Source organism: Nakamurella sp. GG22 (assembly GCF_052976845.2).
In genome coordinates this window covers 1-41,209 of the sequence record NZ_JBRIIO020000040.1, presented here as the reverse complement: position 1 = coordinate 41,209, position 41,209 = coordinate 1, and the positions used below count along the sequence as shown (strand labels likewise).

The 41,209-nt window shown below is 69.0% G+C and carries 38 protein-coding genes, 1 tRNA gene and 1 riboswitch; of the genes, 15 read left to right on the top strand and 24 right to left on the bottom strand.

Features of this window, described 5'->3' with window-relative positions; translation table 11 throughout:
- Together ACVBEQ_RS25300 and ACVBEQ_RS25295 are read right to left on the bottom strand one after the other, a co-directional pair.
- Positions 1-1,207, bottom strand: a 1,207-nt coding sequence (locus tag ACVBEQ_RS25300) for a YifB family Mg chelatase-like AAA ATPase (protein ID WP_447156205.1), incomplete at its 3' end; no start/stop codon positions are given.
- A 212-nt stretch (positions 1,208-1,419) separates the two neighbouring features.
- Complete coding sequence (locus tag ACVBEQ_RS25295) at positions 1,420-1,845, bottom strand: VOC family protein (protein WP_447156204.1); 426 nt, start codon at positions 1,843-1,845, stop codon at positions 1,420-1,422.
- 160 nt (positions 1,846-2,005) lie between these two features.
- Between ACVBEQ_RS25295 and ACVBEQ_RS25290 the strand changes: the two genes are divergently transcribed.
- The 7 genes from ACVBEQ_RS25290 to nrfD all read left to right on the top strand — a co-directional run bounded on the left by ACVBEQ_RS25290 (position 2,006) and on the right by nrfD (position 13,371).
- Complete coding sequence (locus tag ACVBEQ_RS25290; protein ID WP_447156203.1) at positions 2,006-2,407, top strand: RidA family protein; 402 nt, start codon at positions 2,006-2,008, stop codon at positions 2,405-2,407.
- Positions 2,408-2,467: 60 nt separating this feature from the next.
- Positions 2,468-2,691, top strand: a riboswitch (cobalamin riboswitch).
- A gap of 125 nt (positions 2,692-2,816) precedes the next feature.
- Positions 2,817-5,669, top strand: a complete 2,853-nt coding sequence (locus ACVBEQ_RS25285; protein WP_447156202.1) for a ribonucleoside-diphosphate reductase subunit alpha — start codon at positions 2,817-2,819, stop codon at positions 5,667-5,669.
- Positions 5,670-5,697: 28 nt separating this feature from the next.
- Positions 5,698-6,762 (top strand): ribonucleotide-diphosphate reductase subunit beta, encoded by a 1,065-nt coding sequence (locus tag ACVBEQ_RS25280; protein ID WP_447156201.1) that lies wholly within the window; start codon positions 5,698-5,700, stop codon positions 6,760-6,762.
- Between the two features lie 88 nt (positions 6,763-6,850).
- The gene (locus tag ACVBEQ_RS25275) at positions 6,851-8,011 is read left to right on the top strand and encodes a PQQ-dependent sugar dehydrogenase (RefSeq protein WP_447156200.1); all 1,161 of its coding nucleotides are present in this window, start codon (positions 6,851-6,853) and stop codon (positions 8,009-8,011) included.
- 94 nt (positions 8,012-8,105) lie between these two features.
- Positions 8,106-11,426: a formate dehydrogenase gene (gene fdh / locus ACVBEQ_RS25270; protein ID WP_447156206.1), complete on the top strand. Its 3,321-nt coding sequence runs from the start codon at positions 8,106-8,108 to the stop codon at positions 11,424-11,426.
- Entirely contained in the window at positions 11,423-12,376 is a 954-nt protein-coding gene (locus ACVBEQ_RS25265; RefSeq protein WP_447156199.1) for a 4Fe-4S dicluster domain-containing protein, read from the top strand. Before fdh ends, ACVBEQ_RS25265 begins: the two co-directional genes overlap by 4 nt.
- Positions 12,373-13,371 carry an NrfD/PsrC family molybdoenzyme membrane anchor subunit gene (nrfD, locus tag ACVBEQ_RS25260; RefSeq protein ID WP_447156198.1) on the top strand — a complete coding sequence of 333 codons (999 nt, stop codon included), beginning with the start codon at positions 12,373-12,375 and terminating at the stop codon, positions 13,369-13,371. The genes ACVBEQ_RS25265 and nrfD overlap by 4 nt, the downstream gene beginning before the upstream one ends.
- Here nrfD and selD read toward each other — a convergent pair.
- Both selD and ACVBEQ_RS25250 read right to left on the bottom strand, forming a co-directional pair.
- A complete protein-coding gene (gene selD / locus ACVBEQ_RS25255) occupies positions 13,355-14,347 on the bottom strand; it encodes a selenide, water dikinase SelD (RefSeq protein ID WP_447156197.1) in 993 nt (330 codons plus the stop codon). The genes nrfD and selD overlap by 17 nt on opposite strands.
- A 40-nt stretch (positions 14,348-14,387) precedes the next feature.
- A complete protein-coding gene (locus ACVBEQ_RS25250) occupies positions 14,388-14,984 on the bottom strand; it encodes a TetR/AcrR family transcriptional regulator (protein WP_447156196.1) in 597 nt (198 codons plus the stop codon).
- A gap of 79 nt (positions 14,985-15,063) precedes the next feature.
- Here ACVBEQ_RS25250 and ACVBEQ_RS25245 point away from each other — a divergent pair, with 79 nt between their 5' ends.
- The 4 genes from ACVBEQ_RS25245 (at position 15,064) to selB (ending at position 18,815) form a co-directional block, all read left to right on the top strand.
- Positions 15,064-15,615 carry a hypothetical protein gene (locus ACVBEQ_RS25245; protein ID WP_447156195.1) on the top strand — a complete coding sequence of 184 codons (552 nt, stop codon included), beginning with the start codon at positions 15,064-15,066 and terminating at the stop codon, positions 15,613-15,615.
- Between the two features lie 10 nt (positions 15,616-15,625).
- A tRNA-Sec gene (locus tag ACVBEQ_RS25240) sits at positions 15,626-15,721 on the top strand.
- Between the two features lie 33 nt (positions 15,722-15,754).
- A complete protein-coding gene (gene selA, locus ACVBEQ_RS25235) occupies positions 15,755-17,032 on the top strand; it encodes an L-seryl-tRNA(Sec) selenium transferase (RefSeq protein WP_447156194.1) in 1,278 nt (425 codons plus the stop codon).
- 1 nt (position 17,033) lies between these two features.
- On the top strand, positions 17,034-18,815 hold the full coding sequence (gene selB, locus ACVBEQ_RS25230) for a selenocysteine-specific translation elongation factor (RefSeq protein ID WP_447156193.1): 1,782 nt from the start codon (positions 17,034-17,036) through the stop codon (positions 18,813-18,815).
- On the opposite strand, the gene ACVBEQ_RS25225 is transcribed toward selB, so the two are convergent.
- Entirely contained in the window at positions 18,770-19,546 is a 777-nt protein-coding gene (locus tag ACVBEQ_RS25225; protein ID WP_447156192.1) for an endonuclease/exonuclease/phosphatase family protein, read from the bottom strand. The genes selB and ACVBEQ_RS25225 overlap by 46 nt on opposite strands.
- Here ACVBEQ_RS25225 and ACVBEQ_RS25220 point away from each other — a divergent pair.
- Complete coding sequence (locus tag ACVBEQ_RS25220) at positions 19,545-20,141, top strand: hypothetical protein (protein WP_447156191.1); 597 nt, start codon at positions 19,545-19,547, stop codon at positions 20,139-20,141. The two genes, ACVBEQ_RS25225 and ACVBEQ_RS25220, sit on opposite strands and share 2 nt — an antisense overlap.
- 25 nt (positions 20,142-20,166) lie before the next feature.
- On the opposite strand, the gene ppdK is transcribed toward ACVBEQ_RS25220, so the two are convergent.
- The 14 genes from ppdK to ffh form a co-directional block, all read right to left on the bottom strand.
- Positions 20,167-22,857 (bottom strand): pyruvate, phosphate dikinase, encoded by a 2,691-nt coding sequence (gene ppdK, locus ACVBEQ_RS25215; RefSeq protein ID WP_447156190.1) that lies wholly within the window; start codon positions 22,855-22,857, stop codon positions 20,167-20,169.
- 282 nt (positions 22,858-23,139) lie between these two features.
- Positions 23,140-23,511: a YraN family protein gene (locus ACVBEQ_RS25210; protein ID WP_447156189.1), complete on the bottom strand. Its 372-nt coding sequence runs from the start codon at positions 23,509-23,511 to the stop codon at positions 23,140-23,142.
- A gap of 60 nt (positions 23,512-23,571) precedes the next feature.
- Positions 23,572-24,063 (bottom strand): protein-tyrosine phosphatase family protein, encoded by a 492-nt coding sequence (locus ACVBEQ_RS25205; RefSeq protein WP_447156188.1) that lies wholly within the window; start codon positions 24,061-24,063, stop codon positions 23,572-23,574.
- Positions 24,060-25,271: a cysteine desulfurase-like protein gene (locus tag ACVBEQ_RS25200; protein WP_447156187.1), complete on the bottom strand. Its 1,212-nt coding sequence runs from the start codon at positions 25,269-25,271 to the stop codon at positions 24,060-24,062. The genes ACVBEQ_RS25205 and ACVBEQ_RS25200 overlap by 4 nt, the downstream gene beginning before the upstream one ends.
- Positions 25,268-25,588, bottom strand: coding sequence for a DUF2469 domain-containing protein (locus ACVBEQ_RS25195; RefSeq protein ID WP_447156186.1), 321 nt, complete (start codon positions 25,586-25,588; stop codon positions 25,268-25,270). The genes ACVBEQ_RS25200 and ACVBEQ_RS25195 overlap by 4 nt, the downstream gene beginning before the upstream one ends.
- Complete coding sequence (locus ACVBEQ_RS25190; RefSeq protein ID WP_447156185.1) at positions 25,585-26,301, bottom strand: ribonuclease HII; 717 nt, start codon at positions 26,299-26,301, stop codon at positions 25,585-25,587. The genes ACVBEQ_RS25195 and ACVBEQ_RS25190 overlap by 4 nt, the downstream gene beginning before the upstream one ends.
- Positions 26,301-27,107, bottom strand: coding sequence for a signal peptidase I (gene lepB, locus ACVBEQ_RS25185; protein ID WP_447156184.1), 807 nt, complete (start codon positions 27,105-27,107; stop codon positions 26,301-26,303). The genes ACVBEQ_RS25190 and lepB overlap by 1 nt, the downstream gene beginning before the upstream one ends.
- A gap of 43 nt (positions 27,108-27,150) precedes the next feature.
- Positions 27,151-27,501: a 50S ribosomal protein L19 gene (gene rplS, locus ACVBEQ_RS25180; RefSeq protein WP_447156183.1), complete on the bottom strand. Its 351-nt coding sequence runs from the start codon at positions 27,499-27,501 to the stop codon at positions 27,151-27,153.
- A gap of 126 nt (positions 27,502-27,627) precedes the next feature.
- Positions 27,628-28,329 carry a tRNA (guanosine(37)-N1)-methyltransferase TrmD gene (gene trmD, locus ACVBEQ_RS25175; protein ID WP_447156182.1) on the bottom strand — a complete coding sequence of 234 codons (702 nt, stop codon included), beginning with the start codon at positions 28,327-28,329 and terminating at the stop codon, positions 27,628-27,630.
- A gap of 10 nt (positions 28,330-28,339) precedes the next feature.
- Entirely contained in the window at positions 28,340-28,852 is a 513-nt protein-coding gene (gene rimM, locus ACVBEQ_RS25170; RefSeq protein WP_447156181.1) for a ribosome maturation factor RimM, read from the bottom strand.
- A 14-nt stretch (positions 28,853-28,866) separates the two neighbouring features.
- Entirely contained in the window at positions 28,867-29,106 is a 240-nt protein-coding gene (locus ACVBEQ_RS25165) for an RNA-binding protein (protein WP_447156180.1), read from the bottom strand.
- Positions 29,103-29,567: a 30S ribosomal protein S16 gene (gene rpsP, locus ACVBEQ_RS25160; RefSeq protein ID WP_447156179.1), complete on the bottom strand. Its 465-nt coding sequence runs from the start codon at positions 29,565-29,567 to the stop codon at positions 29,103-29,105. The genes ACVBEQ_RS25165 and rpsP overlap by 4 nt, the downstream gene beginning before the upstream one ends.
- Before the next feature lie 133 nt (positions 29,568-29,700).
- The gene (locus ACVBEQ_RS25155) at positions 29,701-30,780 is read right to left on the bottom strand and encodes an amidohydrolase family protein (protein WP_447156178.1); all 1,080 of its coding nucleotides are present in this window, start codon (positions 30,778-30,780) and stop codon (positions 29,701-29,703) included.
- Position 30,781: 1 nt separating this feature from the next.
- Positions 30,782-32,335, bottom strand: coding sequence for a signal recognition particle protein (gene ffh, locus ACVBEQ_RS25150; RefSeq protein WP_447156177.1), 1,554 nt, complete (start codon positions 32,333-32,335; stop codon positions 30,782-30,784).
- Positions 32,336-32,450: 115 nt separating this feature from the next.
- Between ffh and ACVBEQ_RS25145 the strand changes: the two genes are divergently transcribed.
- From ACVBEQ_RS25145 to ACVBEQ_RS25135, 3 genes are read left to right on the top strand one after another with little or no spacing between them, the layout of a single operon-like run.
- A complete protein-coding gene (locus ACVBEQ_RS25145) occupies positions 32,451-33,356 on the top strand; it encodes an ABC transporter ATP-binding protein (RefSeq protein ID WP_447156176.1) in 906 nt (301 codons plus the stop codon).
- Entirely contained in the window at positions 33,353-34,216 is an 864-nt protein-coding gene (locus tag ACVBEQ_RS25140) for an ABC transporter permease (protein ID WP_447156175.1), read from the top strand. Before ACVBEQ_RS25145 ends, ACVBEQ_RS25140 begins: the two co-directional genes overlap by 4 nt.
- On the top strand, positions 34,209-34,451 hold the full coding sequence (locus tag ACVBEQ_RS25135; RefSeq protein WP_447156174.1) for a helix-turn-helix transcriptional regulator: 243 nt from the start codon (positions 34,209-34,211) through the stop codon (positions 34,449-34,451). The genes ACVBEQ_RS25140 and ACVBEQ_RS25135 overlap by 8 nt, the downstream gene beginning before the upstream one ends.
- Here ACVBEQ_RS25135 and ACVBEQ_RS25130 read toward each other — a convergent pair.
- The 5 genes from ACVBEQ_RS25130 to ACVBEQ_RS25110 form a co-directional block, all read right to left on the bottom strand.
- Positions 34,436-36,778, bottom strand: coding sequence for a [protein-PII] uridylyltransferase (locus ACVBEQ_RS25130; RefSeq protein WP_447156173.1), 2,343 nt, complete (start codon positions 36,776-36,778; stop codon positions 34,436-34,438). The two genes, ACVBEQ_RS25135 and ACVBEQ_RS25130, sit on opposite strands and share 16 nt — an antisense overlap.
- A gap of 4 nt (positions 36,779-36,782) precedes the next feature.
- On the bottom strand, positions 36,783-37,121 hold the full coding sequence (locus ACVBEQ_RS25125; RefSeq protein ID WP_447156172.1) for a P-II family nitrogen regulator: 339 nt from the start codon (positions 37,119-37,121) through the stop codon (positions 36,783-36,785).
- Positions 37,118-38,491, bottom strand: coding sequence for an ammonium transporter (locus ACVBEQ_RS25120; protein WP_447156171.1), 1,374 nt, complete (start codon positions 38,489-38,491; stop codon positions 37,118-37,120). Before ACVBEQ_RS25120 ends, ACVBEQ_RS25125 begins: the two co-directional genes overlap by 4 nt.
- A gap of 193 nt (positions 38,492-38,684) precedes the next feature.
- Positions 38,685-40,178, bottom strand: coding sequence for a signal recognition particle-docking protein FtsY (gene ftsY, locus ACVBEQ_RS25115; RefSeq protein ID WP_447156170.1), 1,494 nt, complete (start codon positions 40,176-40,178; stop codon positions 38,685-38,687).
- A 17-nt stretch (positions 40,179-40,195) separates the two neighbouring features.
- Positions 40,196-41,209 (bottom strand): [protein-PII] uridylyltransferase family protein (locus ACVBEQ_RS25110; RefSeq protein WP_447156169.1); only part of this gene is annotated, 1,014 nt, incomplete at its 5' end.

Genomic DNA, 41,209 nt, shown 5'->3' with positions numbered 1-41,209 from the left:
CCACCGCCCCATCGGACGTCAGCGACACAGGATCCAGCGCCGCCAGATCAACCCGGATGTCGACGCGATCCAGCAACGGCCCCGACAACCGGCCTAGATACCGCCGCCGCACCCCCGACGGACAACAACAATCCACATCCCGCGCCGCCGCACACGGACACGGATTCGCCGCAATGATCAACTGGAACCGGGCCGGATACCGCACGGCACCCGACGCCCGCGCCAGCAGAACCACTCCCGACTCCATCGGCTGCCGCAACGCATCCAGCACCGTCGGGCGAAATTCTGGAGCCTCGTCGAGAAACAAAATTCCGCAGTGGGCCAGACTGATGCTCCCGGGCCGGATGTGGGCCGATCCGCCACCGACAACGGCTGCCAATGACGCGGAGTGATGCGGGTCGACGAACGGCGGCCGGGTGATCAACGGGGTGTCGTCGTCAAGGTTGCCGGCGACGGAATGCACTGCCGTCACCTCGAGTGCCTGCTCACCGGTCAGCATCGGCAGCACACCGGGAAGTCTGTTGGCCAGCATCGTCTTTCCCGAGCCCGGTGGTCCGATCATCGCGAGGTGATGGCCACCGGCTGCGGCGAACTCCAACGCTAGCCTGGCCTCCGGCTGACCCAGCACATCCGCCAGGTCCGGAATCGCCGTGCCATCAACTGGCGGCACCGCAACCCCCGGCTCCAGGAAATGCACCTCACCCTGCAGGCTCGCCACCAGATCCCGCAGGCTTGCCACGCCCCAGACCGTCATCCCCGTCGCCAGGGACGCCTCCGCCAAATTCCCCAGCGGCACGATCGCCCGCTCCCGGCCCGCCGCCCGCGCCGCCAGCAACGCCGGCAGCACACCGCGCACCGGCCGGACCTGACCGTCCAACCCGAGCTCACCGATCAACACCGTTTCCCCCGCCGCCGTGGGCACCACCCCGGCAGCCGCCAGCACCGCCACGGCAAGGGCGATGTCGTACCCCGCGCCGCGCTTGGGCAACGCCGCCGGCGACAACGCCAGAGTGATCCGCCGGTCCGGCCACTTGTGCCCGGAATTCACCACCGCCGCCCGGATCCGATCCCGAGCCTGGGTCACCGCCGCATCACCCATCCCGATCACCGTCGTCCCCGGCAGACCCGCCGCCAGGTCCGCCTCCACCGCAATCAGGTACCCGGTGATCCCATTCAGAGCGACCGCCCAGGTCCGCGCCAACGTCATGCCCCCACCCTGCGACCCGATCGACACCACCAACATTGGAAGCCAAGGAATGTGGACAACCCACCGCATGGGGACAACCGGAGCAGCGGCCGCGAAGCGACATGTGGAGGGAGGCGGCTAAAGTCAAACCCCCGCGCGGCAAGACCCTTCGCACAGACGGATCCGGTCACCGTAGAGAAATCCCTACCGCAACGCGACCACCGCAGGCAGGCTTACTGCGACGGCGGCGTCGGGAATCGTTGCAGTGGGGTGCGATCGCCCACCGACCAACGATGACCGAATGGATCGGTAAAGCCACCCTGACGATGGAGTCCCCACGGCATGACGTGCGCGCTGACCGCTTTCACGTCGGTCGCGCCGGCGGCTGCAGCCCGTTGGATCAGTTCATTCGGTTCATCGACGAACACCTCGATCCGGGTCGTCGTCAATCCGACGGCTGTCGGGCCCTGCTCTTGATCTTTGCCGTGCACGGCTTCGTGGACGAAGAACGGGGCTCCACCGAGGTCGAGCCCAGCAACGCCGCCGAGGTCCCACAACGGGACGGCACCAAGCGCCGACGTGTACCAACTCACCGCTGCGTCAGCGTCGGACACGATCAACATCACCGAGATGCTGGGGCGCGAGGAGGCGCTGCTCATGGTCATCGAGGATGGCACCGGTTGCCGGTGCCCGCGAGTTGGTCCCCGGCCCGGGCCGGATAGCGGCTCAGCGACAGCGAGAACGGCTGGCGCGAAGCGATGTGGAACCGCTCTGATTAGCGGACGCCGGCTGTCCTGAACTGATGGCACCGTGACTGGCATGAACATCACCCTGTTGCAGCCGGCCGGGCTCGTCCGAAGCCCGGCGTTCAGTCATGTCGCCGTCGTACCAGCGGGCGCCGCCTCCATCTACGTCGGCGGCCAGAACGGTGTGGACACCACCGGCTCGGTCGTCTCGAGCGATGTCGCCGATCAGTCGGTCCGGGCGATCGACAACGTGACCGTCGCGCTGGAAGCGGTTGGCGCCACGCTCGCCGACGTCGTGCAGTGGACGGTGCTGATTGATGCGGACGCCGACCTCGGCGCCGCATACGGCGCGATCGCACCGCGATTGGCCGGGGCCGGCGCGCCGCCGTTGGTGACCGCCGCGCGAGTCGTGGGCCTCGGCGTTCCGGGCGCGCTGATCGAGGTGAGCGCTATCGCAGCCCTGGTTCCGGACTGAGGCACAGAACACGCCGCGACACGACATGTTGGGGTCCCCAGCCAGCACCGCCCCGACATGTACGGTTCTGGCGTCGAAGGTTCCGCCCGGGATTCTGAATCCCGGGCGGAGGCAAGAGGGAACCCGGTGCGAACCCGGGACTGCCCCGCAGCGGTGAGTGGGAACGAAAGCCGTCATCAAGCACTGGACGCCCAGGTGTCCGGGAAGCGACGGTCGGTAGGTGATCGGCATCCGTGCCGGTCGTGCCCGCGAGTCCGAAGACCTGCCTTCGATGCGCGTGCCGTCGGCACGCGGCGTCGGTGTGCCCCGTGGGAGGGTCGCTGCGGAATCGGGCTCGCCGCCGTCGGCGTCGGGCCGGTCCGTTCCTCCCCGGTCGCGCCGGCTTCAGTCGGCTCGCGAGGAGAGAGCAATGACCCAGACACTGCCCGGAACAGCTCTGTCGGAACCCGTTACCGCCCATGGAATGCGGGTGGCCCGCCGCAACGGCAGCGTCGCCGATTTCGATGCCGGCCGCATCGCCGTGGCCATCACCAAGGCGTTTCTGGCCGTTCAGGGGGAATCCGCCGGCCGGTCGTCCCGGCTGCGCGCGGAAGTCACCGAGATGACGGACGCGGTCACCACCACCCTGCTCCGCCGGTACGGCGATTCCGGTCGGCCGGTGGACCTCGAAGAGGTACAGGATCAGGTCGAACTGGCGCTGATGCGCGGCGGCCACGCGCCGGTGGCCCGTGCCTACATCCTCTACCGGGAGGAGCACCGGAAGGCCCGCGCGGACCGCCAGGACGGCACGACAAGTGCTGTCGCCCAAACGATCACGGTTGTCGCGTCGGACGACACCCGGGCGCCGCTGGACGAGGCGAGGCTCCGGCGCATCATCGCGGAGGCGTGCGCGGATCTGCCGGAGGTGGACGAGGCCGCCGTCCTGGCAGGCACCAGAACGGCCCTTTACGACGGCATCTCGACCAAGGAACTCGGCCTCGCCCCGATCATGGCCGCGCGGGCACTGGTGGAAACCGAACCCGGCTACTCCCAGGTCGCTGCCCGCCTGCTGGCCGACACTCTCCGGCAGGAGGCGCTGGCCCACCTGACCGGGCAACCGGAAACCCCGACCGCCGCTGAGATGACCGACCTCTACCCGGGCTACTTCGCCCGGTACATCAGCCACGGAATCAAACTCGGACAACTGGATCCGGTCCTCGCCGAATTCGATCTGCACCGGATCGGAGCCGCACTCGACGCACAGCGGGACAACCAGTTCACCTTCCTGGGACTGCAGACGTTGTACGACCGGTACTTCCTGCACGATCACGGCACCCGGTACGAATTGCCGCAGGCCTTCTTCATGCGCGTGGCCATGGGTCTCGCGGTACGGGAGATCGACCGGGAGGGCCGGGCGATCGAGTTCTACCGGCTGCTCTCAAGCTTCGACTTCATGTGCTCCACACCCACCCTGTTCAACGCCGGCACCGCCCGTCCGCAGCTGTCCTCCTGCTTCCTCACCACCGTCGACGACGACCTGGACAGCATCTTCTCGTCCATCAAGGACAACGCCCTGCTGGCCAAGTACTCCGGCGGCCTGGGCAACGACTGGACACCGGTACGCGGGATCGGTGCACACATCAAGGGCACCAACGGGCTTTCGTCCGGGGTGGTGCCGTTCCTCAAGATCGCGAACGACACCGCGGTCGCGGTGAACCAGGGCGGCAAGCGGAAGGGCGCGGTCTGCGCCTACCTGGAGACCTGGCACGCCGACATCGAGGAATTCCTCGATCTGCGGAAGAACACCGGCGACGACCGGCGGCGCACCCACGACATGAACACCGCGCACTGGGTGCCCGACGAGTTCATGCGCCGGGTCCGCGCGGGTGGAACCTGGACGTTATTCTCCCCCGACGAGGTCCCGGACCTGCACGACCTGTACGGCAACGCCTTCGCCGAGCGGTACGCGCAGTACGAGGCCGCTGCAGATCGCGGCGAGATCCGGGTGCATCGCCGGGTCGACGCCGTCCAGCTGTGGCGGCGCATGCTGACCACGCTGTTCGAGACCGGGCACCCGTGGATCACGTTCAAGGACGCCTGCAATCTGCGCTCGCCGCAGCAGCACGTCGGCGTCGTGCATTCGTCGAACCTGTGCACCGAGATCACCCTGAACACCAGGGCCGGCGCCGACGCGGAGACCGCGGTGTGCAACCTGGGATCGGTGAACCTGGCCGCGCACGTCACCCGCGACGGACTCGACACCGGGCGTCTACGGCGCACGGTCACCACCGCGGTGCGGATGCTGGACAACGTCATCGACATCAACATGTACACCATCTCGTCGGCTCGGCGGTCCAATCTGCGGCACCGCCCCGTCGGGCTCGGGCTGATGGGTTTCGCCGACGCGCTGTACACCCTCGGCGTGCCGTATGCCTCCGATGCGGCGGTCGATTTCGCCGACACCTCGATGGAAGAGCTTTCGTACTGGGCGATCTCGGCCTCCGCCGACCTCGCTGCCGAACGTGGGAGGTACCCGTCGTTCGACGGCTCACTGTGGTCGCGTGGCGTCCTGCCGATCGACTCCATTCAGATCCTCTCCGAGCACCGGCAGCGGGTCGACGGCAGCACCGACCTGGTGCAGGACACCACCAGTCGGCTCGACTGGGACACCTTGCGAACCCGGGTCCGCGATGTCGGGATGCGCAACTCGAATGTGCTGGCGATCGCCCCGACCGCGACGATCTCGAACATCATCGGGGTCGCCCAGTCCATCGAACCCACCTACCGCAACCTCTTCGTCAAGTCGAACATGAGCGGCGACTTCACCGTCGTCAACGAGCATCTGGTCCGGGTGCTCAAGGAGCGCGACCTGTGGGACGAGGTGATGGTCGCCGACCTCAAGTACTTCGATGGCTCGCTGACCCCGATCGGCCGCATTCCCGCCGACGTCAAGGAGCTGTTCGCGACCGCATTCGAGATCGAGGGATCCTGGCTGGTCAAGGCGGCGTCCCGGCGGCAGAAGTGGATCGATCAGGCGCAGTCGCTGAACCTGTACGTCACCGCGCCGAACGGCCGGAAGCTGGACCTGCTGTACCAGTCGGCGTGGGAGAGCGGGTGCAAGACCACCTATTACCTGCGGTCCGCGGCGGCCAGCCATGTCGAGAAATCCACCCTCCAAGGCACCGACGGCAAGCTCAACGCCGTCGCGCCCACCTTCGAGGTCGCCGCCGACGAGGCGCAGGCGTGCGACATCGACAACCCCGACTGCGAAGCCTGCCAGTGAGTCCGTCACGACCGCGAAAGGCACCATCATGAGCACACTCACCAATCCCATCGACACCCCAATCGACACCGCCGGCGGCCGGGTTTCGGTCAGCGAGAAACGCATGATCAACGCCCGCGCCGATGTCAACCAGTTGCTCCCGCTGAAGTACACCTGGGCGTGGGACAAATACCTGGCCGGCTGCAACAACCACTGGATGCCGACCGAGGTGTCCATGCAGGCCGACATCGCGCTATGGAAGAGCCCGAACGGGCTCACCGACGCCGAGCGAAAAATGCTCAAGCGGAATCTCGGGTTCTTCGCGACCGCCGAATCTCTGGTGGCCAACAACATCGTCCTCGCCGTGTACCGGCAGCTGACGAATCCGGAATGCCGGCAGTACCTGCTGCGGCAGGCCTTCGAAGAAGCCGTGCACACACATACGTTCCAGTACATCTGCACCTCGCTCGGCCTGGACCAGGGTGAGTTGTTCAACATGTACCGGGAGGTCCCGTCGATCACCGAGAAGGACGCCTGGGCACTGCGATTCACTCAGACCCTGGAGGATCCGGACTTCCGCACCGGCACCCCGGAGGCGGACCAGGCATTCCTGCGCGACCTGGTCGCCTTCTACGTCATCTTCGAGGGAATGTGGTTCTACACCGGCTTCGCGCAGATCCTCTCGCTCGGCCGGCGGAACAAGATGGTCGGCATTGCCGAGCAATACCAGTACATTCTGCGGGACGAGTCGATCCACCTCAATTTCGGCATCGACGTCATCAACCAGATCAAGATCGAGAACCCACATCTCTGGACGGCCGAATTCCAGGAGGAGGTACGGCAGATGCTCGGCACCGCCTGCGAACTCGAGATCGTCTACGGCCGGGACACGATGCCGACCGGAATGCTGGGGTTGTCCGCCGGCCAGTGCGAGACCTACATGCACTTCATCACCAACCGCCGGTGCGCCCAGATCGGCCTCGCCCCGCTGTACCCCGCCACCGAGAATCCGTTCCCGTGGATGAGCGAGATGATGGATCTCAAGAAGGAGAAGAACTTCTTCGAGACCAGGGTCATCGAGTACCAGACCGGCGGCGGCCTGGACTGGGAGTGAGGCGGCGGACGGGAGAACCTGCGGCGGGTGCCCCTGGCCGGGTAGCCGTCCGACCACGTACGGTGGGCGAAAATTGAGGGAGTCCACCATGGTCCGTCGTCGCACCGTGTCCGCATTCCTCGCTGTCGGCCTGGCGGTGTCGTCCGTCGGTCTGACCACCGGCGCGGCCCGCCCGGCCGAGCCCGTCCGGACGGCCGCCGTCGCGGCCGCACCGATGCTGTCGGTGTCCACCGTGCTCAGCGGCCTGCAGAACCCGTGGGACCTTGCCTTCACCCCCGGCGGCGGGATGCTGTTCACCGAACGTCCCGGCCCGATCAAGTTCCGCATCGCGAGCACGGGGGTGGTGCGCCAGTTGGCCAGACCCGCCGACGTCGTGGCGCAGGGCGAGGGCGGCATGATGGGCGTCGCCGTTGACCCGGGGTTCTCGTCCAACCGGCGGGTCTACACCTGTTTCATGTCCAACCGCAGCGGTTCACTGGACATCCGGCTGGTGCGCTGGCGGATGAACGACGCGGTCACCGCCCTGACCGAACGGGCCGACATCGTGACCGGCATCCCGGTGAGTTCGGGACGCCATTCCGGTTGCAGGCCCCGCTTCGGGCCGGACGGCCGGATCTGGATAGGGACCGGTGACGCGGCCATCCCGACGGTTCCGCAGAATCCCAAGTCACTGGGCGGGAAGGTGCTTCGCGTCGACGCCACCGGTCATTGGGTCCCGGGGAACGCGCCGGCGCCGTTCGATCCGCGGATCTACACCTACGGGCACCGCAACGTGCAGGGCATCGCATTCAGCCCCGGCGGTAAGGCGTTCTCGGTCGAGCACGGCACCGGGCGCGACGACGAGGTGAACCGGCTCTACGCCGGCAGGAACTACGGATGGGACCCCCGACCGCTGTCCGGCCCGCTGTTCTACGACGAGTCACGGCCGATGACGGACCTCACCCGCTACCCGTCGGCCGTGCGTGCCGCGTGGTCGTCGGGCAATCCCACCATCGCGCCGTCCGGCGGCACCTTCCTGTCCGGGACCCGCTGGGGAACCTGGCAGCGCTGCCTGGCGATGGCCGTCCTGAAGGACCAGCACCTCCGCATCATGTGCTTCAACGGCGACGGCACCGCCGTCACGACGCAGACCAGAGTGATCACCAACCAGGGCAGGCTGCGCGTCGCGGTCCTGAACAGGAACGGCGACCTGTACATCGCGACGGACGCCAATCCCGGAAGAATCCTGCGGGTCACCGCGCGCGGCTGATTGTTTGGCCCCCTAGCATCGCGGGTATTCCGCCGGCAGGAGAGGAGCCCGCGTGCACCTGACCAGCGACTCGCCCGGCGACAGCCGGCGCAGCGTGCGCTCCACCCTGCTCGGGTGGCCGGTGTTCCGCCAATTGGTGGGCAAGGACTCGACGGGCCGCGGTGCGGCCGTCACCTCAGCTCACACCCGCGCGCTGACGCCGCGCACCTCCACGGCGGACCGGGTGGTGCAGAGTGTCTGCCCGTACTGCGCGGTCGGCTGCGGGCAGCGGGTCTTCGTGAAGGACGAGAAGGTCATTCAGATCGAGGGCGACCCTGATTCGCCGGTGTCCCGTGGCCGGCTCTGCCCCAAAGGCTCGGCCAGCGAGCAGCTGATCAACAGCCCGACCAGACAGACGGCCATGCTGTACCGCCGGCCGTATGCCACCGAGTGGGAGCCACTGGACCTGGAGACGGCGACCGACATGATCGCCGACCGGATGGTGGACACCCGGGCGCGCACCTGGCAGGACCGGGACGAGCAGGGCCGCAAGCTCAATCGGACGATGGGCATCGCCGGGCTGGGCGGCGCCACCCTGGACAATGAAGAGAACTACCTGATCAAGAAGCTGTTCACCGCCATCGGCGCCGTACAGATCGAGAACCAGGCCCGTATTTGACACAGTGCCACCGTCCCCAGTTTGGGGGCTTCGTTCGGACGTGGCGGCGCCACGGGCTTCCTGCAGGACCTGGAGAACGCTGACTGCATCGTCATTCAGGGTTCCAACATGGCCGAGTGCCATCCTGTCGGTTTCCAGTGGGTGATGGCTGCAAAGAAGCGCGGTGCGACGATCATCCACGTCGACCCGCGGTTCACCCGGACGTCGGCGGTGGCGGACCTGCACGTCCCACTACGGGCGGGCAGCGACATCGTGTTCCTCGGCGCGATCGTCAACTACATCCTCGGCACCGAGACCTATTTCCACGACTACGTTGTCGCTTACACGAACGCCTCGGTGATCCTGCGCGAGGACTTCACCGACGTCGACGACCTCGACGGCGTCTTCTCCGGCTACGACCCGGAATCGGGCACCTACGACACGAAGACCTGGAACTACGAGGGCGCCAAGCCGGAATCATCGGCGGCCGACGACGAGGAGAGCGAGGAGTCGGAGAAGGAACGCGGGGCCGGCCACGAGCTCGGCGGGCACGGTGCGAACATGCCGTTCGAAGAAGTGCACAGGGACCCAACACTGCAGCACCCGCGGTCCGTCTTCCAGGTCCTCAAGCGGCATTACGCCCGGTACACCCCGGAGATGGTGCAGGAGGTGTGCGGCGTTCCGCCCGAGCAGTTCCTGAAGGTGTGCGAGGCGGTGACGAAGAACAGCGGTCGCGAGCGGACCACCGCTTGGGTGTATTCCGTCGGCTGGACGCACCACAGCGTCGGCGTCCAGTACATCCGCGGTTCGGCCATCATCCAGCTGCTGTTGGGCAACATGGGCCGGCCGGGCGGGGGGATCATGGCGCTGCGCGGGCACGCGAGCATCCAGGGATCCACCGACATCCCGACCCTGTTCAACCTGCTGCCGGGCTATCTCCCGATGCCGACCGTGGACGCTCTCGAGACGCTGGAGGATTACCTCGCCACCATTTCCTCGCCCAACCAGAAGGGATTCTGGACCGCCGCCGACGCATACACCGCGAGCCTGCTGAAGGCGTACTGGGGTGACGTGGCGACCCCGGAGAACGATTTCTGCTTCGACTACCTGCCCAAGCTGTCCGGCGACCACGGGACATATCAGACCGTGATGGACATGCTCGAGGACAAGGTCGAGGGTTATTTCGTGCTCGGTCAGAATCCCGCGGTCGGATCGGCCCACGGAAAGATGCAGCGCCTGGGCATGTCGCACCTGAAGTGGCTGGTGATCAGGGATCTCAACCTGATCGAGTCGGCGACGTTCTGGAAGGACGGACCCGAGATCGAGACCGGGGAGCTGCGCACCGAGGACATCGGTACCGAGGTCTTCTTCTTCCCGGCCGCCTCGCACGTGGAGAAGGAAGGCACCTTCACCCAGACGCACCGGATGCTGCAATGGCGGCACAAGGCGGTCAATCCGCCGGGCGACTGCCAGAGCGAACTGGAGTTCTTCTACACGCTGGGCCGTAAGATCCGCGAGCGACTGGCCGGCTCGACACTCGAGCGGGACCGGCCGATCCTCGACCTGACCTGGGACTACCCCGTCGACGCACACGGCGAGCCGGACGGCGACGCCGTGCTGCGGGAGATCAACGGCTACCACCTGACCGGCGAGAAGGCCGGGCAGCTGCTGAACTCCTACACCGAGATGAAGGCCGATGGCTCGACCTCCGGCGGGTGCTGGATCTACACGGGCGTGTACGCCGACGGCGTCAACCAGGCCGACCGACGCAAGCCCGGCAAGGACCAGAACTGGGTCGCGGGTGAGTGGGGCTGGGCATGGCCGGCGAATCGCCGCACGCTCTACAACCGGGCCTCCGCCGATCCGGAGGGCCGCCCGTGGAGCGAGCGGAAGGCGTATGTGTGGTGGGACGCCGACGCCGGGAGGTGGACCGGGCACGACGTCCCCGATTTCGTCGCCGACAAGGATCCCGGCTACCGGCCCCCGGCGGGCGCCAGCGGCCCCGACGGCCTCGCGGGTGACGACCCGTTCATCATGCAGGCCGACGGCAAGGGCTGGTTGTACGCACCGACCGGGCTGTTGGACGGCCCGCTGCCGGCACACTACGAACCGCAGGAATCACCCGTCGTCAACCCGCTGTACGCACAGCAGTCCAATCCGACCCGACAGGTCTACCGCCGCAACGACAATCTGCAGAATCCGTCGGGCGACGAGGCCGGAGCCGGCATCTTCCCGTACGTCTTCACCACGTACCGGTTGACCGAGCACCACACGGCCGGCGGGATGAGCCGCTGGCTGCCCTACCTGGCCGAACTGCAGCCCGAGTTCTTCTGCGAGATCTCCCCGGAACTGGCCGCCGAACGCGGACTGGAGAACCTCGGCTGGGCAACGATCGTCACCGCGCGGACAGCGATCGAGGCCCGGGTACTGGTGACCGACCGGGTGGTGCCGTTGCGGGTGGGCGGCAGGACCATCCACCAGGTCGGGCTGCCGTATCACTGGGGCGTCGGCGGCAGTGCACTGGTGGCAGGCGATTCCGCGAACGACCTGTTCGGCGTCACCCTCGACCCGAACGTGCACATCCAGGAATCCAAGGTCGCCTCCTGCGACATCCAGCCTGGGCGGCGGCCGAAAGGTCCTGCGCTGCTGCGGTTCGTGGAGGATTACCAGCGACGGGCCGGGATCGACGTCTTCACCGGCAACGAACTGCGCACCGGCGACCCAGGCTCCGGCGGCGCTTCGGCCCTGAGAGCGATGACGATGGGAGAGAACCCGTGACGCTGCTCGGGCCGAAGGACCCCGCACAGGGCACGGGCTGGGAGGACCCGCCGCCCCGCAAGGGCTTCTTCACCGACACCTCCGTTTGCATCGGCTGCAAGGCGTGCGAGGTGGCGTGCAAGGAATGGAACGGCGTCCCCGAGGACGGGCTGGACTTCCTCGGTTCGTCCTACGACAACACCGGGGCGCTCGGCGCGAGCACCTGGCGGCACGTCGCCTTCATCGAGCAGCCGCGCAAACTGGGCCGTCAGGACATCAACCTGCCGCTCTATCCCGTCGGGCCGTCCGCCTCCGCCCCGGCGGTCGACCTCGGGATGCCGGGCTTCGAACTTCCTGGCGCCACGGCGGATCCCGAGTCGCGCACCGACTTCCGGTGGCTGATGTCGTCGGATGTCTGCAAGCACTGCACCCACGCCGCGTGCCTGGACGTCTGCCCCACGGGCGCGTTGTTCCGCACCGAGTTCGGCACCGTGGTCGTCCAGGACGACGTCTGCAACGGCTGCGGGTACTGCGTCCCGGCCTGCCCGTTCGGCGTGATCGACCGGCGGATCGGTGACGAGAACACCAAGAACGTCGGCATCGCGCAGAAATGCACCCTGTGCTACGACCGGATCGGTGACGGCCAAACCCCCGCCTGCGCGCAGGCCTGCCCCACCGAGTCCATCCAATTCGGTGACGTCGACGAACTGCGTGAACGCGCCGCCGCCCGGCTCGCGACGCTGCACGAGAACGGTGTGCCCGAGGCACGTCTGTACGGGGAGAACCCGAACGACGGCGTCGGTGGCGCCGGGGCGTTCTTCCTGCTGCTCGACGAGCCCGAGGTGTACGGGCTGCCGCCGGATCCGGTGGTGACCACCGCGCACATCAAGGAGATGTGGCACATGGCGGTCGGCGCAGCGGCGGCGCTGCTGGTCGGCGGAGCGATGTCGTTCTTCGGGCGGCGGCGATGACGGCGCCGGTCAAACGCCGGCGCGGCGGCCGCGGTCGCCGCGAGGAACCGGTCGTCCCGGACGCCACCTTCACCTCCTACTACGGCCGGCCCATCCTCAAGGCCTCGCCATGGGAGGCCGACATCCCCGCCTACCTCTTCCTGGGTGGGGTGGCCGCCGGGTCCTCGATCCTGGCCGCCGGGGCTGAGCTGACGGGGCGGACGTCGCTGCAGCGGACCGGCCGGCTCGGTGCGCTCGTCGCGATCACCGGTAGCTTCGTCGCCCTGGTGCACGACCTCGGCCGGCCGGCCCGGTTCGTCAACATGCTGCGGGTGGCGAAGCGGACGTCGCCCATGTCGGTCGGCACCTGGATCCTGTCGTTCTACGGGCCCTTTGCCGGAGCGGCAGCTGTCAACGAATTCCGGCACCTGATCCCCCGCAGGTTCTCCCGGATCGTGCGACTGCTGGACTTCGTCGACCGCCCGGTGGGTCTGGCCGCCGCCGTCACCGCGCCGCCGGTGGCGTCGTACACCGCGGTGCTGCTGGCCGGAACCGCGACACCGACCTGGCACGAGGCCAGGCGGCAACTGCCCTTCGTCTTCGTCGGGTCCGCGGCGGCCGCCTCCGGTGGGCTCGGGATGATCGCCGCCACGCTGTCCGACGCGGGTCCCGCCCGCAGCTTCGCGGTCGGCGGCGTGGCCCTGGAACTGGCTGCGGCGCACCGGATGGAGTCCAAGCTCGGCATCGTCGCGGAGCCGCTGCACACCGGGAAGGCCGGCACGCTGATGCGGGCCAGCCGGTTGCTCAGCGCGGCCGGTGCGGTGGGTGCGCTGTTCGCCGGTCGCAGCCGGGTGGTCGCTGTCCTGTCCGGCGCGGCGCTGATGGCGGGGTCCGCATGCACCCGGTTCGGCATCTTCGAGGCGGGTCAGGAATCCGCCCGGGACCCGAAGTACACCGTCGTCCCGCAGCGAGAACGTCTGCAGCGCAACGAGAAAGCGTCTACCGCACCTCGATGACGGACGATCGGCGGGCCACCGTCTCGCCGATCACCGGAGCACCCGGAACCTCCCCGACCACAAGCAGGCCGCCGCTGGTCTGGGCGTCCGCCAGCAACAGCAACTCCATCTCGTCGACGGCCGACGACAGGTGCGGCCGCACCCACTCCAGGTTCCGCCGGGTGCCGCCGCTGACGTAGCCGGCCGCCGCCGACCCGCGGGCGCCGTCGAGATACGGCACCGCGGCAGCATCGATGACGGCGGTCGTGCCGGAGGCCCGCATCATCTTGTAGAGGTGGCCGAGCAGGCCGAACCCGGTGACGTCGGTGGCCGCGGTGACCCCGGCGGCCAGCGCGTCCCGGCTCGCGATGTCGTTGAGGCGCACCATGTTCTCGACGGCGTGCGGGAAGACCTCGCCCGTCGACTTGTGCCGGTTGTTGAGCACGCCGACCCCGAGCGGCTTCGACAGGCTGATCGGCAGTCCGGGCCGTGCGGCATCGTTGCGCATCAACCGGCCGGGGTCGGCGACCCCGGTGACCGCCATCCCGTACTTCGGCTCCGGGTCGTCGATGCTGTGCCCCCCACCGACCTCGCAGCCGGCCTCCCGTGCGACATCGAGTCCGCCGCGCAGCACCTCGCGCAACAGCTCGGTGGGCAGCACGTCCCTCGGCCAGCCGACCAGGTTGACCGCGACCACCGGGCGGCCGCCCATCGCGTAGACATCGGAGAGTGCGTTGGCGGCGGCGATCCGCCCGAAGTCGTAGGCGTCGTCGACGACCGGGGTGAAGAAATCCGCGGTGCTGACCACGGCGACCCCGTCGGCGATCCGGACCACCGCCGCGTCGTCGCCGTTCTCCAGTCCCACGAGCACCGTGTCGGCTTCGGACCCGAGCAGTCCGCCGACGATGGCCTCGAGCTCGCCCGGCGGGATCTTGCAGGCGCACCCGCCACCGTGGGCGTACTGGGTCAGCCGGTATCCCGTTGCAGTGCCCGTCATGCACGCACAGTATCCGGGGCGATGACGCTGCAAACCCCGATCACCCCGGCCGGGAGTCGTTCGCGATGAGCGCCACTTCACCTCGCACGATGTCCACCGCCCACTCGCCGTCCCCGGACGGCTGGTCCGTCAACAGGTGGATCGCCAGCCCATCGATGATCGCGTGCAGTCGCCGTGCCATCCGCTCCGTCCGGGAGTCGCGCGGGCTTCGGGTGAGCATCTCGACGAGCAGCATGCAGGCTTCGCCCAGCTGGCGATAGGCGTGCCCGGTGATCGAGACAAGTTGTGGCAGTGCGGGACTCTCGGCGATCAGGGCAATATTCACCTCCAACTCCACGCGACTGTCCGGCGTCAGGGGTAACAACTGCTTCACCACCTCGAGCGCGTACCGCTGACGGTCATCGTCGGGCGGGAGGGCGCGTATCCGTTCGGTCGCACGCTGGACCATCAGCTGCGCCGAGAACTCCAGGAGTTCCGCCCGGGTGGGAAACACATGTCGAAGGGATCCCACCGCCACGCCCGCCTGCTCGGCGACCGTGCGTACCGAAACGGCAGCGATGCCGCGGTCCACGACGACCTGCCACACCGCGTGCGCCAACTGCGCCTTTCTCGCTTCCAGATCGATCCGCCTGGGCATGTCGATGAAACTAGCACGCCCGTGCTACCTTGTTTCGTAGCACGATCGTGCTACCACTGGGAGGAGCGGTCCTGTGATCGTGACGATCATCATTGCGTGCGAGATCGGTTTCTGGGTCCTGATTGTCGCGGGGTTGATCGCCCGCTATGTGTTCCGATGGCCACGCACCGGCGTCGTCCTGCTGGCCCTGACACCGGTCGTCGACCTGATACTGCTCGCCGCCACGGTCATCGACCTTCGCGCCGGGGCCACCGCCAGCACCGTGCACGGCATCGCCGCGCTGTATCTCGGGTTCTCGGTTGCCTACGGCCACAAGATGATCCGCTGGGCCGATGCCCGCTTAGCCCACAGGTTCGCCGGCGGGCCGGCCCCCAGCCGGCGGTACGGGGCTGAGTACGCGAAGGAACGCTGGAACGACGTCGGCCGAACCGCGGTCGCCGTTCTCATCGCCGCGAGCCTGCTGCGACTTCTCACCGTCCTGGTCGACGACGCGGCCAGAACCGTTGTCTTCAACGACTTGTACCTGATCCTGATCATCGTCTTCGTGATCGATCTGGTGGGGGCGGTGGGCTACACGGTGTGGCCGAAGAAGCGACCCGCCGGGTCCACCGAGCAGGTCGGCGTCCGATAGCGTGACCGGCGGAGGCGTACAGGCGCCTGGTGGCCCTCCCGGTCTTCAAAACCGGTGAAGCCGAGCATCTCGGCTTGGCGGGTTCGATTCCCGTCCGCCTCCGCCACACGACATCTGGGACCGATTTCCGGGAGCAGCGATGACGACGGACCCGCGGCGGGCGGTGCCCCGCACCGACGTCGTTCTCGCCGACCCCCGACTCGTCGCTGCGACCGGCCGGCTGGGTGCCAGGGTCGTTCGGACCGCGGTGACCGGCGCCCAGGAGCGGGCACGACAGGGCATCATCCCGCCCACCGCGGTCGCCGACGCGGCGGTCGCCGCACTGCCCGCGCACAGCTCCACACTCAACGCCGTGATCAACGCGACAGGCGTTGTGCTGCACACAAACCTGGGCCGCGCCCCGCTGTCCCCCGCAGCGCGGGACGCCATCGGCATCGCATCCGGCTACCTCGATGTCGAGTTCGACCTCGAGCAGGGCCGGCGCGCCGCGCGCGGCAGGGGCACCGTCGCGGCGCTGACCGCAGCGGTGCCGGGCGCGGAAGGGGCCATGGCGGTGAACAACGGCGCGGCCGCCCTCGTTCTGGCGACAACGGCGCTCGCCGGCGGGCGCGAGGTGCTGATCAGCCGGGGCGAGATGGTCGAGATCGGTGCCGGGTTCCGGCTCGCGGACCTGATCACGTCGACCGGTGTGCGGATCCGCGAGGTCGGATCGACGAACCGCACTTCCGCCGCCGACTACTCGATCGGCCCGAACACCGCGGCCATCGTGAAGATCCACCCCAGCAACTTCCAGGTCCGCGGGTTCACCTCGTCGGTGCCGATCGGCGAGCTGGTCCGCTTGCCGGTGCCGGTGATCGCCGACGTCGGCAGCGGCCTGCTGCAGCCGGACCCGCTGCTGCCCGACGAGCCCGACGTGCAGGGCGCACTGGCCGCCGGCGCGACCGTCGTCACCTGCAGCGGCGACAAGCTGCTCGGCGGACCGCAGGCCGGGCTGATCTTCGGCACCACCGCCGCGGTCGACGCCATGCGCACCCACCCGCTGGCACGGTCGTTCCGGATCGACAAGCTCACGGTCGCGGCGCTGGAAGCGACGCTCCGCGGGCCGACCCCGCCCGCATACGACTACCTGCACGCCGACCCGCACCGGCTCCGGGAACGCTGCGAGCAGCTGGCCCGCGCGACCGATGGGTCGGTGGTGCCCAGCGCCGGAGCGGTCGGCGGCGGCGCTGCACCCGATGTCGCCCTGCAGGGCTGGGCCGTGGCGTTGCCCGACCACCTGGCCAGGCCGCTCCGCACCGGGCACCCGCCGGTGGTCGGCAGGGTCGAGAAGGGCGCGCTGCTGATCGATCTGCGCTGCGTGCCGGAAGACGCGGACGCCGACGTGATCGCGGCGGTCAAGGCCGCACAGGCCCGCTGACGTGCACGTCGTCGCGACAGCCGGGCACGTCGACCACGGGAAGTCGACCCTGGTTCGTGCGCTGACCGCGATGGAACCCGACCGCTGGGCCGAGGAACGCCGACGGGGCATGACGATCGACCTCGGCTACGCGTGGACCACGCTGCCGTCCGGTGAGACGTTCGCGTTCGTCGACGTGCCGGGGCACCAGCGTTTCATCGGCAACATGCTGGCCGGCCTCGGTCCGGCGCCCGCGGTGATGATGATCGTGGCCGCCGACGAGGGCTGGCGGGAGCAGAGCACCGAGCACCTCGCCGCGGCCGACGCGCTGGGACTCCGGCACGGGCTCGTCGTCGTCACCCGCGCGGATCTGGCCGATCCCGTTGCGGCCCTTGCCGAGTCGCGGCGCCGACTGGCGGACAGCTCACTCGCCGGGGTGGAGGCCGTCGCCGTATCGGGGCGGACCGGTGCCGGCCTGGACGACCTGCGGGCGGCACTCGGTCGGCTGGCGGCGACGCTGCCGGAGCCGGTGACGACCGGTCGGGTGCGGCTCTGGATCGACCGCTCGTTCACCATCCGGGGCTCCGGCACCGTCGTCACCGGAACCCTGGGGGCCGGCACCCTGTCGGTCGGTGACGACGTCGAACTCAACGGCCGGCGGGCGCGGATCCGCGGCCTGCAGAGCCTGGGTGCCGACCGGTCCACGGTGCCGGCGGTCGCCCGGGTCGCCGTCAACCTTCGCGGGGTCCCGCGCGAGGCGGCCGGCCGCGGCGACGCGCTGCTCACCCCCGGCGGGTGGCGGTCCACCTCGGTGATCGACGTCCGTTTCGCGCAGGACTGCACCGACCTGCCCACCGAGCTCGTGCTGTCCGTCGGCACCGCCGCGGTCCCGGCACGGCTGCGGCCACTGGACGACCGGACCGCCCGGCTGACCCTCGGCCGGCCACTTCCCCTGCAGACCGCCGACCGCGCCATCCTCTCCGACCGCAGCCGGCACCACCTGCCGCGCGGCGTCGTCGTGCTCGATCCCGATCCGCTGCCGCTGCGCCGGCGGGGCGCGGCCGCCGCGCGCGCCGCGCAACTCGCCGGGATCGACGGCGTGCCCACGCTGGCCGATCAGCTCTCCTGGCGGGGCGCCGTCCGGGCGTCCGACCTGACGGCATGGGGCGTCGCCGTCGAACCACCGGCCGGCACCCCGTCGGTCGGCGACTGGTTCATCGCGCCCGACCGGTGGGCGGGCTGGATCGAGGCGCTGCGCAACGCCGTGCGGGCCCGGCAGGCGAGCGCCCCGCGCGACCCCTACCTCACCCCGGAGGCTGCTGCCTCCGCCGTCGGGCTGCCGGACCCCGCGTTGCTCCCCGCACTGACGGCCGCCGCAGGGTTACAGGTGAGCCGATCGGGGATCGGCGAGGCCGGCCGGGCACCGTCGATGGGCGATGCCGAAGCCGCCGTGTCGGAGGTCGAGACCGCGCTGAGCGCAACCCCTTTCGCGGCCCCGGACCGGAACGAGCTGGACCGGTTGCGGCTGGGCAACCGGGAACTGGCGACCGCGGCGGCGATCGGCCGGCTGCTACGCCTGCAGCCGGACCTGGTCCTGCTGCCCGATGCTCCCGCGCGGGCCATGCGGGTCCTCGCCGCACTCCCCCAGCCGTTCACCACCAGCCAGGCCAGGCAGGCCCTGGGCAGCACGCGGCGGGTGGTGATCCCGCTGCTCGAGCACCTGGACGGCCGGGGGTGGACCGAACGGCTGGACGCCGATCACCGGCGGGTGGTCGGGTCGAGGTCGACGAACAGCGCCCGATGATCGGACAGCGGCAATTCCGGGGCGCCGCTGCCCACCACCTCGCCGATCGATCCGCGCAGCAGGATGTGGTCGAGCTGCCGGTCGGCCGGATCCACCGGGAACGTCGGGTGCGCGGCCAGTGACCGGTAACCGGTGATCGAGGCCGGCCGCGGCGGCGTCATGTTGAAGTCGCCCATCAGCACGACCGGCTCGTTGAACGCCGCGAGGTCCCGGCGGATGCGGGTCAACTGCAGGCGGCTCCACCCCGGCACGAACGACAGATGGGTGTTCCCCACGGCGACCGGACCGGCCGGCGTCTCGAACTGCCCGACCACCACCGCCCGCGGTTCCTCGTGCACCACGAGGACTTTCCGCGGTGCGGTCAGGTACATCGGGAACCGGATCGGGATCCGCGGCAGCCGCAGCACCTGCCAACTGGTGGCCGGATAACGGGACAGCAGTGCGATCCCGTAGGACGCAGTTCCGGGCAGTTCCGACCCGGTGGCCGCCATCCAGGTCGCACCGGGCGTCCCGGACAGGGCGGCGACGAACCGGTGCGCGGTCGCGCCCATGGCGTCCGCCGCCACCGCGGTGAGATCGGCGAGTTGCGAGCGGGGCTGGTCGCGGTCGACCTCCTGGAGCGCGAGGATGTCCGGGTCGAGCGTCCGCACCGCCTCCCGCAACCGATCGAGATTGACCTGCCCGTCCACGGGGGACCGTCCATGCAGGATGTTGAACGTTGCCAGCCGCATGCGAAGGAAGGTACCCATCATCAGCGAGCCCACCCCCGACGAACTCCGCGAGGCCCTGCGGCACTCCACGTCGGCACTCAAGGCGGACGGCGTGCCGTTCGCGTTGGCCGGCGGGTACGCGCTGTGGGTGCACGGAGCGCCGGAAAGCGCCCATGACGTCGATCTGGTGGTCGACGAGGACGACGTCGAGAAGGCCGTCGCGAGCCTGGCCGCGACGGATTTCCGGATCGAGCGCCCGCCGGAGGACTGGCTGTTCAAGGCGTTCCGCGGCGACGCGATGGTCGACGTGCTGCACCGGCTGAACGGGCAGCGGGTGGATCGGGAACTCCTCGACATGGCCGAGGATTTCGACGTCCTCGGCCTGCACATCCCGGTGCTCCCGGCGACCCAGGTGATCACCACCAAATTGCGTTCCATGACGGAGCGGTACTGCGATTTCGGCCAGCTGATCGCGCCGGTGCGGGCGGTGCGGGAGCAGTTGGACTGGCCCCGCATCCGCGTCGAGACGGCCGACAACGATTTCGCCGCAGCGTTTCTCGTGCTGATGGAACGGCTGGGCATCGCAGAGCCGGCCACCGCTGACGAACAGCGATGACCGGCTCTGACATGCTCGCGATGACCTACTCGGTCGCTGCGCGACCCGCCTCGAGCCGGGCAACCGGCACCCGGAACGGTGAGCAGGACACGTAGTCGAGCCCGGCGCCGTGGAAGAAGTGGATCGACTCCGGATCGCCGCCGTGCTCGCCGCAGACCCCGAGCTTGATGCCGGGCTTCACCGCGCGGCCCTGCTCGACCGCCATCTTGACCAACTTGCCGACGCCGTTGGCGTCGATGGTCTCGAACGGCGACACCGTGAAGATGCCCTTGTCCATGTACTCCACGAACATGGTGGCCTCGACGTCGTCACGGGAGAATCCCCACGTCGTCTGGGTGAGGTCGTTCGTGCCGAAGGAGAAGAAGTCGGCACTGGCGGCGATGTGATCGGCGGTCAGGGCTGCGCGCGGCAACTCGATCATGGTGCCGATCGGGATGGTGAGCGAGATGCCCGCTTCCGCGGTCAGCTTCTTGATCAGCGCCTCGGCCTCGTCCCGCACGATGTCCAGTTCGCGCACGGAGCCGACCAGCGGGACCATGATCTCGACCTTGGGATCCTTGCCGGCCTTCTTCTGCGCGATGGCCGCCTCGGTGATGGCGCGGATCTGCAGAGCCGGCAGGCCGGGGGTGAGCAGCCCGAGCCGCACACCCCGCAGACCCAGCATCGGGTTGGCCTCGTGCAGTCTGTTGACGGCGGCCAGCAGCCGGGTGTCGGCGTCGACCTGCGGTCCCTTGTCGCCGTGATCGGTCTCGAGCGCCACCCGGACGGAGAGCTCCGTCAGGTCGGGCAGGAACTCGTGCAGCGGCGGGTCGAGCAGCCGGATGGTGACCGGCAGCCCGTCCATCGCTTCCAGGATCTCGATGAAGTCCTGCCGCTGGAGCGGCAGCAGCGCTTCCAGCGCGGTATCCCGATCCTCGAGATTGTTGGCCAGGATGAGGGTCTCGATCAGTTCCCGGCGGGCGCCGAGGAACATGTGCTCCGTCCGGCACAGGCCGATGCCGGCAGCGCCGAGCTTGCGTGCACGAATCGCGTCCTCCGGCGTGTCGGCGTTTGCCCGCACACCGAGCCGGCGGACAGCGTCCGCGTGGCTCAGCAGCCGATCGACCGCGTTCACCAGGGCCGCGGTCTCCTCGTCGGCGTCGGCAACGGCGGACAGGCCCTCTTCGATGTACCGCTCCACCGGTGACGGGACCACCGGCATCGCGCCGACGTAGATCTCGCCGGTCGAGCCGTCGATGCTGACCTGCTCGCCCTCCTTGATCACCGTCTTGCCGACGGTGATGGTCTTGGCGGCAACGTCGATGTCGAGTTCCTCGGCACCGCAGACGCAGGTCTTGCCCATGCCGCGGGCGACCACGGCGGCGTGTGAGGTCTTGCCGCCACGGGCGGTGAGAATGCCGTTGGCGGCGATCATCCCGCCGAGGTCGTCGGGGTTGGTCTCCCGGCGCACCAGCAGCACCTGCTCGCCCCGGCCGGCCCAGGCCACCGCGCTGGCGGAGTCGAAGACGACCCGGCCGACGGCCGCACCCGGGGATGCGGCCATGCCGCGGGTGAGCAGGGTGCGCTTGGCCTTGCGGTCGAACTGCGGGAACATCAGCAGGGCGAGTTGCGCACCGGTGACCCGCTGCAGGGCCTCGTCCATGGTGATGAGGTGCTCGTCGACCAGCGTGCTGGCGATGCGGAACGCGGCGGCCGGCGTGCGCTTGCCCACCCGTGTCTGCAGCATCCAGAGCTTGCCGCGCTCGACCGTGAACTCCACGTCGCACAGATCCCGGTAATGGGTCTCCAGGCGGCGCATGCAGGTCATCAGCTCGCCGTGCGACTTCGGGTCGATCCGCTCGAGGTCTTCCAGGCTGAGCGTGTTGCGAATGCCGGAAACGACGTCCTCGCCCTGTGCGTTCTCCAGGTAGTCGCCGTATTCACCGGTCTTGCCGGTCGCCGGGTCGCGGGTGAAAGCGACGCCGGTGCCACTGGTCTCGCCCCAGTTGCCGAACACCATGGTGCAGATGTTGACGGCGGTGCCGAGATCCTGCGGAATACGTTCGCGGCGACGGTACAGCCGTGCGCGGTCGGTGTTCCAGGAATTGAAGACAGCGGTGATGGAATTGTCCAGCTGCTCGCGCGGATCCTGCGGGAATTCCTTGCCGGAGAACGACTGGATCTCGCCCTTGTACAGCGTGACAAGGCCTTTCAGGCCGTCCACACTGAGATCGACGTCGCTGGTGACGCCCTGGGTGGACTTCGCCTTGTCCAGTGCATCGGCGAAAACCTCGCCGGGCATGTCCAGAACGGTCTTGCCGTACATCATCAGCAGCCGGCGGTAGGAATCCCAGGCGAAACGCTCGTCGCTGCTCTCCTCCGCCAGACCCTTCACGCTCTCGTCGTTGAGGCCGATGTTGAGGACTGTCTCCATCATGCCGGGCATCGAGAACTTCGCGCCCGAGCGGACACTCACCAGAAGGGGATTGTGCCGGCCACCGAGTCGACGGCCGACGACGTCCTCCAGGTGGCGCAGCGCCATGGTGACCTGGACCCGCAGCTTGCCCGGCTCGGTTCCCAGTTCCAGGTATTCCCTGCAGGCCTCGGTGCTGATGATGAAACCGGGCGGCACGGGGAGGCCCAGTCGCGTCATCTCGGCAAGGTTCGCGCCCTTGCCACCGAGAAGATCTTTTTGATCCTTGTTTCCCTGGGTGAAATCGTAGACGTACTGGGTCATCTTCCTTGGGCTCCTTTGCCTGCGAGCCCAATTGCGGGCTCGGTCATCCGCGGACTCATCTGGAGGATGTCGCAGCGGGCGCATGTGCGGGCAGGGCCGTAGGTCCCATCACGGCAGGGACTTAGCGGAGCGGGACCAAGGTCCCGCGAGTAGGGACCGAAGGGTTCTTACAACGGCGTACTAATCAACGGTGCAATGGTCCGGTCGACAAGTACAGCGGTATTCCGTAGGTTCCCAGTCCCAGCGCGGCCGACGCCCGGTCGTAGGGACTGGGACCCACGGCTAAAAAGCTTCCGGGCGATGCTCGACGGTCGGCTCCTCCCCCGGCCGCCAGAGCACCCCGACGACGTCGAAGCGCATGCGCGGGTAGCCGCGGATGTGCGGTTGGGACAGCCACAGCAGGCCCAGCCGTCGCAGCTTCCGTCGTTTGCCCTGCGTCACCGCCTCGAACGGCGAGCCGTATCCGTCACCGCTGCGGGTCTTCACCTCGCAGAAGATGACCACCGCACCGGGCTCCGAACGATCGGTCGCGACGATGTCCAACTCGCCCTCGGAGCACCGCCAGTTCCGTTCCAGCACCACCAGGCCCGCGCGTTCCAATACGTCGACCGCGACGTCCTCGCCGCGCCTGCCCAGTTCGTCCTTCGCCGCCATCCACCCACTCTGCGGGCTGCACGGCACCGGACGCCGTGGCCGGACCGGATTGTGGACAACTCAGCCGGCCAGCAACCACTTCTCGAACGAGGGGTTGCACAGGCACACCGGCGAGCGCTTCTCCCGGATGAGGTCGATCGCGTCGCGCGCGGCCATCCCGTCGAGCATCAACGCGCGGGCCACCACCAGGCTGGACCGGTTGAGGCCCGCCTGGCAGTGCACGAGCGTCGGCCCGTCCGCCCGGCAGGCGTTGACCCAGCCGGCGATGCCGTCCACCTGGCCGAAGCTCTGGTCGATGCTGTCGTACATCCGCACCTCGAGCCTGCTGCCGAGATCGTGGCGCACCGTGTAGTGCTCCCACGGGTACAGCGACACCAGATGACGGATGAATCGCGGCAGCACGAGATCGTCCTCGCAGCCGCCCAACCACAGATCCGGCGCGACCTCGCTGATGAACGGCACGTCGAACGGCAGCAGCCCGTGCGCGGACACCCCGACCAGGCGTTGGCGCTGCGGGTCGACGGCCATCTCGATCCGCGTCGGGTCAGTCATGCCAGGAACTCCTTCAACCCGGCCAGCAGGCGGTCCACGTCGGACCGGTCGGAGTACGGCGCCAACCCGATCCGCAATCCCCCGCCATCGCCCAGGCCCAGGAAGCGGGCGGCCTCCAGCGCGTAGAACGAACCTGCCGGCACGTACACGTCGAGCATGCCGAGAAACTCGTAGGCCTTCGTGGCATCCCGGTCGGCGAAGGTGACCAGCAGTGTCGGCGTCCGTCGGGCGGCGCGGGAGTGCAGCACGACGCCCGGTAGGCCCGCCAGCCCGTCCTCGATCACCGCGCGCAGGCCGTCCTCGTGCTCCTCGACGGCGGCCATCGCGGCGAGCACCCGGTGCCGGCGGTCCCCACCTGTGGTCCCGGCGAGGCCGGCGAGGAAGTCGACGGCGGCCGTCGTTCCGGCCAGCAGTTCGTAGGGCAGAGTGCCGAGTTCGAACCGCTCCGGCACGAGATTGCTTGAGGGCAAGAGCTTGTCGGGCCGCAGCGTCTCGAGGATGTCGGGCCGGCCGGCCAGCACGCCGCAGTGCGGCCCGAGGAACTTGTACGGCGAGCAGGCGTAGAAGTCGGCTCCGAGCTCGGCGACGTCCACCGCGGCATGCGCCGTCAGATGCACGCCGTCGACGTAGGTCAGCGCGCCGACCCGGTGTGCGAGCGCCGAGATCTCGGCGACCGCGGGCCGCGTCCCGATCAGGTTGGACGCTCCGGTGACGGCGACCAGCCGGGTGTTCCCGGACAGCACGGCAGCCACGTTCTCGACCGGCAACTCGCCCGTCATGGCGTCGAACTCGGCCCACCGGACCGTCGCTCCCACCGACTCGGCGGCGATCACCCACGGCCGGATGTTGGCGTCGTGGTCGAGCCTGGAGACGACGATCTCGTCACCCGGTCCCCAGCCCGCCGCCAGCGTCCTGGACAGATCGAAGGTCAACTGGGTCATGCTCCGGCCGAAGATGATGCCGCCCGGATCGGCGCCGAGCAGGTCCGCCATGGCGACGCGGGCGTCGGCGACAACGTTGTCGGCGCGTCGTTCGGCGGGTGTGACGAGGCCCCGGTTCGAGAGCCCCGCCGTCAGCGTGTCTCTGATCGCGTCCGCGACTGTGTCCGGCACCTGCGACCCGCCGGGGCCGTCGAAGTGGGCCGCCCCGAGGGCCAACGCAGGGAAGTGCGCGCGCAGCGCCGCGACGTCGTACGTACCGGCCGTCATCCGAACGGATTGTCTTCCGGCAGCCGCAGCTCGGGCTTGTCCAGCTCCTCGACGTTGACGTCCTTGAACGTCACCACCCGCACGTTCTTGACGAAACGAGCGGGCCGGTACATGTCCCACACCCAGGCGTCCGACATCCGCAGTTCGAAGTACATGTCACCGTCGGGGTTGCGCACCTGCAGATCGACCGCGTTGCACAGGTAGAACCTGCGCTCTGTCTCCACCACGTACGAGAACTGGCCGACGATGTCCCGGTACTCCCGGTACAGCTGCAGCTCCATCTCGGTCTCGTACTGTTCGAGGTCCTCTGCGCTCATCGTGTCATCTCAGCACAGAACAGGACCGGCTCCTCGCCCGGCAGCCGCCAGCTGCGCCGATGCACCGGTGACGGGCCGTGCATCCGCAGTGCCGTCAGGTGCTCGGGGGTGCCGTAGCCCTTGTTGACCTCGAACCCGTACCTCGGGTGCACCGGCGCCAGTTCGACCAGCAGCCGATCCCGCTCCGTCTTGGCCAGCACGCTGGCACCGGCGACGGCCGCGCAGGTGAGGTCCGCCTTGATCTTCACGTGCACCAGCGGCTCGACGGGCCGCCGCGGGGGCTGGACCAGCTCGAACAGCGGCGGATCGTCGCACGGCTCGGCCACCGCCGTCGGGCTGCTGAGGTAGTTGTGGTTGCCGTCCAGCAGCACGGCGTCGACCGGGCCGGACAGCGCCGACAGCGCACGCCGACCAGCCGTGCGAAGTGCCTCGATGATGCCGATCGTGTCGATTTCCGCCGGGCTCGCGTGGCCGACGGCGTACTCGGTGACCCAGCGGCGTACCGGCCTGACCAGCTTCTCCCTGGCGGCCGGGGTGAGCAGCTTCGAATCCGCGAGGCCGGGCGGCACGCGGCCGATGGTCGGGGTGATCACCACGACGCCGACCGTGACCGGGCCGGCCAGTGCCCCTCGACCGACCTCGTCCATGGCGGCGAGCCGGGTGACGCCACTGCGGAGCAGCGCCTTCTCGAATCGAAGACTGGGCCGCTGCATCAGTTGGCCGGGTTGTCCGGATCGATGTCGGGGTTGCCGATGGTGCCCCATCGGGACGGCGGCATGACGATGACGATGGCCTTGCCGATGACGTTGTCCACCGGGATCGGGCCCTGGCAGCTCGCTTCGCTGCCCGGCGGGAAGCCCTGGCAGCCGTAGGAGGAGTCGGCCGAATCAGAACGGTGGTCGCCCATCACCCACAACTGTCCATCGGGCACGGTGACGGGGCCGAAGCACCGCCGGGACAGTTGGGCGTCGGTGGTCGAGCAGTCCAGTTCGCCAGGGACGAAGGGGAGCGGCTCGTAGATGTACGGCTCGTCCAATGACCGCCCGTCGACGGTGACGTTGCCGTCCGCGTCGCAGCACATGACCGTCTGGCCGCCGACGGCGATGACCCGCTTGACGTAATCCTTCTCGTTCGGCGGTGCGATCCCGATCACCGATCCGAAGGCCTGCATCGCCTGTCCGAACCAGCTCGACGGGCCGGCGATGCTGGTCTCCGGCGCCCAGGTCGGCGGGCCGGCGAAGACGACGACGTCACCCTGCTGCGGGTCGCGGAAGTCGTAGACGACCTTGTTCGCCAGGATGCGGTCGCCGCCGCTGGAGGCGCCGTGCAACGTCTGCTCCATCGATCCCGAGGGCACGTAGTAGACCTTCGCGACGAACGTCTGGATCAGGAAGGTCAGCCCGAAGGCGATGACGATCAGGATCGGCAGCTCGATCCAGAACGGTCGCTTCTGCCCGGCGCGTCGGCGTTTGCCCTCTGAAGTCGGCTCTTCGGCCTCGTCCGGTTTGTTCTCGCTCATCCCGCTCAGGCTACGGTCCGCCGCTGAGGCGGACCGGCGCCGATCAGCGACCCTGCCGCTTTTCCTTGATCTTGGCGGCCTTCCCGCGCAGATCGCGCAGGTAGTAGAGCTTGGCCCGGCGAACGTCGCCCCGGGTCACGAGCTCGATCCGGTCCAGGTTCGGGGAGTGCACGGGGAAGGTGCGCTCGACGCCGACGCCGAAGCTGATCTTGCGAACGGTGAAGGTCTCGCGAATGCCGCCGCCCTGGCGACGGATGACATGACCGGCGAAGACCTGGATCCGGGAGCGGGTGCCCTCGATGACCTTCACATGCACCTTGACCGTGTCACCGGGACGGAAGTCCGGGATGTCGGACCGCAGGGATGCGGCGTCGAGCGCGTCAAGGGTGTTCATGTCGGTGTCTTCCTTCATTTCATCAGTCACTGTCAGCAGATCGCGCAGCATCGTTCGAGTGCATGGCCGCGCCGGAATGGTCGCCTGAAACGGCAACCGGTCCATTGTGCCAGACGGCACCCGCTATCAAGAAACCGGCGGGAGCAGGTCCGGCCTGTTCTGCCGGGTGCGGCGCAGCGATTCCGCCCGCCGGTAGGCGGCCACCGCGCCATGATCACCGCTGGTCAGCACGGATGGGACGGCGATCCCCCGGTACACCGGCGGACGGGTGTAGCTGGGGGCTTCGAGCAGGTCGGTGAGCTCACCGGAGAACGAGTCGTCGGTGGCCGAACCGGGATTGCCCAGCACGCCCGGCAGCAGCCGGGTGATCGCCTCGATCATCACCATCGCCGCGACCTCGCCGCCCGCGAGAACGTAGTCGCCGATGGACAATTCCAGCACCGGCATCCTGGTCGCCGCATCGTCGATCACCCGCTGGTCGATGCCCTCGTACCGACCGCAGGCGAACACCAGGTGCTGCGCGCGGGACAGTTCGTCCGCCGTCGCCTGGGTGAACCGCCGACCGGCCGGCGTCGGGACGATCAGCGTCGGGTTGGTGTCAGCACCCGCCACTGCGTCCAGGGCCCGCCCCCAGACGTCCGGTTTCATCACCATTCCCGGCCCGCCGCCGTACGGCGAATCGTCGACGGTGCGGTGCCGGTCGGTGGTGAAATCGCGCAGATCCCGGACGTCCAGCGTGATGGTGCCGTCGCCGATCGCCTTGCCCAGCAACGACTCCCGCAGCGGGTCCAGGTAGCCGGGGAAAATCGTGACGACGCTGATCAGCACTGGTTCTCGATCATTGGGACGCGAACATGCCGTCCGGCGGGTCGACCACCAGCCGGCCCGCCTCGAGGTCGACCACCGGCACGATCGCCGAGACGAACGGCACGAGTTCCTCGGATCCGTCTGTCCTGGTCACCACCAGCACCGGGGCCGCCGGCGGATGCCAGACATCCACCACCCGGCCCAGTTCGGTGCCATCGCCGTCCACCACCGCCAGCCCGACGAGCTGGTGATCGTAGAACTCGTCGGGATCGTCAGGCACCGGGAGCGTCGAGGCGTCCAGGGTCAACATCGTGCCGCGCAGCGCCTCCGCGGCGTCGCGATCGGTCACGCCCTCGAAGCCGATCACCAGGACCGGACCCGACCGGCGCATGCCGGTGACCGTCAACGGCCCCCGCGAGGCCGGGTCGGTGCCCAGCACGGAACCCGCGGCGAAGCGATCGTCAGGGTCATCGGTGGTGACCTGCACCGTCACTTCGCCGCGCAGCCCGTGCGGGCGGCCGATCCGGCCGACGACAACCTCCACGCGGAATTCCGCTGTCAGCGGTCCGTGTCGACGACGTCGACCCGGATGCCCCGCCCGCCGACCGCGGACATCACGGTGCGGAGCGCGGTCGCGGTACGGCCGGCCCTGCCGATGACCTTGCCCAAATCGTCGGGATGGACCCTGATCTGCAGCGTGCGGCCACGGCGGCCGGTCGTCAACTCGACGCTGACGTCGTCCTCGTTGTCGACGATGCCCCGGACCAGGTGCTCCAGGGCGTCCTCGAGGACACTCACGACGCGTCGGTGCTCTCGGCGGCCGGCGCGGCTTCCGGTGCCGCCTCGACTGCGGCGGCCTCAGCGGCCGGCGCGGTCCGCTTCTTCTTCGGGGTGGTGGCGGACGAACCGTCGTCACTGCCGACGGAGGCCATCGCGGCGTCGTACAGCGCGCGCTTGTCAGCCTTCGGCTCGGCAACCCGCAGGGTGCCCTCGGCACCGGGCAGGCCCTTGAACTTCTGCCAGTCGCCGGTCACCTTCAGCAGCGCCTCGACCGACTCCGTCGGCTGTGCGCCGACCCCGAGCCAGTACTGGGCCCGATCGGAGTCGATCTGGATGACGCTGGGATCGGCCTTCGGGTGGTAGAGCCCGATGTTCTCGATCGCCCGGCCGTTGCGGCGGGTGCGGGCGTCGGCGACGACGATGCGGTAGAACGGCTCGCGGATCTTTCCGAAACGGGCGAGCTTGATCTTGACAGCCACGGTGGTGGAGTACTCCTTGCAGGTCTGAATGGGCGGGCGTCGTGGTCCCGCGTGGGGCAGCGGGTCCGGACGCACCAATGGCGGCCGCGCCCGGAGAGAGGGGCCGGACGGCAGCCGTAACCGAGCCATTCTGTCACACCTGCCTGGGCCGGACGACCTTCCCCGCTCTGACCACCGCGGCGGGATGGTGCAGGACGCCCAGATCCTCGACCGGATCATGGGCGTAGACGGTGAGGTCGGCGGCCGCCCCGGTGTCGTAGATCGGCAGCCGCATCCACTCGCGCGCGCTGTGCGAGGTGGCGAACAGCGCCTGCCTGGCGCCGAGCAGCTCGCCCAGCGCCTGCACCTCGTCGGCGACCCGGCCGTGCTCGACGAAGCCGCCGGCGTCGGTGCCGGCATGCACGCTGATCCCGGCCTCCACCGCCGACCTGACCATGTCGCCGTTGCGCGAGTGCAGATCCCGCATGTGCTTGGCGTAGGCGGGGTACTTGCCGGCACCGTCGGCGAACGACGGAAAGTTCGCGATGTTGATCAATGTCGGAACAAGGTGCACACCGCGGTCCGCCGCAACCGCGATCGTGTCGTCGGTCAGACCGGTGCCGTGCTCGATGCAGTCGACGCCGGCGGCCAGCAACCCGGGCAACGCATCCTCGCCGAACACGTGGGTGGTCACCCTGGCCCCGCCGGCGTGCGCCACCGCCACCGCCTCGGCCAATACATCGTCGGGCCAGAGCGGAGCCAGGTCGCCGACCGACCGGTCGATCCAGTCACCAACGATCTTGATCCACTGACCGCTGCCGTAGACCAGTTGCCGCGCGACCTCGCCGGGCAGGTCCGCCGGATCCTCCAGGTCGACACCCAGTTCGCGGATGTACCGGCGCGCCTTGGCGATGTGCCGTCCCGCCCTGACCAGCACGGGCAGGTCGTCGCGATCGACGAGAGAGCTGGTGTCCAGCGGAGAACCGCAGTCCCGCAACGCGAGTGCACCGGCGTCGAGGTTGGTCCTGGCCTGCTCCTCCGCCTCGTCGAGCGTCGCCGCCCCCTCGGGGGAATAGCCGACATGGCAGTGCGCGTCGACGAACCCGGGCAGCACGTACCCGCTGAGCTCGACCGCATCCGCGATCGGTCCGTCTACGAACCGGCCGTTCATCGCCCACAGATCGACCCGCTCGCCGGTGCCGGGGTCAGTGCCCGTGACGTGGAGGGCGGTCATCTCACTTCTTCGGGAACTTGAGCTGCGAGGGGTCGAACCCCGGCGGCAACTGGTCGAGCCCGAACCCACCGGGCGCCGCGGCCGGACCGGCACCCATCCCGGGCCCACCCATGCCAGGGGGTAGCGCACCCATCCCCGGGAAGCCGGCCGGCATGCCCTTGACCTTCGGCGGCGTCGGTCCGCGGCCGGTCGAACGCTTGCCCTTACGACCCTTGGCCGCCTTCCGGTTGGACGGTCGGGCACCGGGCAACCCGAACCGGCCGGCCATCGAGGACATCATCTTGCGGGCCTCGAAGAACCTGTCGACCAGCGCGTTGACCTGCGCGACGGTCGAGCCGGAACCACGGGCGATCCGCTGCCGACGGGACGCGTTGATGATCTTCGGTTCGGCGCGCTCGGCCGGCGTCATCGACTGGATGATCGCCGCGGTCCGGTCGATGTCCCGGTCGTCGACGTTCGCCAGCGCTTCCTTCATCTGACCGGCACCCGGCAGCATGCCGAGCAGGCCGCCGATCGGGCCCATCTTGCGGATCATCATCATCTGCTGGAGGAAGTCCTCCAGGGTGAAGTCGTTGCCGGCCATCTTGGCGGCCATCGCCTCGGCCTGATCGGCCTCGAAGTGCTGCTCGGCCTGCTCGATCAGGGTGAGCATGTCGCCCATGCCGAGGATCCGGGACGCCATCCGGTCGGGGTGGAAGGTGTCGAAGTCGGCGAGCTTCTCACCGGTGGAGGCGAACATGATCGGCCGGCCGGTGACCTGCCGGACTGACAGCGCCGCGCCACCGCGGGCGTCACCGTCGAGCTTGGTGAGCACGACGCCGGTGAAGCCGACACCGTCCCGGAATGCCTCGGCCGTCGCGACGGCGTCCTGACCGATCATCGCGTCGACGACGAACAGGATCTCGTTCGGGTTGACGGCGTCCCGGATGTCGACGGCCTGCTGCATCATCTCGAAGTCGACGCCCAGCCGGCCAGCGGTGTCGACGATGACGATGTCGTGCACCCTGACCCTGGCATGCGAGATGCCTTCCCTGGCAACGGCTACCGGATCACCGACACCATTGCCCGGTTCCGGCGCGAACACCTGGACACCGGCCTGCTGGCCGACGATCTGCAACTGCTGGACCGCATTGGGGCGCTGCAGGTCGGACGCGACGAGCAGCGGCGTGTGCCCCTGGTTCTTCAGCCAGAGCGCCAGCTTGCCGGCCAGCGTCGTCTTGCCCGCGCCCTGCAGACCGGCCAGCATGATGACGGTGGGCGGGTTCTTGGCGAAGGTCAGCCGCCGGGTCTCGCCGCCGAGGATGCCGATCAGCTCCTCGTTGACGATCTTGATCACCTGCTGGGCAGGGTTGAGCGCGGCCGAGACGTCGGCCCCGGTGGCCCGCTCCTTGATCCGGGCGATGAACGAGCGCACGACGGGCAGCGCCACGTCGGCCTCGAGCAGTGCGATGCGGATCTCGCGACAGGTGGCATCGATGTCGGCCGGGGTCAGCCGGCCCTTGCCGCGCAGGTTGGTGAAGACCGTGGAAAGCCGGTCGGACAGGGTTTCGAACACGAAAGAAGCCTCACTGCCGTTGACGGGGAACGGGAACTGACCGCCATTCTCCCTCCTGCGCAAATCCTGCTGATCACTGTTGTGCGTATGCCGCAATCGGTAGTACAACTACTACATGTCGTCACACACCTTGGAGCAAACGACAGCGGTGCAGGTGACCGACCTGCGCATGCGGTACGGCACGAACGACGTCCTGCACGGGGTTAACTTCACCATCGGGCGGGGTGAGGTGTTGGTGCTGCTCGGCCCGAACGGCGCGGGCAAGACCACCACGATCGAGATTCTCGAGGGCTTCCGCCGGCCCTCGGATGGGCAGGTCAGCGTGCTCGGCGTCGATCCGCTCACCGCGGACGAGCGCTGGCGGGCGCGCATCGGTGTCGTGCTGCAGTCCTGGCGCGACCACGGCCGATGGCGGGTGCGCGAGCTGCTCGACCACCTCGGTTCGTTCTACGCGCCATACTCCGAACCCGGACGTCGACGCCCCTACCCCACCGACGAGCTGATCGAGACCGTCGGCCTCGCCGAGCACCGGAACAAGAAGGTGTCCATGCTGTCCGGCGGGCAACGGCGGCGGCTGGACGTCGCGATCGGCATCGTCGGCCGACCCGAACTGCTCTTCCTGGACGAGCCCACCGCCGGCTTCGACCCCGCGGCCCGGCGCGATTTCCACGACCTGGTGCACCGGCTGTCGGACCTGCAGGACACCACCATCCTGCTCACCACGCACGACCTCGACGAGGCGGAGAAACTGGCGGACCGCATCCTGATCCTCGATCACGGCCGGATCGTGGCCAACGGCAGCGCCGAGGAACTGGCCCATCAGGTGGCGGGCAGTGCCGAGGTCCGCTGGACGCAGGACGGGATCCGGCAGGTGCATTCGACGGTGGACCCGACGGATTTCGTCCGGGAGCTGTTCGCGCAGGAGGGGGCGGCCGGCACCATCTCGCAGCTCGAGGTGCAGCAACCCAGTCTCGAAGCCACCTACTTGACAATGGTTGCACAGCAGGAGGTCTCGTCATGAGCAACGACAGGACTGCGGTCCTGCATGCGGCGGCGTGCGGGGCTCACCGCGGTCGGGTGGAGTTCATGAACAGCATGCGGGCGGGTCAGGACATCACGTACTACGTGATCGTCTCGCTGATCCTGCTGGTGGTGCTGTTCCTCAACCGGAACACCATGGTCGAGGGCACCGACGTCTCGGTGGCGACCTTCATGCTGCCCGGCCTGCTGGCACTCCAGGTGGTGTTCGCCGGCGCCTACGGCATCGCCACCGTGCTGGTGACCGAACGTGAGGACGGCACGCTGCTGCGGCTCAAGTCCGTGCCCTACGGACTGGTCGGCTACGTCGCCGGACAGCTGGTCAGGGTGTGCCTGGAGATCGCGTTCAGCCTGGTCATCGTGCTGATCCCGGCAGCCTTCTTCGTGCCCAACCTGATGGCCGACGGTTTCCTCGCGGCGCTCGGCGCCGTCGGGTACCTGGTGCTCGGCCTGCTGGCCGTAGTGCCGCTGGGGTTCATCGTCGGGTCGGTGTTCAAGAATCCGCGATCGGTCGGCGGCTGGGGACTGCTGGTGATGGGCGCGATCGTCTGGGTGTCCGGCATCTTCACCCCGCTCGCGACCATGGTCTGGTGGGCGCAGGCGCTGGGCCAGCTGACGCCGACGTACTGGCTGGGACTGGGCCTGCGCTCCACCCTGCTGCCCGAGTCCGCGATGGTCGTCGAGATCGACGGCAGCTGGCGGACGCTGCTGACCATCGTCGTGCTGGCCGTGTGGGCCATCGCCGGGATGCTGCTCGCACCGATCCTGCTGCGCCGGATGGCGCGCCGGGAGTCGGGGTCCAGCGTGGCGGCCCGCCGGGAGAAAGCGCTGCAGCGTGTCTGATGCGCTCTACAACCGGATCGCCGTGCTCCGTGCGGAACGCGGCATCACCCGCCGCCAGCTCGCCCAGGCGGTCGGGGTGCACTACCAGACGGTGGGGTACCTGGAACGGAACGAATACAGCCCCAGCCTGTACCTGGCGCTGCGGATCGCGGAGTTCTTCGAGGTCCCGGTCGAGTTGATCTTCTCCACCCGGCCGTTCCTGCGGATCGGCGAGAACCCTCAGGCGAGCGCCTGAGTCACCGCCGCCGCGACCTCCCTGGCCCGGGCCGGGGACAGCTGGGACCCGTCCGCGTCCTGCACATAGAACACGTCGACGACGTCGGCGCCCATGGTGTGCACCCGGGCGGAGACAACGCTCATGCCCAGGGCGGTCAGCGCCGAGGCCACCGAGTACAGCAATCCGGGGACGTCGTGGGCGCGGACCTCCAGCACCGCGGAGGTCTCCGACGCGCCGTCCACCACGAGCACCTCGGGCGGGGCGGCCGGGCCGCGGCGGGCCGGCGTCACCCGCTTGGCGAGCCGGGCGCCGACATCGAGGCTGCCGTCCAGTGCCCTGATCAGGTCGGCACGCAGGGTGGCGGCGGCCGGCGCGTCACCGAACTGCGGGGCGACGGTCCAGGCCTGCACGCCGGTGTCGCCGATGGTGCGGACGGCCGCGGTCCGGACCGTCATCCGGTGCAGGGTGAGCACGCCCGCGGCGGCGGCCAGCAGGCCAGGCCGGTCCGGGGCGGCGATCGTGACCCGCAGGGCACCGGGAATCTGCTCGATGACGATCCCCACCCCGCCGTTCTCGACGAGTTGCCGTTCCACCTCGGTGATCGCCGGCGGCTGCGCCGGTTCCTGGCCGGCGAAGGCGCGGCGTACCCGGGAGACCAGGTGACCGATCTGCCCTGCGCGCCAGGTGGTCCAGGCGTTCGGTCCCGCCGCCCGCGCGTCCGCCTCGGACAGGGCGTACAGCAACTCCAGCGTCGGTAGGTCCCCGACGGCGTCGATGATGACGGCGATGGTCGCCGGGTCGTCAGGGTCGCGGCGGGCGACCGAATCGCCGAGCAGAAGATGGTGCCGGATGAGCCCGGAGATCACCTGGATGTCGTCGGCCGGGACGCCCATCCGCTGCAGCCAGCCGACCGAGATCTCCGCGCCGGCCACCGAGTGATCGGGGTAGTCGTCACCGTGGCCCTTGCCGATGTCGTGCAGGATCGCGGCCAGCAGCAGCAGGTCCGGCCGGGACACCCGGCGGACGAGACTGGCCGCCACCACAGCGGTTTCCATCAGATGCCGGTCCACCGTGAAGCGGTGGATCGGGTCACGCTGCGGCTTGCTGCGGAGCCGCTCCCAGCCGGGCAGCAGTGCCGCGATCAGGCCCGCCTGGTCCAGGTCCTCCCACGCGCCGATCATCGGCGCGCCGGAGCCCAGCAGCGCCAGGAACGCCTCGAGGGCGATCGGCGGCCATGGGGCGGGCAGCGGCGGGCACGATTTCGCCAGCCGCAGCACCGTCGCGGGCGACACCGGAAGTCCGGCCTGCGCCGCCGCGGCGGCGGCCCGCACGACCAGGGTGGGATCGGTGGCCGGGTTGACGGCCCTGGCGAGCACCGCCTCGCCCTCCTGCTCGACGATCCCGTCGGCGAGCGGCGTGCGTTCGACCTTGCGGACCAGTCGGCCGCCGAGGTCGGTGATCGCCCCCCGCGGGCGGCTCAGCGCGCGGGCCACCCGATGCCAGGTCAGGTCGCTCGCGTGGTCCACCGTCCTGGCGATGCCCGCGACGTGCCGGAGCAGCACGTCGCGGTCGTCCAGCCCGAGCACCTCGGCGACGGCATCCTGGTCCTGCAGCTGCAGCCGATCGGTGCTCCGGCCGGTGAGCGTCTGCACGACGTCACGGACGTCCAGCAGCGCGGAGCGGGCCTCCTCGAGACCCTGGTGCGGGCAGTCCGCCACCCATGAAGCGGCGACCGCCCGCATGACGACGAGATCGCGCAGTCCCCCGCGCGACTCCTTGAGGTCCGGGGTGGTGGCGAAGGCCAGCTCACCCGAGCGTTCGGCACGTTCCTGGCAGGAGGCCTTCAGCGCCTCCAACCGGTTCACGGCGTCCGAGCGCCAGTCCGCGAGCACCCTGCGGTGCAGCGTCACGGCCAGCTCGGGATCACCCGCGATGTGCCGCAGGTCGAGCATTCCCAACATGGCCGGCAGGTCGGTGCGGGCGACCTGCCGCGCACCGCCGACCGACCGGACCGAATGGTCGAGACGGATCTTGGAATCCCAGATCGGGTACCACAGTCGCTCGGCGAGCATTCCGGCGTACGACGCCGGGGTCTCGGTCGAGTGCAGCAGCACCAGGTCGAGGTCGGAGAACGGCGACAGCTCACCTCGGCCGTAGCCGCCGACCGCGACGAGCGCGACCCCACCGACGTTGACCCCGGCATCCTGGGCCAGCTCGGCGAGCCAGCCGTCGGTGAGCCTGGCCAACGCCCGCCGCCGAGCCGGACCGGGAAGTCCGGTCCGGCTCAGCAGCTGGGCTCGCAATTCGGCGAAGCCGCCCGCCGTCCCCACAGGCGAATTCGGCATCCGGCTACAGGGCTTCCTGACCGCGCTCGCCGGTCCGCACCCGCACAACGGTCTCGACCGGAACGGACCAGACCTTTCCGTCACCGATCTTGCCGGTGCGCGCCGCCCGGACGATGACGTCGACGACGTCATCGCCGTCCTCGTCGTCGACGAGGATCTCCAGTCGCACCTTGGGAAGCAGTTCCACCGTGTACTCGGCGCCGCGGTAGACCTCGGTGTGGCCGCGCTGGCGGCCGTACCCCGATGACTCCGAGACGGTCATTCCCTGCACACCGAAGGCCAGCAGTGCAGCCCGGACCTCGTCGAGTTTGAACGGCTTGATGACGGCGGTTACCAACTTCATGCTTTGACCTCCTGGGTACGGGTCTGGCTGGTCAGGACACCGGACATGCCGCCGTTACCCGACTGCGGTTCGATGTCGTAGGCACTCTCGCCGTGGGTCGTCACGTCGACGCCCTCGGTCTCGTGCTCTTCCGGAATACGCCAGCCCATCGTGTATTTCAGTGCCAGACCGATGATCAAGGTCATCACGCCGGAGATGACGACGGCGATCAGCGCGACGATCGTCTGGGTGGCGAGCTGAGTAGCGCCCCCACCGTAGAACAGCCCGTCGAGAGCGCCGTCCGGCGCCCAGGTGGACGTCGTCGCGACACCCTCGGCGTCCCGCGGAACGTTCGCGAAGAAGCCGATCAGGATCGTGCCGACCAGACCGCCGACGAGGTGCACGCCGACCACGTCGAGCGAGTCGTCGTAGCCGACCTTGTACTTGAGTCCGACGGCCAGGGCACACAACGCGCCCGAGATCAGGCCGATGAACATGGCGCCGACCACGTCGACGGCAGCTGCCGCCGGGGTGATGGCGACCAGGCCGGCGACCACGCCGGACGCGGCGCCGAGGCTGGTGGCGTGGTGGTCGCGGATGCGCTCCACGATCAGCCAGCCGAGGGCGGCGACACAGGTCGCGACCAGGGTGTTGACCCATGCCTGACCGGCGGTGCCGTCAGCCGCGAACTCCGAGCCGGCGTTGAACCCGAACCAGCCGAACCACAGCAGGGCCGCGCCGAGCATCACGAACGGCAGGTTGTGCGGCTTCATCGGGTCCTTGGCGAAACCCTTCCGCTTGCCGACGATCAGGGCGAGCATGAAGCCCGCCATACCGGCGTTGATGTGCACCACTGTGCCGCCGGCGAAGTCGATGGGGGTGGACAGCCACTCCGCGATCTTTCCGCCGCCCGAGAGGAACCCGCCGCCCCAGACCGCGTGTGCGATCGGGCCGTAGACCAGGGTCACCCAGAGGCCGGAGAAGACGAGCCAGGTGCCGAACCGCGCGCGGTCGGCGATCGCGCCGCTGATCAGCGCAACGGTGATGATCGCGAACGTCGCCTGGTAGCCGACGGCCACCATTGCGGGCACGCCGGAGGCAGCCATCAGGCTGCTCTCGTCGGTGAGTCCCTTGAGTGCGAAGTACTCGAAGGGGTTTCCGATGAGGCCGCCGAGGGCCGGCTCGCCGAAGGTCTCCGAGTATCCCCAGAGCACCCAGATCGGGCCGACGATCGCGAGCGCGCCGAAGCTCATCATCATCATGTTCAGGACGGACTTCGACCGCGTCATACCGCCGTAGAAGAACGCCAGAGCCGGGGTCATGAGGAGCACCAGAGAGGCCGCGGCGAGCATCCAGGCGGTGTTGCCGGTGTCTAATTCGAAGGGTTCCATCAAGCCTCCAGGCTTTAGGAGAGGAGATCAGGTCAGCCGCAAGCAGCGCGACGGGCAGCTGACCCAGTGACCCTCGAAGGTTCGCCTGGAAGTATTTCGATCCGCACTCGCGGACGTTTCGCCGTTGTGAACTCGGACCTTTTTGTGTTTCCGGCACGTTTCGTTTCTGTCGATAACGTGTGACATCCAGTTACTACGCGTCGCCAAGCAGCGCGTCGACGAAGGCTGCCGGTTCGAACGGCGCCAGATCGTCCGCGCCCTCCCCCAGCCCGACCAGCTTGACCGGCACGTTCAAGGTTCGTTGCACCGCAACGACAATCCCGCCCTTCGCCGTGCCGTCGAGCTTGGTCAGCACGATGCCGGTGATGTCGACTACATCGGCGAAGACGGTGGCCTGCACCAGACCGTTCTGACCGGTGGTCGCGTCCAGGACCAGCAGGATCTCGTCCACCTGGGCCTGCTTCTCGATGACCCGCTTGATCTTGCCGAGCTCGTCCATCAGGCCGCTCTTGGTGTGCAGCCGCCCCGCGGTGTCGATCAGCACGGCATCCGCGCCGTCGGCGATGCCGCGTTTGACGGCCTCGAACGCAACCGACGCAGGATCGGTACCGGCATCGGCCCTGACCACGGCGGCGCCGGCCCGCTCTCCCCAGGTCGAGAGCTGCTCGGCGGCCGCCGCCCGGAAGGTGTCCGCGGCGCCGAGCACGACATGCCGCCCGTCCGCGACGAGCACCCTGGCCAGCTTGCCGGTGGTGGTTGTCTTGCCGGTCCCGTTGACGCCGACGATGAGCAGCACCGACGGGCGTCCGTCGTGCGGCAGCGCCCTGACCGAGCGGTCCATGTCCGGACCGACGGCGTCGATGAGCACCCTGCGGAGCAACGCACGTGCGCTGGCGGCGTCTGTGACGCCATGTGCAGCCACCTCCGCCCGCAACCGCTCGGTGATCTCAACCGCGGCGCCGGCGCCCAGGTCGGCCATCAGCAGGGTGTCCTCGACGTCGGTCCAGGAGTCCTCGTCCAGCGTCCCCGCGCCGAGCAGGCCCAGCAGCGAGCGACCGAACGCATTCTGTGAGCGGGAGAGCCGGCCGCGGAGCCGGTTGAGCCGGCCCGCGGTGGGCTCGATCTCCTCTTGTTCCGGCAGGGCTTCCGGTGGGGCTTCCGGCAAAGCTTCCGGTAGGGCTTCCGGCAGGGCTTCCGGCAGGGCGACGTCGACGATCGTCCGGGTCGGCGAGTCGCGCGGGATGGCGGCGTCGTCGCCGACCCCGGGCTGGCCGTCGGTCTCGGTGCGCTCAGGCTCAGGTTCAGGTTGAGCCTCTTGCGCGGGCTCGGGTTCGGGTTCGGGTACGGGCTGGGGTAGGGGTTCCGGCTCCTCGACGGGGACGACCGGGAAGGGCCTGGTCGGCGGCGGCGCGAGCGGCTTGGTGATGACGGTCGGCGGGGGCTGTTCCGTGGGAGCGGTCGGCCTGGGCTCGATGGCCGTCCCCGATCCCCCGCCTCCGGAGGAGAACGAGATGGACCCACCGGCTTTGTAGCCACCCTTCGGCGGCTGCCCCTCGGTGACCGGCTTCGGTTGCGGGACAGCGTCACGCAGGGAGACGCGGCGCTTGCGCGCCAGCACCGCCCCGGTACCGAAGGCAAGAGCGAGGACGACGACAACGGCGATGACGATCCAGATCCAAGTTGGCACGCGGCAATCCTGACAGATCAGCCGCCGTCGAAGATCCGGTCCACGACCTTGCGCGCCCGCCGCGTTGCCCGGCGGTAGTCGTCGACGAACTCACCGGGGTCGCCGCCGGCGGGGTAACCCAGCGCTCGGGCGACCGCGGCGAGCTCCCGTCCCTGGCGGGGGATCTGGTCGTCCGGCTTGCCGCGCACCAGGATCAGCGCGTTGCGGGTGCGCGACGCGGTCAACCAGCCGTTGGTCAACCTTGACGCGTCGCCTTCGGTGATCAGTCCCGCCTTCGCCGCCGCCTCGATGGCCGGCAGGGTAGAGGGTGTCCGGAGACCGTCGACCTCCCTTGCGTGCTGCAGCTGCAGGAGCTGGACGGTCCACTCGATGTCGGCAAGGCCGCCCCTGCCCAGCTTGGTGTGGGTGGTGGGATCGGCGCCTCTGGGCAGCCGTTCCGCGTCCACCCGCGCCTTGATCCGCCGGATCTCGACCACATCCCGCTGGGACAACCCACCCTCCGGGTAGCGAAAGTCGTCGACCGCGATGATGAAGTCGCGGCCGAGGTCGGGGTCGCCCGCCACCGGCCGGGCACGCAGCAGCGCCTGCCGCTCCCAGGCCACCGCGACCTTGGCCCAGTAGCCGCGGTACGACTCCAGGGATCTGACCAGCGGGCCGTTCTTGCCCTCCGGACGGAGGTTGGCGTCGATCTCCAGCGGCGGGTCGGGGGTGGGCCGGCCGAGCAACCGGATCATCAGGTCGGTGGCAGCGGCCGCATCACCACGGGCGAGCTGGTCGTCCTCGCCCGGCAACGGTTCCATGACGAAGATCACGTCGGCGTCGGAGGAGTAGCCGAGTTCCGCGCCGCCGAGCCGGCCCATCCCGATGACGGCGAGCCTGGCCCGGAAACCGCGGCGCTCGGTGGTGATCTGCTTCACCGCGGCCTCGTAGGCGACCGAGATGCTGCTTTCCGCGACGCTCGTCAGGCCGCGGGCGATGTATCGATTCGTGCTTGTCCGTGGTACTCGGCAACCGTGGGCTGAGTCGGAGAC

Bases quoted from the DNA above. Each gene is read 5' to 3' on its own strand.
- ACVBEQ_RS25280 (WP_447156201.1), top strand. From the start codon at position 5,698: ATGAGCACACTCACCAATCCCATCGACACCCCAATCGACACCGCCGGC.
- selA (WP_447156194.1), top strand. From the start codon at position 15,755: ATGACGACGGACCCGCGGCGGGCGGTGCCCCGCACCGACGTCGTTCTC.
- ACVBEQ_RS25285 (WP_447156202.1), top strand. From the start codon at position 2,817: ATGACCCAGACACTGCCCGGAACAGCTCTGTCGGAACCCGTTACCGCC.
- ACVBEQ_RS25140 (WP_447156175.1), top strand. From the start codon at position 33,353: ATGAGCAACGACAGGACTGCGGTCCTGCATGCGGCGGCGTGCGGGGCT.
- ACVBEQ_RS25220 (WP_447156191.1), top strand. From the start codon at position 19,545: ATGCGAAGGAAGGTACCCATCATCAGCGAGCCCACCCCCGACGAACTC.
- lepB (WP_447156184.1), bottom strand. From the start codon at position 27,107: ATGAGCGAGAACAAACCGGACGAGGCCGAAGAGCCGACTTCAGAGGGC.
- ppdK (WP_447156190.1), bottom strand. From the start codon at position 22,857: ATGACCCAGTACGTCTACGATTTCACCCAGGGAAACAAGGATCAAAAA.
- ACVBEQ_RS25290 (WP_447156203.1), top strand. From the start codon at position 2,006: ATGAACATCACCCTGTTGCAGCCGGCCGGGCTCGTCCGAAGCCCGGCG.
- ACVBEQ_RS25130 (WP_447156173.1), bottom strand. From the start codon at position 36,778: ATGCCGAATTCGCCTGTGGGGACGGCGGGCGGCTTCGCCGAATTGCGA.
- ACVBEQ_RS25250 (WP_447156196.1), bottom strand. From the start codon at position 14,984: ATGCCCAGGCGGATCGATCTGGAAGCGAGAAAGGCGCAGTTGGCGCAC.
- ACVBEQ_RS25155 (WP_447156178.1), bottom strand. From the start codon at position 30,780: ATGACCGCCCTCCACGTCACGGGCACTGACCCCGGCACCGGCGAGCGG.
- ACVBEQ_RS25200 (WP_447156187.1), bottom strand. From the start codon at position 25,271: ATGACGGCCGGTACGTACGACGTCGCGGCGCTGCGCGCGCACTTCCCT.
- ACVBEQ_RS25205 (WP_447156188.1), bottom strand. From the start codon at position 24,063: ATGACTGACCCGACGCGGATCGAGATGGCCGTCGACCCGCAGCGCCAA.
- ACVBEQ_RS25190 (WP_447156185.1), bottom strand. From the start codon at position 26,301: ATGCAGCGGCCCAGTCTTCGATTCGAGAAGGCGCTGCTCCGCAGTGGC.
- ACVBEQ_RS25295 (WP_447156204.1), bottom strand. From the start codon at position 1,845: ATGAGCAGCGCCTCCTCGCGCCCCAGCATCTCGGTGATGTTGATCGTG.
- ACVBEQ_RS25120 (WP_447156171.1), bottom strand. From the start codon at position 38,491: ATGGAACCCTTCGAATTAGACACCGGCAACACCGCCTGGATGCTCGCC.
- ACVBEQ_RS25275 (WP_447156200.1), top strand. From the start codon at position 6,851: ATGGTCCGTCGTCGCACCGTGTCCGCATTCCTCGCTGTCGGCCTGGCG.
- ACVBEQ_RS25195 (WP_447156186.1), bottom strand. From the start codon at position 25,588: ATGAGCGCAGAGGACCTCGAACAGTACGAGACCGAGATGGAGCTGCAG.
- nrfD (WP_447156198.1), top strand. From the start codon at position 12,373: ATGACGGCGCCGGTCAAACGCCGGCGCGGCGGCCGCGGTCGCCGCGAG.
- rplS (WP_447156183.1), bottom strand. From the start codon at position 27,501: ATGAACACCCTTGACGCGCTCGACGCCGCATCCCTGCGGTCCGACATC.
- ACVBEQ_RS25225 (WP_447156192.1), bottom strand. From the start codon at position 19,546: ATGCGGCTGGCAACGTTCAACATCCTGCATGGACGGTCCCCCGTGGAC.
- ACVBEQ_RS25125 (WP_447156172.1), bottom strand. From the start codon at position 37,121: ATGAAGTTGGTAACCGCCGTCATCAAGCCGTTCAAACTCGACGAGGTC.
- ACVBEQ_RS25145 (WP_447156176.1), top strand. From the start codon at position 32,451: ATGTCGTCACACACCTTGGAGCAAACGACAGCGGTGCAGGTGACCGAC.
- selD (WP_447156197.1), bottom strand. From the start codon at position 14,347: ATGACGGGCACTGCAACGGGATACCGGCTGACCCAGTACGCCCACGGT.
- ACVBEQ_RS25210 (WP_447156189.1), bottom strand. From the start codon at position 23,511: ATGGCGGCGAAGGACGAACTGGGCAGGCGCGGCGAGGACGTCGCGGTC.